Genomic DNA, 57,671 nt, shown 5'->3' on the forward strand with positions numbered 1-57,671 from the left:
AAGGCGGCTGTCGGCGGGCAGCCGAGATCCTTTGCCGCCTCGATCAGCGAGTAATCCATTTTTTCCAGCGACGAATAGAGCGGCAGCACCATGAATGGCAGATAGGAATAGACGATGCCTATGAAGATCGCCGTGTAGGTGTTGAGGATGATCAGCGGCTGATCGATGATGTTCAGCGACAGCAGCAGTTGATTGAGCAGCCCCTCGGGCTTGAGGATGCCGATCCAGGCGTAGACGCGGATCAGGAACGACGTCCAGAACGGCAGGATCACCAGCATCAGCAAGGTCGGGCGGATCGTCGCCGGCGCGCGCGCCATGCCGTAAGCGATCGGGAAGCCGACGAGCAAGGTCAGTATCGTCGAGATCGCCGCGATGATGACGCTGGTGACATAGGCTTTGAAGTAAAGCGCGTCCTGCGTCAGCCAGACATAATTGTCGAAGCTGAGTTCGCGGAAGCGGGCAACGAATCCGGAAATGCCATCCCTGAAATCGAGCACCGGCGTGTAGGGCGGCATGGCGATCGCCGACTGCGACAGCGAAATCTTGAAGACGATAATGAACGGAATGAAAAAGAAGAACAGCAGCCAGAGATAGGGAACGATGATGACGAGCCGGCTGACGAAGCCGCTGGCGAGCCGCGTCGGCAATGGTTTGGCCGCGGCCGATGGACCGGCGTCGGTGATGGCGATGTTGGACATGGCCGCTCCCTACCGCGTCAGCACGACGCCGGCATCCGGCCGGAAGGAGACCCAGGCGCGGTCGTTCCAGGTCAGCGGGTCCTCGGTGACTCGCGCCGCGTTGAGCGCGCTTGCCCTGATCATCTGCCCGTCATCCAGCCGGATGTGGTAGACGGTCATGTCGCCGAGATAGGCAACGTCGTAGACCTCGCCCTCAAGCGCATTGACTGCGTCGGCCGGTTTCTTCGACGACACCTTGATCTTCTCCGGCCTGATGGCGAAGACGATGTCGGAACCGGCCTTTGTATCGGTGCTGTTTTCGACGACGATCTGGGCCCCTGTCGCGCCGGTAATGCGCGTGGTGTTTGCCGCACGCTCGGCGACCTTGCCTTCGAACATGTTCACATTGCCGACGAAGTGGGCAACGAAGCGTGAGCTCGGCGCCTCATAGACTTCCGCCGGCGTCGCCACCTGCATCACCTCGCCCTTGTCGATGATGGCGATGCGGTCGGCCATGGTCATCGCCTCTTCCTGGTCGTGGGTGACGACGACGAAGGTAAGGCCGAGATTTTGCTGCAGGTCCATCAGCTCGAACTGCGTTTCCTCGCGCAGCTTCTTGTCGAGCGCGCCGAGCGGCTCATCGAGCAGCAAGACTTTTGGCCGCTTGGCAACCGAGCGGGCGAGCGCGACGCGCTGGCGCTGGCCGCCCGACAATTGGTGCGGCTTGCGCTTGGCGAACTGCTCTAGCTTCACCAGCTTCAGCATCTCGGCGACGCGCTTTTCGATATCCGGTCCCGGCATGCCTTCCTGCTTGAGGCCGAAGGCAATGTTCTTTTCCACGCTCATATGCGGGAACAGCGCATAGGACTGGAACATCATGTTGACCGGGCGGCGGTAGGGCGGGATGCCGCGCAAGTCCTGGCCGTCGAGAAGGATACGGCCGGCGGTGGGCTCCTCGAAGCCGGCAAGCATCCGCAGCAACGTCGACTTTCCGCAGCCCGACGCGCCGAGCAGGGCGAAGAACTCGCGCTCGAAAATGGTCAGCGACAGATTGTTGACGGCGGTGAAGTCACCGAACTTCTTGGTGACATTCTCGAATTGAATATATGGCTTGGCGTTCGGGTCGTTCCATGGCGCGAAATCCCTGCGGATGCTGCCAAGCGATTTCATGTCCCACTCCGTCCTGTTTTTTTGCTTCTTGCCCCAGAGAAGAATGGTCCCGGCAGATGACTGCCGGGACCATGTCGCATTGCTTACTGGCCGGTGACGATCTTGGTCCAGCTGCGCGTGATCAGGCGCTGGGTCTTGGGATCGTAGGGCTGGACCGTATAGAGCTTTTTCAAGGTCTCGGCGTCCGGATAGACCGCCGGATCATCCAGCAGCGCCTTGTCGACGAACTGCTGCGAAGCCTTGTTGCCGTTGGCGTACAGCACATAGTTGGACGACTTGGCGATCACTTCCGGCTTCATCATGTAGTTGAGAAATTCGAGTGCCTCGGCGGCATGCGGCGCATCGGCGGGAATCGCCATCTGGTCGAACCACATCTGGGCGCCTTCCTTGGGCACGGAATAGCCGATCTCGACGCCTTGCTTGGCCTCGACCGCACGGTTGCGCGCCTGGAAGACGTCACCCGACCAGCCGACCGCCAGGCAAATATCGCCGTTGGCGAGCGCGTTGATGTATTCGGACGAATGGAATTTGCGGATATACGGCCGCACCTTCAGTAACGTCTCCTCGGCCTTGGCGATGTCGTCAGGTGAGGTGCTGTTCGGATCGAGGCCGAGGTATTTGAGCGCCGCCGGGATGATGTCGGCCGGCGAGTCCAGCACATAGACGCCGCAGTCCTTCAGCTTGGCCAGGCTGTCGGGATTGAAGAACACATCCCAGCTGTCGATCTTGTCGGTGCCGAGTGCTGCCTGCACCTTCTTGATGTTGTAGCCGATGCCGACGGTGCCCCACATGTAATTGATCGAGTATTCATTGCCGGGATCGTATTTGGCGGTCCGCTCCGAAACCGTGTCCCACATGTTGGAAATGTTGGGCAGCTTCGACTTGTCGAGCTTCTGGAACACGCCGGCCTGGATCTGGCGCGCCAGGAAGTTGCCGCTGGGCACGACGACGTCATAGCCGCTGCCGCCGGCAAGCAGCTTGGTCTCGAGGATTTCATTGGAATCGAAGGTGTCGTAGACGACCTTGATGCCGGTCTCCTTAGTGAAGTCGTCAATGATCGAACTGTCGATGTAATCCGACCAGTTGAAGACGTTGACGACGCGATCCTCGGCATGGCCGCCAACGGCGAAAAGCGTCAGAAATGCCGAGGTTGCCGAAAGCCAGAGCGCTTTGCGGATCATGCTGTTCTCCTTTGATGAGTGTTCCTTCGCCAACTCGTCGCTGTTCGAGCGCGATTGGGCATTTGCTTCAGAGTATTGAGCTTTCCGGGCAGCCACAAGCATGAACTGCCAGCGCCGTCCGGGCGGTTCGACGAGCGGCAGATGATGGCTCTGTGTGCCCGCATGGCGGGCGCGCTGACGCCGTCAGAGGCTTTCGCCGCGGCGCTGGCAGGGATACGACGCTGTGGTCCGGTCTTGGTCCGACCGGCGGGGACACTTGGCAAGATAAGCCTGTCTTGTTGTTGCCGTGCCCCAGCCTGCCCGTGCCGCAGCAAGGTTGTCAATGGGCCGCGCGGGGAAGCTCGGTCAATAGGGCGTGCGGCTTCGCTAATTGGGGAAAGACGGGCGTAATTAGGGAAGACGGGCTCAACCAAGGGAAAGGCGGGTCAATTAGGGGATGGCAGGCCGGTGGTCCCCGGCCGTGCAGGTCTCGCCTGGCGCTTGAATTCAAGCGCGATATGGACGAGCAGCGCGGCGACCACCACCGCGCCGCCGATGATGGTGCGCACCGAGGGCACCTCGCCATGAACGAGCCAGACCCAGATCGGTCCGAGGATCGGCTCGAACGTGCCGAGGAGTGCTGCGATCGCCGCCGGAACCAGCCTCGCGCCGGTGGCGAAGAAGGCAAGGCCCAGGCCGAGATTGATGACGCCGAAGGCAAACAGGAAAGCCATGTCGTGGGCCGACGTGGCAAACTGCGTGGCTTGCGATGCGGCGAAAGCCGCTGCCAGCATCGTGCCGAGGCACGTCGCCGGCGTCATGCGCACATGGGCGAAGCGCCGGGTGATGACGGTGGCAATCGAGAACATGACGGCGATCAGCAGCGACAGCCCGTCGCCGATCGGCGATACGGCGCCGTCGAGCGATTCCGACACCATGATGGCGACGCCGGCGATGACGGCGGCGATCGCCACCCAGGTCGCGACGGCGACGCGTTCGCGAAACAGCACCCAGGCAAGCAATGCCGCCAGCAGCGGCACACCGGCCTGCATCAACAGGATATTGGCAACGGTGGTGTAGGCGAGCGCGACAACGAAGCACGTCGACGCCGTGGCGAAACAGACGGCCACGGCAAGGCCGGGCAGGCCCATGTCGCGAAACAGCCGCAACATGCCGCGCCAGCCGTCGCGCCAGGCCATGAAGCAAATCAGGAACACAGCCGCCCACAGCGAGCGCCAGAACACCACCGTCCAACTGTCAGCGGTGTCGATGAAGCGGGCGATGGTGCCGCCAAAGCTCCACATCAGCGCCGACAGGAACACCAGCAGCAAGCCGACCCGCTCTTCGCGCGGCGAGACGATCGGCGATGCGGCGATTGGAGAAGATGCGGTATCGGTCATGGGGTGCGACTGTCGGCTATCTCGGGGCGGCATGATGCACAATGGACGACAGAAACGTGCCGCATTCGCCTAGCGCATAGGCTACCGCCGGAGGTGATCCAGCCCGGCATTCCCTTTGGCGCACCGCCAACCGGCAGCCATACGGGCAAACACCGCCGTTTCTAGGACGTGCCCTTGTTGCCGCGGATAAAGCGCCAAAGACCAGCCAAGGGTACCAGCAGCAGAATGCCGAACTTTTTCAGGGCGATGAGCGCGACCGCAATCAGGCCGGCCTTTGCCGCGAGTTTTCCAGCGATGAGGCCGCCAATGCCAACCGCGGCGACCGTGTCGGTGCCTGGCAGAAAATCGGTGTATTTCTTGCCGGTGTTGAAGTCCGCCACGCCCAGCACTTCGTCCAGGCTCTGCTTGATCTCCGGCAATTGTTCAACCGTAGCGATGTAGCTCATCACGAAGACGCCTTCCCGGCCGAGGAAACGGACGTCGTAATTGAGCGTGTGGACGGTATCGTCTCCGAACTGCAGTTCCTTGGCCCAGTGCAGCCGCTTGTGGACGAAATCATAGACCGGCGGCGAGGCCCAGCCGATCAGCTTGATCGGGGGAAAGCCGTCCTTCACCCGCTGATCGTTGGCCGACAATGTGTCCGCCTGCATGCTGCTCAGCAATTCGGTGTAGTCGATGGATGCGGCGTCGGCGTCATCGACATGGCCGATCTTTTCATAGCGCAATTCGATGCCCCAACCGTTGCCGGCGATGGGCTCGTACTTGGCCGGGAAGATCATGCCGATTGCTTCGGACGCGGTATCAGCCGGATTGCCCCAGGCCTCGGTCAGGACGGACGTCGCGTCCTTCTTGCCCAGAAAATAGAACTTGTCCTTGAGATCGAGATGGATGCCTTCGGGAAGGTCGACCGCGCCGGTCTTTGGATCGATCTTGTCCAGGAATGCCTTGCCGTCGTCACTATACTGTTGATAGTCCTTGAAGAATTCCGAGGATTTTTCTGCCAGAACAGGCCCCGCCAAAAGGGCAAGCGCCACGCCAAGCCACAAAGCTTTCCTGTTCATAAGCCGTCCCCCCTTGGCTGCCCTGCAGCTCACCTTCGATAGCGCAGCGCCGATGCTTAATCAATATTTGGTTCGGCGATGGTTCGGGCCGCGCTCTATTGCTTAGCGCAAACAGCTGCGGTCTTCCGCGACCTCCTGCCCGAGAAGCATCACTGGAAATCGAAGGCGCTCAGGCCCGTCGCCATCTCGTCCAGGCCCAGCGGACGGGTCACCGGCGGCTCGGCGCGGGCGAGGCAGCCGATGCGTTCGCACAGCCGACAAGCGGGACCGACCGGCGTGGCGGCGCCCTGTCCGGCCTTTGCCGGCAGCCCGGCGCCATAGACGATCTCGTCGCGAAAGCCGATATCGCAGCCCAACAGCAGCGCGGTGCGGCGCGGGCGCTCGGAGAACGAACCCTGCGGCCCCTCGAGCGTGCGTGCGATGCAGAGGAACTCGGCGCCGTCGGGCATTTCCACCGCCTCGACCAGGATCTGGCCAGGCGAAGCGAAAGCGGCATGGACCGGCAGTTTCGGGCAGCCGCCGCCAAAGCGGCTTTGCGGAAAGCCCTGGCCGCCGGCCTTGCGGAAGCGGTTGCCGGCATTGTCGACCTCGAGCATGAAGAACGGCACTCCGGACAAGCCAGGACGCTGCAGCATGGTCAGGCGGTTCGCCGCCTGTTCGAAGGAGACGCCGAAACGCGAGCGCAGCACATCGATGTCGTAACGAGCCCGCACGGCGGCGGCATGAAAGGCCTGATAGGGCATCATCAAGGCATGGGCGGCGTAGCGGCCGAACTCGAAGCGGGCGAGCCGGCGGGCTTCGTCCGTACCGAGCTTCAGCGCCTGAATTTCGCCGGCGATCGCGACCGTCATGCGGATCAGGCAGGCCTCCATGGCGACTTCGCGCAACTGGTCGAACGGCGACAGCCGCTCCGATAGAAAAAGACGCTGCGAATGACGGTCATAACGGCGGCGCCAGTTCGGCATGGTGGCGACCGGCAGAACCTTGACGACGATGCCATACTCGCGCTTCAGCCACGCCTTCAGCGCGCCGAACAGATCGTCGCCGGGGTCGAGCATCGAGGTGAAGGCCTCGGCCTCTTCCTCCAGTGCTGCAAAATGGTTCGGCCGGCGCTCGAAAATCTCGTGCACTTCGTCGATCGGCAGCCGCGCACCGGACAGCGCCGTGGCGCGGCCCTCGCGCGCCAGAAGCTCGTTGAGATCGGACAGCCGCTCGGCCTGCTCGCGGTAAGCGCGAAACAGTTTTATCATCGCAGCCGATGCGTTGGGGGCTGCCTCGGCCAGTTCGATCAGTTCCTGGTCGCCCGGCAGCTCACCGGCAAGCAGCGGGTCGCCGAACACTTCCTTCAAGGCCGAGATCGACCCTCTCGCCTCACCCTGCAATTCATGCGGGTCGACCTTGTAGACAGAGGCCAGCTTCAGGATCAGTTGCACCGTCAGCGGCCGCTGGTTGCGCTCGATCAGGTTGAGATAGGACGGCGAGATGCCGAGCCCCTCGGCCATCGCCGTCTGGGTCAGGCCTTTGGCGATGCGGATGCGGCGGATGCGCGGCCCGGCGAATATCTTCTGGTCGGCCACCGGCTTTCCTTGACAGGAATTTACACGACTTGCGAGCGATGAACGGCGCACTATCTTTTTACAATCATGACAGGTTTACAGCGGCAAGCAGTCAAACACAACACAGGTTTTCTCTTATTTTCTACCGGAAATGGCGGTTTTCCTCGCTCTCGTCACGGCGCAATGTAAATGATGTCACACACAGACGACGCACACCATCCCAGGGGCGCGGCGTTTCAAGACACTGGCATCGATTGATCTGGAGTGACCAATGACTGATTTTTACAATCTTGTCCCATCCGCGCCCGAAGGCCGCTTCGACGGCATCGAACGAGCCTATTCGCCGGACGATGTGAAGCGGCTGCGCGGGTCGGTCCAGATACGCCAGAGTCTTGCCGAAATGGGCGCCAACCGGCTGTGGAAGCTCATCCACGAGGAAGACTTCGTCAATGCACTCGGCGCCATGTCGGGCAACCAGGCGATGCAGCAGGTGCGTGCCGGGCTGAAGGCAATCTATCTCTCGGGCTGGCAGGTCGCCGCCGACGCCAACACCGCGTCGGCCATGTATCCGGACCAGTCGCTCTATCCCGCCAATGCGGCGCCCGAACTGGTCAAGCGCATCAACCGCACGCTGCAGCGCGCCGATCAGATCGAGACCTCGGAAGGCAACGGCCTGTCGGTCGAAACCTGGTTCGCGCCGATCGTCGCCGATGCCGAGGCCGGCTTCGGCGGACCGCTCAACGCCTTCGAGATCATGAAGGCGTTCATCGAGGCGGGCGCTGCCGGCGTCCACTATGAGGACCAGCTGGCCTCTGAGAAGAAGTGCGGCCATCTCGGCGGCAAAGTGCTGATCCCGACCGCCGCGCATATCCGCAACCTCAACGCGGCGCGTCTGGCGGCCGACGTGATGGGCACGCCGACGCTAGTCGTGGCACGCACCGATGCGGAAGCGGCAAAGCTTCTGACCTCCGACATTGACGAGCGCGACCAGCCTTTCGTCGACTACGATGCCGGCCGCACGGTTGAAGGCTTCTACCAGGTCAGGAACGGCATCGAACCGTGCATCGCGCGCGCCATTGCCTATGCGCCGCATGCCGACCTGATCTGGTGCGAAACATCCAAGCCCGATCTGGCGCAGGCCAAGAAATTCGCCGAAGGCGTGCGCAGGCATCATCCGGGCAAGCTGCTCGCCTATAATTGCTCGCCGTCGTTCAACTGGAAGAAGAACCTCGACGACGCGACGATCGCCAAGTTCCAGCGCGAGCTCGGCGCCATGGGCTACAAGTTCCAGTTCATCACATTGGCCGGGTTCCACCAGCTCAATTTCGGCATGTTCGAGCTGGCCCGCGGCTACAAGGCGCGGCAGATGGCGGCCTATTCCGAGTTGCAGGAAGCCGAGTTCGCGGCCGAAGTCCACGGCTACACCGCGACCAAGCACCAGCGCGAGGTCGGCACCGGCTATTTCGACGCCGTGTCGATGGCAATCAGCGGCGGCCAGTCGTCGACCACCGCCATGCATGAATCGACCGAGCACGTCCAGTTCAAGCCGGCAGCGGAATGAACCGATCGACATAACCAACAGAGGAAACGCCCGAAGGGCAAGGGAGAAGAAAATGGCATCGATAAGCCGCGTCAAGGAACGTGCAGAAGAGCAGTCCACCACGATGAGTGTCGACCAACAGGCGACCATCCGCATGCTGGCCAACGACCTGCACCGGCTCAATCAATCGGTGATGAAGGCAGTGGAGGCCGGCGTCTCGGTGGAACTGGTGCGCTCGGCCCGGCATCATGGCGGCGACGGCAATTGGGGCGACCTGCTGATCCCGGTGATCGTCACGCAGAAGAGTCACGGCTGATCTTCCCTAACGGAAGCTTTGTGCTTGTGGAACCTATGGACCCCGCCGCTCACTGGCCGATTTCAACGTCACCCGCGGGTTTTCAGCGCGGGTGACTTTTGCTTTTGAGCGTAAACTTAACTACAGTTCGAAAACAGACCTTGTCTCGGGGGTTTAATATTTCCGGCTATATTTCGCAGGTCCGTCATTTCAGCTTGACATGGCGGGCGATCTCACGCCAATTGGCTCTCGGATTTCAACCCTGCATTGAAGCAGCGCCGAGTGCCCGCCCCGCCCATGTGCCCTGTGAACCGCGAGACCGACACCGCCAAACATCTGAATTCGTCAAGCAGGGACGCGAACTCCGAGATATCAACGGATTTCTCCCACGTGCTGGTCGTTGGAAAATCGCCGATCAACCGGGTGGTGGTGTCGAAGATCGTCGAGAAGTCCGGACTGAAGCCGATCTCCGAGTCGCCCGAAATGGCGGCCAAGACATTGCGAACCCTCATTCCGGGCGCCGTCGTTCTCGATGGCGGCCCCGACAACGAGGACTGCCGCGCGCTGATTGCGGCCATCGACGCCTTGCGGCGGACATCTGGGCGGTCGCTCCCCAAGGTGATCCTGCTTTCAACCAAGACCGGCACGCCCGACAGCCTGGGTCTGTCGAGCGTGGTCGATGTGGTGGTAACCAAGCCGATCACCACCGAAAGGCTGCAGCCGGTGGTCGACCGGCTGATCAGTCTCGGGCGCGGCTGATCGCAATCCGCCCGAACGCGTGCGGGCGGTCAGCCTTCCTTGCCGATGCTCTCGATCAAAGCCGGCAGTTCGCCAAGATCTACAAGCTGACGAAAACGCGGTGCCTCGACCGGCGGCTCGACGTGTTCGAGCACCCAGGTCAGCTCGTGCGGCACATACACACCCCAGCTGCCGGCCTCGATGGCCGGCACCACGTCCGACTTGAGCGAATTGCCGACCATCATGCTGGTCTGCGGGCTGCCGTGACGGCCAAAGATCCTGGCATAGGTGGCGGCGCTCTTGTCGCTGACGATCTCGACGGCATCGAACAGGTCGCCAAGGCCGGACGCCGCCAGCTTGCGCTCCTGGTCGAACAGATCGCCCTTGGTGATCAGCACCAGATGGTAGGCGCCGGCGAGCCTTTCCACGGTCTCACGCGCATGCGGCAACGCCTCGACAGGATGGCCGAGCATATCGCGGCCGGCAGCCAGGATTTCGGCGATGGTCGAGGCCGGAACGCGGCCCTCGGTCACGTCGATCGCAGTCTCGATCATCGACAAGGTAAAGCCCTTGATGCCGAAGCCGTAGACGGCNCTCGGCATGATCGGCGAGCAGGGCTGCAAAGTGCTTCTCGGTCAGGCGGAAGAACTGTTCGTTCTGCCACAGCGTGTCGTCGGCGTCGAAGCCGATGGTGGTCAGGGGCATGGTCGACTGTCCCGTTTCAAGTGAAGGCAGTGATGTAGACGTTGTCGCCGCGCACTGCTAGCTACGGCAAGGGGAATGGTGGGCAACAATGCCGGAATTGGGCGCCTGGAAGCGTGAACTGGAGCAAATTCTGAGCTCCTTGCCAGGTCGCGCTCCGACCGAACTCATAAATGCCATCCGAGATCTTGGCATCGCCATGGGACACGATACCGGCGAGGCGTTGCTTGAAACCTACCCGGAGATCCTTTCGCACCGACCGGCGCTGACCGCCGCATTCGGCAAGATGGTGCAGGCGCAAGATGCCGCCGAGATCAGGCAGATGCTGGATCAGGACCTGAGCGGTCCGGCATCGTTCAGACAGATCGCAGCGGGGAAAACAAGCATCGGCGTGCTGTCATCAAAGGATGCCTATAACCGCCTCGACGAAGTCTTCGATCATGTCGATTTCAATAATTGCCGCCGCGCTGTCATGGTCGGCTGCGGCGGGCGACCGTTCACCATGTTCCGTATTCACGACCAGACAACTGTCCCTGAGATCATCGGCCTCGACATCGTTCCCGAAGCCGTCGAAACGGCAAACAGGCTCGCCGCCAAGCTCAGCTATGCGCGCATGCGGGCCGAGCTGTGCGACGGATGCGATTATGATTACAGCGACGCTCAGGTTGTCTATGTCGCGAGCATGGTTTCGCCTAAGGCAGCTGTCGTGTCTCGTATCGCCGATACCGCGGCCGAGACTGTGCAGATCGTTTTGTGGGAGCCTGTTTCGCTAGGCAGGCTTTGGGCTGAAAATGCGGAACGCACACTTGACCCTCGGCTAGAGGTCATCGGCCGCACGAGCATCTCGCGAAACATGACCAGAGACGTGTTCGTCGCCCGACGAGACGGTTCATCTTCGACCCGGCAGCTGGGCTGATCGTGTCGGCTCTTGGAAAGAGCGATCGAGTGATCCTCGCCCTGGCGCGGGCATGGTGCCTGGTGCGCCATCCCATGATTTGCAAACGCACATTCGACCATAGCGGCATGCTGCCGGATCCGGCGAGACCGGCTTCCTATGCAGACAAGTTCCTGTGGCGAAAGCTTTTCGATCACAATCCGTTTTTCACGACAGCTTGCGACAAGCTCGCCTCGAAAACCTACGCTTTGTCCACCTGCCCCGAACTAAAGACTGCCGAGGTCCTATGGTCCGGGGAAGACGCAACAAAGATTCCGGCGGAGGTTCTTGCCGGCAATGTCATGGTGAAGGCCAATCATGGCTGCCGCTGGAACATGATGGTGCGCAACGGTGAGGTGGACAGAGCCAGGCTGCGCCGGCGTACAGCTCGCTGGATGCGCCGTCGCTACGGCAGGAAATTCGGCGAATGGGGCTACAAGTACGCCAGCAGGCGCATCCTTGTGGAAGAGATGCTCCTTCAGGACAGTCAGCCTGTCGCTTTGGAGTACAAATTCCACGTGTCCAACGGGACGACGGCCTATGTCTATGCCGCACGTCGGGATGAGCACGGCAACGAACAGAAATGTCATTTCGACCGGGACGGAACCTATGCGCCGCCACCGCCAGGCAGCGGCCCCCAGTGGGTCCGGATCGACCTGCCGGCATCCTTCCCGCGCATGCTTGCCATCGCCGAGCGGCTGACCGTGCCGTTCGATCACATGCGTTGCGATTTCTACGAAATCGACGGCGCGATCTTCTTTTCCGAATTCTCGGTCTATCCGCTATCCGGCAAAGGCATCATCAACACAAGGCTCAGGGATCTGTGCGCAGACAGCTGGGACCTCAGCCAATCCTGGTTCCTGACCGCGCCGCAAAGCGGATGGCGCAGGCTCTATGCCGGTGCCTTGCGCAGATGGCTGGATGCAAATGCGCTGCCCGGCAAGGCCGTCTGACAGAGGCCGTCCAGCCTCGTTGCCGCACCTATCGGGCCGGCTCCCCTTCCCTTCCATCACCGGCAACAGCTATACTGTGATAATTGCAACCCAAACTGGTGAATGATGCCGCCTGCGAAAAAGGAAGTCCGTCCGTCGACCCGCGGAGGACGCGTCCGAACGCCTGCCTTCGTGAAAAATCAACGCGGCGTGAAGAACTGGAAGGAAGTCAGCGCTTGGCTGGAATGGCGCGGCATCGAAGACATAGAATGCATCACGCCTGATCAGGCTGGCGTCGCGCGCGGCAAGATGATGCCGTCGAAGAAATTCACTTCCAACACCTCGCTGGCGCTGCCATCGGCAGTGTTCATGACGACGATTTCGGGCGGCTATCCCGAGGATGGCAACGGTTTCCACTATCCGGAGGATGATGGCGACCTGAAGCTTATGCCGGATCTGTCGACGTTGACCGTCGTGCCGTGGGAAGAAGACCCGACGGCCGCCGTCATCTGCGACCTCGTCCATCAGGATGGCCGTTCGGTCGAGTTCACGCCGCGCAACGTCCTGAAGCGCGTGGTAGCAGCCTATGACAAGCGCGGGCTGAAGCCGGTGGTGGCGCCCGAGATCGAATTCTATCTGGTGCGCAAGAACCCCGACCCGGATTATCCGTTGACCCCACCCGTCGGGCGTTCCGGACGGGCAATCGGCGGCGGCGCCGGCTATTCGATCGCCGGCGTCAACGAGTTCGACGAACTGATCGACGACATCTACCATTTCTCCGAAAGCCAGGGCCTGGAGATCGACACGCTGATCCACGAGGAAGGCGCCGGCCAGCTCGAGATCAATCTGCGTCACGGCGATCCGGTCGAGCTCGCCGACCAGGTGTTCATGTTCAAACGCACCATCCGCGAGGCAGCGCTCAAGCATGAGATCTATGCCACCTTCATGGCCAAGCCGATCCAGGGCCAGCCAGGTTCTGCCATGCACATCCACCAGTCGATCATCGACAAGAAGACCGGGCTGAATATCTTTTCGGCGAAGGACGGCTCGGAAACCGACGACTTCTTCCATTTCATCGGCGGCATGCAGAAGCATGTGCCGAACGCGCTGGTGATGTTTGCCCCTTACGTCAATTCCTACCGCCGGCTGACGCAGTCGGCCTCGGCGCCGGTCAACAACAAATGGGGCTATGACAACCGCACCACGGCGTTCCGCGTGCCGCGCTCGGATCCGGCGGCGCGGCGTGTCGAAAACCGCATCCCGTCTTCCGACGCCAACCCCTATCTGGCGCTGGCGGCCTCACTTGCCTGCGGGCTGATCGGCATCACCAACAAGATCAAGGCCGAGCCTCCGGTGCTGACCACCGCAAACGCCGATGAGATCGACCTGCCGCGCGGCCTGCTCGAAGCCGTCGACCTGTTTGAGGGCGACGAGGAGCTGTGCGCCCTTTTGGGCAAGTCCTTTGCCGCAACCTATGCAGCGATCAAGCGGGCGGAGTTCGAGACCTTCATGGAAGTGATCAGCCCGTGGGAGCGGGAGTATCTGTTGCTCAACGTGTGAGCGGCGACTTCGTCGTGTGAATGGTGAATAGTGAATGGTGAGTAGTTTCATATTGGATGGATGAGCGCAGACGTCGTGCGTCTCGCAGCCATTCACCATTCACCATTGGCTGGTGTCCCCATGCCTTACCAATCACCTATCTCCCCCGGTCGCTCCTGGTACGAAGACACAGCCGGACCACGCCCTGAGTACCCTGCCCTGGACGGCGACCGCAGCTGCGACGTCGTCGTCGTCGGCGGTGGCTTCACCGGGCTGTCGGCGGCCGCTCATTTGGCCAAGGCGGGAGCCGACGTCGTTCTGATCGAGGCGCATCGCTTCGGCGACGGCGCTTCAGGGCGCAATGGCGGCCAACTCGGCACGGGCCAGCGCGCCTGGGCCGAAGAGATGGAGGCCGAATACGGCTTCTCCCGCGCCAAGGCGCTGTTCGACCTTGCCGAGGAGGCGAAAGCGCACCTGCTCGAATTCGCCGCCGTCAACCAGATCGACATCGACTATATGCCCGGCCAGTTGTCCGTGGCGCACAAGCCGCGTTATCTCGACGACTACAAGGCGCATGCCGAGATCATGGCGGGCCGCTTCAATTATCCGCACATCGCCTTCATGGATGCCAGGGAAACGGCCGAACGGCTGGGCTCCACACGCTACTTCGGCGGCACCCGCGACACCGGCACCGGACACATCCACCCGATGAAACTGGTGATCGGCACGGCAAAGGTCGCGGCAGCGGCCGGCGCGCACCTGTTCGAGCAGACACTATCGACCGGTGTTACCTCCAGCGGCGGCAAGGTCAGGGTGACGACTTCGAGAGGAACCATCACCGCCCAGAAATGCCTGATCGGTGTAAATGCCTATGGCGGCACGCTCGAGCCGGTGAGTGCCGCGCACATCATGCCCATCGGTTCCTTCATCGGCGCGACGGTGCCGCTGGGCGTCGATTCGAAAGTGCTGCCGGGCGGCGAGGCGGTCGACGATTCGCGTTTCGTCGTGCGTTATTTCCGCAAATCCAGGGATGGAAGGCTGCTGTTCGGCGGGCGCGAGGTCTATGGCGTCAACGATCCGAAGGACATCCATGTCCATATCCGCCGGCAATAGCCGAGCTTTATCCGGAACTGAGCGATGTCGAGATCACCCATGGCTGGGGCGGCTATGTCGGCATCACCATGCCCAGGAAACCGTTCGTGCGCGAGGTGATGCCCAATGTGATCTCGGCCGGAGGCTATTCCGGCCACGGCGTGATGCTGTCGAACTTCTTCGGCAAGCTCTATGCCCAGACCGTCGCCGGCAACCGCGACAGACTGAAGCTGATCGAGGACCTGAACATCCCGGCTTTTCCCGGCGGCCGGCGATTTAGAACGCCATTATTGTTCTTGGCACTGAACTGGTTTGCCCTGAGGGACCGAATATAGGGAAAGTATCTCATATCAGCCGTGGCTGGTACTGAGCCGATTCTATTGAGCTGTTGGTTGCCGCAGCGAGACGTTGCAGAATCCTTAACAAGAGCGCACAATTCCCCTGAGGGCGCACTGATGCCACAATCAAGGGCAAAGGATGCCGGTTCTGGGCGATTGAACGGGGATTTCTGCGGGCCTGCCCGCTTTGTTGTTGGGACCGATGCCGATCGAATGCCGGGCTGCCGGCGCCGATCGAAAGAACACCGGCTCATCTTTTGGAGGTGGCAAGAGTGAACGAGCCCTTCAGTTTCGGCGCGCCGGAACGTCGGCGCTTCGCCATGCAATTCGGTTATGACATGCGGCCCTCCTTCTGGCAGGGGGTGCGCACGAATTCGCATCTGGTGATCGCCGCGGTCGGCACCGCAGCGCTGCTTGGTGTGGCGGGCATAGCGCTTTGGCTGGCATTGCCGGCCAACGACCGGCAAGCGATCGCCAGCACACAGCAGAACGTTCCGACTTTTCCGGTCAAGACGACCAAGATTGCCCCGGTCGCGGCGACGGCTACCGCGGTAGCGGCGCCACAAGCCGCGCGCAAGGGCGACGCGGTTTCATCGACGGTCGCTGTGGGTGGGGCTGCGATGCCGCCGCTGTCGGCCAACGATCCGCGCTGGACTGCGGCGCAATCCAACAGCGACCCTGCCGCGACGCCATCCGATCAGGCGCCTGCCGAGCAGGCTGCCGCCAAACCGTCCGATGCCGCGGCATTCGAAGAACCGGCGGCCCAGGGCGACGCCACGACGCAGCTGTCAAAGGTCGCTGCTGCCGCCAATGACGACGACGCGGAAACCGCCGCCATACCGACGCCAAAACCGCAACTTCCAGACGAGCAATCTTCCGCCGCAACGAACGATACCCAGACCAAGGCCAAGCCACAGAAGGTGGCTGCTGCAGCCGGCACCGGACGCATCCTCAGGACAGTGACAATGCGCAGCGGTCCGCAGAAAAACGCCGCCGCCATCGGCACCGTGCCCGCCAAGTCATCGGTGCAGGTGATGAGTTGCAAGAAATGGTGCCAGATCGTCTACAACGGCAAGCGCGGCTGGATCTACAAGAGCTACATCAAGACCGGAGCTTGAGACACAGACGAAGCCGCCAGATCTGGTCAGCCGCCGAGCAGCCATCTGAAACGGTGTCTTCTGCGAGCAAGTTGGCGCTTCACCAGGAAATCCCGGTGTTCCTCGAACGGCACCTCATAGAGGCCGCACATTTGGCAGCTTTCGGACTTGCCGCATAGCGGGGTCCAGCATTTCACATCGTGCGTCCAGGCGAGCGCGATCCTTTCCAGATGAAGGTTAGACGAACTTTTCAGCAGAATCAGTTCTCCTGGGACCGCCGTCTGTTTGATGTGATCCGAAACTTCCTTGGGACTGCGAAGCTCAATGAACCGGCCGCTGTCGCGGTCGGCCTGGCTGGCGCGCGAGCGATGCGCATTGTCGCCCGTGTAGATGACCTCATCGGCGATTTCGCGCGCGATCTTGTATGCACTGCCGTATTTCCTCGGCGAGCCGGCGAAGTCGGATATCTGCCCAAGCACAATGCGCTTGCGAGCGACCTTGGCCTTTGCGATCATCTCCAGGGCAATGTTGAGCGAATGCCAGGGCGCTTTGGCCGTATCGACCAGGAATTTCGGACCCGCTGATACCTCTTGCACCGTAGAGCGGTTGGGCAGTGGTGCAAACGATGCCGTTCTCGCTACGACTTGCTCTGGCGGGACGCCAAGTTCCAAGGCGGCGGCAACAGCCGCTGCAGTCGGCAGCCAGAATTGCTCGCCGGGAAAAGGCGCTTGAATATTCAGGCTGCCACTGCGCCAATGAAGGGTGAACCGCAGCAATTCCGGATACGCGGCATGCACGTCACTCACGCGGTAGTCTGCCTCGCCGGACTGGCCGAAGGTCGCAATCCGGCATTTCGCGCCAGACGCCATGCCGATCACCAGTGGGTCATCGCAATTGAGAACCGCAAGTCCATCGGGTTGGAGTGCCTCGACCAGCGCCCGCTTCTCTCCCGCCACAGCTTCCAGAGTCCTGAACTTGCCGAAATGCTCCAGACGGATCATCGTAACCACCGCCACACTCGGCTTCAGCATCTGCGCCATGGCGCTGATCGTGCCGAAGTCGGAAGCGCCGGCTTCGAAAACGACGTAATCGACTTTGCCGGCCTTCCTCAGGCGCTTGTAAAGCGTTCGAACCAACACCTTCATAGTGTTGGCCAGAACCTGTGTGTGGACCGAACCGTGGCCAGCCAGGATGTGTCCAAGCAGGCTTCCCGCCGTCGTCTTGCCGGAGCTTCCGGTAACGCCGATGAAAATTGCCTTGCTTCGCGCCCGCGCACGCGTGGCCAGGTAAAGCCGCAGCCGCCATCCCAGATCATAGCGACTTTTCTGCTGCCTGATCTTCATCACCCGCCAACACTATCCACGATCCCGTTATGCCTTTCGGGTGATCGAGAAGTCAAACTGGGGTCCGGCGTGACGACGTCAACTGTTCGTTCCTCGGCCGGCCGGCGCACCGATGCGAACTTTTGCCGACGTTGCTCTGTCTGCCGTGCATTGCGAACAGCGAGGTACTTCCCGAATTGCTCAAATGCAGCGGCCGCCGTCGACCTCCAGCGCCACGCCGGTGATGAAGGCGGCTTCGTCCGACGCAAGCCAAAGCGCAGCGTTGGCGATATCGAGCGGCGTCGACAGACGGCCGAGCGGTATCGAGGCACGGAATTTCTCGCGGATCTCGGGCGTGTCAGTGCCCATGAATTTCTCCAGCATGCCGGTCTCGCCGGCGACCGGGCAAAGGCAGTTCACGCGGATGTTCTTGGGCGCGAGTTCGACCGCCATCGACTTGGTCGCGGTGATCGCCCAGCCCTTCGAGGCATTGTACCAGGTGAGCCCCGGACGCGGCCGCAGACCGGCGGTCGAAGCCGTGGTCAGGATGACGCCGCCGCCCTGCCGCTCCATGATCGGCACCACGGCAAGTGCGGCGTGGTAGATCGCCTTCATGTTGACTGAAGTGATCAGGTCGAAGGTCGCCTCGTCGACGTCGAGCATGTCGCCATTGCGATGGGTGTAGCCGGCATTGTTGACCATGATATCGATGCGGCCGAAGGCGCTTTTTGCGGCATAGACCATCTCGTCGAATTCGGAACGCTGCGAAACGTCGGTCTGGGTCCAGATCGCGGCCTGGCCGATCTCTGCTGCAACGCGCTCCGCGCCCTTGGCGTTGAGGTCGGCGACGACGACCTTGGCGCCCTCTTCGGCAAAGCGCCTGGCCATGCCTTCGCCGAAACCTGACGCAGCACCCGTGATGACGGCAACCTTGTTTTCCAGACGCATGCTTTTTCCGCTCATTGAAGACCCACCTCGCAAGCGCATTTTTCCTTTTTGTTTGATGCGTGTCTGTCTCCCAGAACCGCTTCGCACTTCTGGGCGACACGCATTAGCTTTCGTCACATTCCCGCTTTATGTTGCAGGCGCGAAAGCCCCGGGACCATCGCTTGACGAAAAGCCTCCGGGTGGCAGCCAGTGTCAAGGCACATTTGGAGCGAATCAATATGCAGTGATTTGGCCTTGATGTGACACCATGGCACTGGATAGTTTAAATCGATTAGATTATATCCTGCCGCGTCACAGCGAGCGGCGTCAAAGCGGACAGACCATGACCAGCCAGATCATTCCCGTCGAGCCTTTCGACTTCATCATTTTCGGTGGCACCGGCGACCTGTCGGAACGCAAGCTGCTGCCCTCGCTCTACCACCGCCAGCGCGACCACCAGTTTTCCGAGCCGACCCGCATCATCGGCACCTCGCGCTCCAAGATGAGCGACGAGGAATTCCAGGCTTTCGCCAAGCAGGCGATTTCCCAGCATGTGAAGCCGGCCGACATCGACGCCGAGGAACTCAAGACATTTCTTGCCCGGCTGTCCTACGTATCGGCCGACGCGACGACGGGTGCCGGCTTCGACAAGCTGAAAAAGGCGATCGGCGAAAGCGACCGCATTCGCGCTTTCTATCTGGCGGTTGCGCCGGCGCTGTTCGGCGACATCTCGCACCAGCTGAAAGCCCACAATCTCATCACGCCGAATTCACGCATCGTGCTGGAGAAGCCGATCGGCCGCGACCTCGATTCGGCGCGCAAGCTCAACGACGTGGTTGGAGACGACTTCCACGAAAGCCAGATCTTCCGCATCGACCACTATCTCGGAAAGGAGACGGTGCAGAACCTGATGGCGCTGCGCTTTGCCAACGCGCTCTATGAGCCGCTTTGGAATTCTGCCCATATCGACCATGTGCAGATCACGGTGGCCGAGACCGTCGGTCTTGAAGACCGCGTCACCTACTACGACAAGGCCGGCGCGCTGCGCGACATGGTGCAGAACCACATGCTGCAGCTGCTCTGCCTGGTTGCCATGGAGGCGCCATCGTCGATGGATGCCGATGCCGTGCGCGACGAGAAGCTGAAGGTGCTGCGGGCGCTGAAGCGCATCAACGGCAATGAGGCACCCAAGCACACCGTGCGCGGGCAGTACCGCGCCGGCGCCTCTGCAGGCGGCGCGGTGAAAGGCTATGTCGAGGAACTCGGCAAAGACAGCTCCACCGAGACCTTCGTCGCCATCAAGGCCGAGATCGGCAATTGGCGCTGGGCCGGCGTGCCGTTCTATCTCCGGACCGGCAAAAGGCTGGCGACCCGCGTTTCGGAAATCGTCATCGAGTTCAAGCCGATCCCGCATTCGATCTTCGGCGACAGCGCCGGGCCGATCTCAGCCAACCAACTGGTGATCCGGCTGCAGCCCGACGAAGGCGTCAAGCAGTTCATCATGATCAAGGATCCAGGCCCGGGCGGCATGCGGCTGCGCCAGATCCCGCTCGACATGAGCTTTGCAACATCTTTCGACGGTCGCGCGCCGGACGCCTATGAACGGCTGATCATGGATGTTATCCGCGGCAACCAGACGCTGTTCATGCGCCGCGACGAAGTCGAGGCGGCATGGAAGTGGATCGACCCGATCCAGAACGCCTGGGAAAGCGCCAGGCAGGAGGCGCAAGGCTATACGGCCGGCACATGGGGTCCCTCGGCCTCGATTGCGCTGATCGAACGCGACGGGCGGACATGGCACGAAAGCAATTGAGCGAGCCCGTCTATAACTGGAACGGCTTTGCCGGGCGCCAGGATCTGGCGGCAGCCCTTGCCGGCAATGTCGCGGCGCGCCTGACCAAGGCCATCGACGAGCGCGGCACGGCCCTGCTTGCCGTTTCCGGCGGCACCACGCCGGCAAAGTTCTTTGCAGCACTTTCGGCCATTCCGATCGCCTGGAACAAGGTGACGGTGACGCTGGTCGACGAACGGTTCGTGCCGGCCTCCTCGCCGCGCTCGAATGCGGGGCTGGTGGCGGCCAACCTGCTGCAGAACAAGGCGGCTGCCGCGCACTTCGTGCCGCTCTACCATGAGGCGGCAAGCATCGAGACCGCCGCGGCGGCCGACGATGCGGCGCTGAAGGCTCTGCCCTGGCCCCTCGATGTCGTCGTGCTCGGCATGGGCGGCGACGGCCACACCGCCTCGTTCTTTCCCGACGCCGAGAATCTCGGCGATTTGCTCGACCCAGCCTCATCAAGGATCGTGCTGCCGGTTCACGCGGCAAGCGCCGGCGAACCCCGGTTGACGCTGCCGCTGGCGCGGATCGTCGACGCCGGCTTCATCGCGCTGCATATAGAAGGCGAGGACAAGCGCACCGCCTTCGACGATGCGATGGGACCGGGCGCGAAAAAGCCCATCCGCAAAGTGCTCGAAGCGGCACCCACCCCGGTAGAGGTGTTCTGGGCACCCTGATTTCACGCAAAGTAGTCCCGGCAGACGGTGGAGGACGTTCTTCCGGGGCTCGAAAGGACCGACCATGACAGCCAGACGCGACATCGAAGCCATCACGGAACGCATCCGCCAACGCTCGAAAGCCGGCCGCGAGCGCTATCTCGGCCGCATCGCCGAGGCCTCCAGCCGCACCGCCAACCGCGGCGTCCTGTCTTGCGGCAACCTCGCGCATGGCTTTGCCGTCTGCAGCCCGTCTGAAAAGCTGGCGCTCGGCGCCGACAAGGTGCCGAACCTCGGCGTCATCACCTCCTACAATGACATGCTGTCGGCGCATCAGCCCTTCGAAACCTTCCCGGCGCTGATCAAGGAAGCCGCGAAGGAAGTTGGCGGCATCGCGCAAGTGGCCGGCGGCGTGCCCGCCATGTGCGACGGCGTGACCCAGGGACAGCCCGGCATGGAGCTGTCGCTGTTTTCGCGCGACGTCATCGCCATGTCGGCGGCGATCGGCCTGTCGCACAACATGTTCGACGCCGCCGTCTATCTCGGCGTCTGCGACAAGATCGTGCCGGGGCTGGTGATCGCGGCTCTCACCTTCGGCCATCTGCCGGCGGTGTTCGTGCCGGCCGGGCCGATGACGACGGGCCTGCCCAACGACGAGAAGGCCAAGGTTCGCCAGCTCTATGCCGAGGGCAAGGCCGGACGCGCAGAACTGCTCGAAGCGGAGTCCAAATCCTATCACGGGCCGGGCACCTGCACGTTCTATGGCACCGCCAATTCCAACCAGATGCTGATGGAGATCATGGGCCTGCATACGCCCGGCGCGTCCTTCGTCAATCCAGGCACGCCGCTGCGCGACGCGCTGACGCGCGAGGCGACCAGGCGAGCCCTGGCGATCACCGCGCTCGGCAACGCCTACACGCCGGTCGGCCGCATGATCGACGAGCGCTCTTTCGTCAATGGCGTCGTCGGCCTGCACGCCACCGGCGGCTCTACCAACCACACCATCCATCTCATCGCCATGGCCGCGGCGGCCGGCATCACGCTTACCTGGCAGGACATTTCCGACCTGTCGGAAGCGGTGCCGCTTCTCGCGCGCGTCTATCCGAACGGGCTTGCCGACGTGAACCATTTCCATGCCGCCGGCGGGCTCGGCTTCCTGATCCGCGAATTGCTCGACGAAGGCATCCTGCATGAGGATGTGCAGACGGTATGGGGCGAAGGCCTGAGGCCCTATGCGGTCGAGGCCCGGCTCGGCGAAGATGGCGGCGTCGTGCGTGAAGCCTCGCCGCTGCAGAGCGGTGACGAGAAGGTGCTGGCGCCGTTCAAGAAGGCCTTCCAGCCGACCGGCGGCCTGAAAGTGCTCGCCGGCAATCTCGGCCACGCCGTCATCAAGACGTCCGCCGTGAAGCCGGAACGCCGCGTCATCGAGGCGCCGGCCAAGGTGTTCGACAGCCAGCAGGGACTGAACGAAGCCTTCAAGGCCGGCACGCTGACCGGCGACTTCATCGCCGTCATCCGCTTCCAGGGCCCAAAGGCAAACGGCATGCCGGAACTGCACAAGCTGACCACCGTGCTCGGCATCCTGCAGGATCGTGGCCAGCGCGTCGCGCTGGTCACGGACGGGCGCATGTCTGGCGCTTCCGGCAAGGTGCCGGCGGCGATCCATGTAACGCCGGAAGCGGTCGAGGAAGGGCCGATCGCCAGGATCCATGACGGCGACATCATCCGGCTCGACGCCGATGCCGGCACGCTGGAAGTGCTGGTGCCGGGGCCCGAGCTCGCGCTGCGCCGCACGGCCGACATTGATCTCATCGGCAACGAGTTCGGTTTCGGCCGCGAGCTGTTCGCCGGTTTCCGCCAGCTGGTCGGCCGCGCCGACCACGGCGCCAGTGCTTTCGGCACGGCCTGAGGCATCATTGCCTATTTTGTAAAAAGGGCGGCTCGAGCTCGGTTTGAGGCCGCCCTTTGGTGAGGGATGGATGGCGATTACGGCTGAACCGTAATCTCGCTCCGTTCGCCGGCCTTGACCGTCACCGGCATTTCCTTGTCATGGCCTTGATCGGGCATGTGGCGGAGGACGACATAGTCGCCGGCCGGGATAGTCTGCTGCCAGGTGTCGCCATAGTTCAGGCCGAGCGCCTTGCGGTTGCCCTGGATATCCTTCTTCGACGACAGCACCTCGATCGAATAGGCGCCCGGCGCCGACATCACCAGCACGCCGGCATCGAGCGTCACCTTGACGTCCTTGACGTCGCCAACCTTGACGCTGAAAGGCTGCTCGACGGTTGCGAGCTCAAGCGAGGTGACCGCGACATAATCGTCCGGCGGCAGCCAGAATTTGCTGTCGGGCCCATAGGAGTGGGCGACATCGTCACGCGAGCCGTCGATCTTTTTCTTGGCCTTGACGATCTGGACGCTGATGCCCGAGGAGTCGGCCTTGTCGCCACCTGCAGTGTAGTAGGCGTTGACGGCGGCATGGCCGACGCCGACGACTATGTCTTTTTCCACAGTCTGCCCGGCGGCGAGCTGGATGTTCTCGGTCACCGAGCCGCTGCCGATCGCAACCGTCACCTTCTGCTCACCAGCCGGCACGATGATCCTGGTGTCGCCATAGTGGGTGGTGCTGCCGCCCGGGAAGGCGAAGTCGACATCGGCTTCGTCACTGATCTCGGCGCCCTGGCTTGGCTTCGGATGGATGAGCATGGTGCCGGCGTTCAAGGTGAAGAGCGGCTTGTAGACCTGGCCCGCCTCGATCTTGACCTTCTGTTCCGCCCGAGCTTCGTCGGCGCGCGCGACGACGACATAGTCGCCCGGCTCGAGATTGGCCTCGTAGTTGTTGTACTGGGTGGTGACGGCCTCGCCGTGCGTGCCATCGGCCTTGGCCTTGTAGACCTCCCAGGCATTGCCGTCGGTGATCGGATCGCCGCCTTCGGCCATGACCACGCTCGGGATGAAATTGAATTCGGGCTTTGCCGGTTCAGGGGCTGGAGCTGGGGCTGGCGCCGGTGCGGGTTCAGGTGCCGGAGCCGGCGCGGCGACGGTTTCGACCAGTGCTTCCTGCAGCGCCTTCTCGTCCGAGGCCTGGATATATTTGCCGCCGGTGTTGTCGGCAAGGCAGGCGATCTGCTTGCCCTCGTCAGCGGTCAGGCCGAAGCCGACGACGTCGACTGTGAAATCGACGCCTGAGGCCTCCAGTTCCTTGCCCAGCGCGCACGGGTCACCTTCGCAGGTTTCAAGCCCATCGGTGATGAGGACCACGGTCGCCTTGTCCTCGGTGTATTTCAGAGCTTCGGCCGCCTGCTTGACGGCTGCGGTCAGCGGCGTCTTGCCGAGGAATTTCAGGCTGTCGGCAGCGGCCGAAATGGCGCTAGCCGAGCCGGCTTGCGGCGGCACGATCAGTTCGATGTCGTCGCAGCTGCCCTTTTCGCGGTGGCCATAGGCCATGAAGCCGATCTCGTCGTCGCCCGGGACCGACTGCAGCACGGTCCTCAGCGATTCGCGCGCGATCTCGAGCTTCGGCTTGCCGTCGATCTGGGCCCACATCGAGCCCGAAGCGTCAAGAATGATGATGACCTTGTTGGCGGCAAAGCCGAGCGAAGTCATCGACAAAAGGAGCAGCGCCGCAGCGACGCTCCGCAAAAGTCCCGCCATGGAAATCTCCTTGAGACCGCCCTCTGATCCGCGCCGGAAGCTATTTGACGGCGCGTCCGGGCACAAGCCCCGGAGCGGGTTACGAACGGTTGCCGTGTAACAGGATCGGCGCCGGCCGAGGCCTGTTCCGAGGCCGGCTCAGCACCGCGTCAGTACGTGGTGCGCCGCTCTTCGGAAGGCGGACGGCCGAACTGCAGCCGATAGCTCTGCGCGAAATAGGAGTGCGAGGTAAAGCCGGTGGCAATGGCCACGTCGAGGATCGGCATGTTGGTCTGGCGCAGCAGTTCGCGCGCCCGCTCAAGCCTGAGCCGCATGTAGTAACGACCGGGCGTGACGCTCAAATGGCGCAGGAACAAGCGCTCGACCTGGCGCACCGACAGGCCCGCCGATTTGGCAAGCTGCACGGCTGATAGCGGCTCGTCGAGATGGTCGGCCATCAGTTCGACGATGCGCCTTAGCTTCTCCGACTTGCCGGTCAGGTCGCGCTCCGGCCCGACGCGCTGGCGGTCGCCGGCGGAGCGGATGCGCTCATGCTGGAACTGGTTGGCAACGCCGTTGGCGAGGTTCGAGCCGAAGTCGCCACGCACGATCTCCAGCATCAGGTCGATCGAGGTGGTGCCGCCGGCGCATGTGTAGCGCTTGCGGTCGATCTCGAAGACGTTGCCGGTGCAATTGATGTCGGGAAAGCGCTCGACGAAGCCGGCGCGGTTTTCCCAATGGATGGTGCAGCGATAACCTTCGAGCTGACCGGCTTCGGCCAGGAGGTAAGAGCCCACCGACAGCGCGCCCAGCGCATTGCCGCGCCGGCCCCAGCTGCGCAGCGCCGCCAGCACCTTGCTCTTGCCGGGGAACTCGACCGACAGGCCCACCGACACGAACAGGATATCGACCGGCGGCAAATCGGCGACGGCATAGTCGATCTTGAGCGGCAGGCCGTTGGAGGCCATGACGGGATCGCCGTCGGCCGAGACCGTCGTCCAGCCATAGAAATCGCGGCCGAGCAGGCGGTTGGCCGAGCGGAAGGTATCGATCGCCGCTGCCAACGAAAACATCGAAAACTTGTCGACCAGCAGGAACGCGAATTGCCGGCCCCCTTGAACGGGATCATCCACGACCGGCCGTTCAGAGGGAATGGTAAGGTTCGGCAAAGAAGCTGCTTTCTGGGTCAGAAGGAAGGCCGCTTCAAGCCGGCCGCAAGGTAGGCTGAGGCTAACGTATTGGCCATCAGCATGGCAATGGTCATCGGTCCGACACCGCCGGGCACGGGGGTGATGGCGCCGGCGGCCTTGGCCGCTTCGGCATAGGCTACATCGCCGACGAGGCGGGTTTTGCCTTCGCCTTTCTCGGGTGCGGCAATGCGGTTGATCCCGACATCGATCACGGTGGCGCCGGGTTTGACCCAGTCGCCCTTGATCATTTCGGGCCGGCCGACGGCGGCAACCAGAATGTCGGCTGTGCGGGCCAGCGCCGGCAGATCCTTGGTGCGGCTGTGGGCAATGGTGACGGTGCAGTTGGCGGCAAGCAACAGATTTGCCATCGGCTTGCCGACGATGTTGGAGCGGCCGACGACGACCGCGTTGAGGCCGGAAAGATCCTTGCCGCGCACGCGTTCGATCAAAAGCATGGAGCCAGCCGGCGTGCAGGGCACGAAGGCTGTTTCGAGTTCGCCGGTGCCGAGCTTGCCGACATTGATGAAATGAAAGCCGTCGACATCCTTTTGTGGCGCGATGGCCTGGATGATCTTGCCGGCATCGATATGGGCGGGAAGCGGCAGCTGCACCAGAATGCCGTTGATGGCCGGATCGGCGTTGAGTTCGCCGATGATCTTCAGCAGTGCCGCTTCGGACGTGTCGGCCGGCAGTGTGTGCTGCAGCGAATGAAAGCCGCATTCCTTGGCGGTGCGCGACTTCGACGCGACATAGACCTGGCTTGCCGGATCCTCGCCGACGATGACCACCGCCAAGCCGGGCTGGGCCTTTCCCTTGGCGACCAGGTCCTCGGTCAAGGCCTTGACCTTCTGAACCACGTCTGCGGCGACGATCTTTCCGTCAATCACTTCGGCCATGAACCATCCTCGACATCATTCCAGCCAAGGCGCGGCGCGCGCCTTGAACGTTGCTTCGTGCATGTCGTTGTTCCAAACGTTCCGCCCATTCGGGTAAAGCCCGACGGCAGCGTTTTTTGGGCGCCATGCTGCGCGGCATTGTCACGAAATTTGGCCTAAGCAATCCCGTCAAAGCGCCGTCACATGCCGTAAACTCGAAACCGGCAGCTTTTATTCTGTGCTGACGGGCTCAGAGCGACTCATCCTTTCACGGAAAGGCTGAACCGCTCTATTTCTTGTTTTGACGCAATTCCCAAGGGAAAGCGCGCTACGCGCTTTTCCCGGGAAAACCGTTTCACACTTTTCCTGGAATTGCTCAGAAATAGCGGCGGTGCGAACGGCTTTCGGTGAGTTCGCGCACCGCTTCGCGAAATTCGCGCAGGCTGGCGCGGATATCGTCGATTTGCGCCTGCTGGTCTTCCGGCGCCGCCCCAGCGGGCTGCGGAGAAGACCACGGCCCGGACGCCGCGGGCATCGGCTGAGCCTGCGAATAGGCATAGTCAGCCGGCTGACGAGGCTGCGCGTAGCCAGGCTGCTGCGCAGGGGAATTGGCGTGCGGAACCTCGTTCCGGAAGTCCGGCTGGCGATAGCCCACAGGCTCCTGCACCGGCCTTGTATATTCGGCGGCTGGTTGGGCGCGGTAGGTCTCGACGGGTTCGCCTGACGTCCCGCTACCCGGCGCGGCTTTGCGCACCGCCGAGAACAGTCCGTCGAACAGACCTGGGCTCCGGGCGGGAGCGGCCGCGGTCGGCAACACCGGAGGTGCTGCCGGTGGCGGCGCCACAGGCAGCGGCGCGCGATAGACCTTGTCCTCGACCGGAGGGGGGCGCTCGTCCATTCTGCCGCGCGAACGCGAATTGGCAGCGCCGCGCAGGCTGGCAAAGGCGCCGCGCATGGCGCCGACACCGATGCCCGAAGCAAGCCCGAGCAGCAGGCCGGCCATCGCTATTACAGCCCGCGACGGTCCGTTGGGTTCGAGCGGCGGTTGCGCGGGGGTCATCAGATTGATGTTGGTGGTGTTGATGTTTTGCTGTTCGCCGGTCTCCTTGGCGCGCAGAAGGTACTGTTCGTAGACGGAGCGTTTGGCCGTGGCGTCACGCTCCAGTTCGCGCAGGCTGACCAGATCGCTGTTGACGTCGCCGCTCTGGACCTTTGCCTGAGCCAGGCGGGAAGCGAGATCCTGCTCAAGCTGAACCGAGCGCTTCAAATCGACCTGCAGCGACGAGGCGATGCGGCGCAGTTCGCCTGCGATGCGCTCGCGCGAGCCGTCGAGCTGGGCGTTGAGCGCCTGGTATTCGGGATGACGCGGTCCCAGACGCACGGCGGCGCGGTCGGCCTCCTGCTTCAAAACTGCATATTGCGCGCGCAGTTCGCTCATCGTGTTGGAATTGATTTCTTCCGGCAAGGTGCCGTTGATGACCGAATTGACGTCCAGCGAACGCGCCGACGCCGCCCGGGCATTGAGTTCCAGCGTGCGGGCCCGGGTGACTGAGAGCTGCTCGTTGAGCTTCAGCATCTGGTCGTCGCTGATCAGATGGCCCTGCGCGTCGACGAGATCATGCGTGGCCCTGAAATCCTCGACCTTGCGCTCCGCTGTCTCGACATCCTTGCGCAGGTCATCGAGCTTGGCCGTCAGCTGGTCCGTCGCGCGCCCGGCCATCCCGAACTGGTATTGCGCCGCCTCCTGCTGGAAAACGTCCCTCGTCGTATTGGCTATCTTCGCCGATTTGTCGGCGCTTTGAGTGGTGGCGCTGATGGAAACGACAAAGCTCTTGCCGCTGCGCTCAACCGACAGGCTCTTGGCCAGATTGCCGACCGCCAGCGCATGGCGGCGCACTTCACCGGCGCCGCCAGGGCCATCCTGGCGCGACAGTATCGAGCGAATGAGCGACAGGACGCCAAGGCCGCCAGAGCCCTGTCCGTTGAATTCCGGATCGTCGACGAGATTGAGATCGGCCACGACCTTGTCGAGGACCTTGCCGGATGTCACCATCTTGATGCGGGTTTCGACAACAGCCAGCGCCGCATCGGGCTGCCCGACCGGTTGGGTGAGATCGTTGTCGGAAAGCTTCAGGTCGCCTGGCTCGATGACCATCTGTGTGGTGGCTTCGTATTTCTTCGGTGTCGAAACGGCGACGGCGACGCCGAGCACCGTGCCCAATATCGTCGTCGAGACGATCAGCAACTTGGAACGACTAATGCCGCGGACGACCTGGAGCGGATCGATCAGCGGTTTCCATTCCTGCCCGTCATCGTCGTCGCGGTCCGGTCGCTGCTCGTGGAAAGAGCGGGGCTCATAGGCGGCGTGCTGCTGACGCCGGCCGGAAACAGGCTCCTCACGCGCGCTGGCGGTCGAAACGGGTTCGCCGTCGGCCTGGAACTGCGGCGGCTCGGGCGGTGACGTTGGCGCCGGATTCGACCGCGCCTCGCGTTGCGAGCGGGCTATGCGGTGACGCGTGGCGGCATCCTCGCGCCATGACGGATCCACCCGGTCACCGATCGAGACCGCCGACGCATCCGCCGCCTCATCGCCGCGCACGGCTTTGCCGAGCGCCAGGAGGGAGCGCTCGCGCCTCCAGTCTTCACGGTTTTCCCTGTCGACCATTGTCTCGAAACTTTACCTTCGACGGTGCGGGAGCGGCGGTCGGCCAATCGTTAAGTCACGCTAAACAGGCATGGGAAACAAAAGGTTAATTTCCGAAGTCTGCAAGTGAAAGTTTCTCGCTTCGCCACGCATTGCCGGGATCTGTAAAATGGCGTCAGAACCGCACGTTAAGCTTTGCGGCTTACGGCTTTCCTCGATATGACGCAGGCCAGCGACATACCGCAAAGGCGGACACTCGCCCGCATCGGCACCTTCCTTGCCGAAAGACGGGGGCTGGTTCGCGACTATCTTTCAGCCATCAGCGGCGCCGGCGGGCGGCTGGTGTTCTCGCTTGCCTATTTCATCGCACTTGCCAACACGCTGTCGATTGCCGAGTTCGGCATGTTCGCCACCGCCTCGGCGGCCGGCGTCATGCTGTCGCGCATCCTCGCTTTCGGCTTCATCTCGGCGCTTTACCGCACAGCCACCATCCGCCCCAATCTGATCGGCACCTTCACCGCCGGCTTCCTTTTGCTTGGCGCCGTGTCCTTACCACCGCTGGCGGCGGCCTCCTGGGGCGTCTACCTGATCTTCTTCGCCAGCACCGTGCCTCTGGCCGTCTTTGCCGCAATCGTCTTTGCCGAAGCGCTTTTGTGGCGGCCGGTCGAGGTGGTGCTGATCGTCAACAACGGGCTCGGCAAATTCGGCCGCGCCGCGGTGCTGTCGATCGTGACCACGGCGTTCCGTGCGCTGGGCGCCGTGCTGTTCATGCTGTCGGGGCAGCACAGCGTCTGGATCTGGTCATTGTTCTACATCGGCGCCAACGCCGCCTCGCTGCTGCTGGCCTTCGGCTTCTATTATCCACGCCAGCGGCTGAGGCTGCGCACCGAGCTCTATCTCAGGCGGCTTGCCGATTCGATCTATGTTGCCGGCGCCGAAGTGCTGTTCTACCTGCAGTCGGAATTCGACAAGCTGCTCGTCCTGGCGATCGGCGGGCCGCATCTGGCCGGCATCTATGCCATCATCATGCGGCTGGTCGACCTGACGGCAATACCGATCCGCACCTTCTCGATGATGCTGGTGCAGAGGATGATGCGGGCGCCGGAGCTGTTGTCGCGACTGCGGGTCAAGAGCGGTATCGAAGCCGGCGTGTTCCTGGTGTCGACATTGGCACTGGCCGCACTCGGCATCGTGCTGCATTTCTTCCCCAATGCACTTGGCCGGAATGTCGCCGAGGCGGCGCCCTTGGTGGCATTGGCAATCGGCGTGCCGGGACTGCGCAACCTGGTCGAATACCAGGCCGAGCTGCTGTTCGCGCGCGGCCAGACCGCGCTCAGGGCGCTCAACCTCGGCCTGCTGGCGGGGCTGAAGGCGGTGCTGTTGACCTATGTGCTGACCACGATTGCCGACACGCCCAGGCTTGTCGTATCGCTCAATGTCGTCTTCCTGCTGCTCTATCTCGCCTCGGCGCTGCTGACCTATTCGGCGCTGCGCAAGCCCGCCAAGGCAATCTAAGCCAATCCGATCAGGCGGCGGATGCGGCCGATATCGGTGCCGATGAAGGATTGCATGCCGATCGCCACCTGCCCCGGTGCCATAGCGGCGACGAAGCTGCGGAATTCGTCATCCGACAGCGCCTCCCCGGTCCAATGCACGCGGCAGAATTCCTCCGAGCCGTGGAAATGGCCGGCGCCCCCCAGCACATCGTCGACATAGCGGCCATAGATCATGCATTCGGAGGACCGGCGCACTGAAGCGATGACCTCGACCCAGCCGCGCGCGTGCACCTTCTCGATCTCGGCGCACATCGCCGTCACGGTCTGACGGCGCCAGGCGATCAGCGTCGAAATATAGTCGTGGTTCGAAACCTCGGATGCATCGATACCAATCGCCGAGGCCGCATTGCGCGACCAGATGCGATGCTCGTCGTGACCGTCGCTCGACAGCACGCCGTCGCGCCGGAACAGCCGCACCTTGCCGTCGCGCCAGAAGGCGCTCAGATCGAATGGCTTGAGGAAGGCGACGTCGGAATCGCAGAAGACCAGCACGTCTTCTCCAGCATGCGCAGCGATGGCGATGCGGCGCAGCTGCTGCACATGCCAGCCGCGCAGCGGCTGGGTCTTGAAACTGAGCCAGATGCGACGGCGAAAGAGGCTCATCGGATCGTCGAACACACGCAGCCAGCGCGGCAGCAGGTCGCGCTCGTCGACAACGCTGCGGCGGTCGTTTTCCAACTGGCGAAACAGCGCCACGTCGCGGTGCTCGACCAGAATGTAATGATGCGCCACGCCGGAGACATGGCGGTCGAGGGTCTCGCACAACAGGCGGCAGCGTTCGAAATCCGGCGCATAGCTGGCGGTCACCACCGCCGCCGTCGGCGTTTGCGGCAGGGCACCGGTCTCGGCTGCAGGGCTCGGCACGACGCGGCTGTTCACCGCAACTCTCCGGCGGGCTCGGGCCGACGCGAGAATTTCTGCCTGACGACACGCAGCAGGAACACCGGATTGCCGACGACGTAGCGGCGCCACAGCCGGCCGGGCTCGATGCACAGACGGAACAACCATTCGAGCCTCAGCTGGCGCATCCACAGAGGCGCCCGCGGCACCGTGCCGGAGAGAAAATCGAGCAGCGCGCCGACGGCGATCGGCAGCGTGCAGTGGCGGGCATCGATATGACGGGCGATCCACAATTCCTGGCGCGGCACGCCCATGGCCACAAGCAGCACGTCGGGCCGCAATGCCTCGATGCGATCGACGATCGCCTGCTCTTCGGCGGGGGAGAAATAGCCGTCATGGATGACGACGAATTCGTGCTGCACCGCCAGAGCGGCTAGCCTGACCGACGCCGCCTCGGCGTTGGCGCGGGTGGCGCCAAGCAACCCGACGGTCAGCGGCCTCGCCGATGCCTGCAGAAAGGCCGGAATGAGATCAGTGCCGTTGAGATTGTCCGGGAACGGCGCGCCGTAGAGCAGCTTTGCCGCCAGATCGACGCCAACGCCGTCAGGCAGGATGAGGAAATCGTCGAGCGCCTCGGCAAAGACCGGATCGGTAGAGGCGATGTTGGCGTTGTGAGCGTTGAGAAAACTGACCTTGGTGAAGCGCCGCTCGGCGATCAGACGAGTGAGCAGCGCGATCGCGTCATCCCAGCCGATGGCAAGGACCGAAATGCCAAGGATCGTCTTCAGCGTATCGAGCCCGAAGGCGGCGCGGGCGGTGTGCATGTTCATGCAAACACCTCCTTCCCCACCGGCCCAAGCTTTTCCAGGCCGAGCCTGATGGCGGCATCCAGTGCCTTAATCTGCCGGCGATGGAAGGCGCTGCCATCGACATCCCTGACATCGGCCGCAGCTGCCTCCAGCGCGCCGGCGAAGGCGGCCGGATCGTCGGTGATGAAACAATTTGCCGGGCGATGATCGATGCCGCGCAGCGAACGGCTGGTGGCGACCGACGGCAGGCCGAGTTCGAAGGTTTCGATGGTCTTGAGCTGAACGCCGCTGCCCGCGGTGCTGATCAGTGGGATGACGGCGGCGCCGCGCACGAAATCCTGGGCGTCGGGCACGCGGCCGACAAATTCGACACCGGGATGGGCAGAGGTGATATCCGACGGCATGTTGCCGGCGACCCTGATGCGAAAACTCCGGCGAAGATGCGGCACGACTTTTTCCAGGAACCAGTCGAGGCCGATGCGGTTCGGCTGCCAGGTCCAGGTGCCGATCAGCGCCGCGTCGCAATCGATGCGGCGCGGCTTGACCGGCTTTGGGGCCGTGGCAGTGGTCACCAGCGGCAGCACCGCCGAGCGGTCGTCGCTGGCAACGCCGAGTGCGGCGCGGTCTTCCTCGGCCAGCGTGAAGACGAAGCGAGCCCGGCGGCAGAGCCGCTCCTCCATGGTCTTGAGCAGCCTGGCCTCGCGGGCAAACAGCAGGCGCTGGAAGCGACTGTTTGCTGCTGCCGCATTCTCTTTGGCCGAACCATGTTCGACATTGTGGGCGACGAAAATCGAGGGACGGTCGGCGAACAGTTTTTCAAAGGCGCCGGCGAACTGCACCGAATTCAGGACATAGCCGTCGAAGGGACCGGCGCGCTCGATCGCGGCACGGACTTCGCTGTCGGAAACCGCGCGCAGCTTCACGGAAGCGAAGGTGAGCCCTGACAGCACCGCCTTGCCAAGCCAGGCGAGCTTCTGCCGCGCCGAGGCGCTTTCCGTGCGCACGTCGACGGCGCCGAGCACGAAGGTGTTTTCGGGGTCGCTGGGCGCCTTGCCCGGCCAGATGAAGCCGATGACGGTGACGCGCACGCCGGCGCGCCGCAAGGCGGCGATGATCGCAGCATTGGCGATCTCATAGCCCGAAGCGAGAGCGCCGTCGGGCACGATCGATGTGGCGAACAGCAGATGCATCTCACCTATCCAGGCGTCAGCCACTAGCAAAGCTGGGTGAACCCTTGATTAAATCACGCAACGCAACGGCTGAAAGGCGCGGACCGGCAGGCGCCGCTGCGAAAGGTGATTAACGAAACGTTATCGTCGCGGTGTTATCGAAAGCCAGATTCAAAACATGCGGCTGGAGCGGATGATCCCTTTGCCATCGGACGGTTCGGTATCGATTGCGGGACGCTCTCCGGGGCTCGCCGCAGAGACGATGGAAGCCGTCGTCACGCTGCCGACCTTCAAGCGGCCGCAACTGCTGCTCGAAACGCTGGCGTCGCTCAAGGCACAGCAAACCAGCCGGCGCTTCGCCGTCATCGTCATCGAAAACGAGGCCGAGGCGAGTGAGGGCGCCAAGGCGGCCGTGCCGCTGTTCGAACGCGACGATATGAAAGGCATGGTCATCATCGCGCACGAGCGGGGCAATTGCAGTGCCTACAATGCCGGCTGGCAGACGGCGATCCTGCATTTTCCGGATTTCCGCCACCTGCTGGTCATCGACGATGACGAGATCGCCGACGCGGACTGGCTGGAGCGCATGTGCAAGACGGCGGAGACGCTTGGCGCCGACATTGTCGGTGGCCCACAAGTGCCGGTGTTTAGCGATCCTTCTCACGCCAAATGGGCCGAGCATCCGGTCTTTGCGCCCCCCTATCGCGAGACCGGGCGCGTGGCCGCACTCTATTCCTCGGGCAACCTCCTGGTCGGGCGCAATGTGCTGACCACCATGGGACCGCCCTTCCTCGACCTGCGGTTCAACTTCATGGGCGGCGGCGATTCCGACTTTCTCAGCCGGTCTGCGCGGAAAGGTTTCGTGCTTGGCTGGTGCGCCGAGGCAAAGGTGCGCGAAGGCGTTCCGGCCCGGCGCGTCGAGGCTGACTGGATCCGCGCCCGATCCTTACGCAACGGTGTAATCTCGACGCTGGTCGAAAAGAAGAAGCGCGCCGGCACGCCATTCGCCGGCGCCAAGGTGTTTGCAAAAAGCCTGGCGCTGCTGATAGCCTCGCCCGTGCGCGGCGCAATCAAATTGGCGCGGACAGGATCGCTGTCGACGGCGCTTTACCCCGTCTATGTCTCGCTCGGCCGCGTGCTTGCCGAATTCGGATACGCCAATGAGCAATACAGGCAGCCTGAGAAGAACTGACGAGCTGCTGCTGGGCGGCATCGTCACCCGCGACGGCGTGGCGACGGCGATTGCCGCGCTGTTGTTTGCCGTCATCATCGTATCGTTCCGGCCGTTTCAGCCGGCAGGCGCGGAACTGACCGGCGACGGCGGCGACATCGTCAACCAGCTCGGCTTCAGTTCGCTCGGCGCCATTTCGACCTTCTCACTGCTGACGTTCGCCGACCCCAAGATGGTGCGCTCGCTGCTCAGCCCGTCCTGGATCCTGATGCTCGGCTTTTTCATGCTTTCGGTCATCAACGCGACCGACCCGTCCTCGGCCATGCGCGCGGCCTTCTTCACGCTGCTTGGCGTTCTGACGATAGCGACGGTCCTGGTGCTGCCGCGCGACGCCGACAGTTTTTCGAAAGTCATCATATTCTGCGCGATCGTCGTTATCGGCCTGTCCTATATCGGCCTCATCGTCTTTCCGCATGAGGCCCTGCATACGGCCGATTCGCAGGAGCCCGAACATGCCGGCCTGTGGCGTGGTGTGTTCGCCCACAAGAACATTGCCGGACCAATCATGGCCTGCTTCAGCTTCGCCGGCCTCTATCTCTTCCGGCGCGGCCAGAAGTTCTGGGGCGTGGCGATCTTCGGCGCGGCGATGATCTTCATGCTGCACACCGGCTCCAAGACGACGGCCGGCCTGGTGCCGTTCTCGATCCTGATCGTCGTGCTGCCGGGCCTGATCGGCATGCGGTTCGGCACGCCGATCCTGTTTGCACTGGCGATCATTGCGACGGCCATCGGTACCTTAGGCATCGTCTTCATCCCCCCGGTGAAAGAGCTGGCGGCCACCTATTTCCCCGACCTCACCTATACCGGGCGCACGACGCTGTGGGAGTTCTCCGGCGAGATGCTGGCGAAGAAGCCCTGGACCGGCTACGGCTATGAAAGTTTCTGGGGCACGCCGCTGCTGCTCAGTCAGGACCAGCCCTTCGACCGGGCCTGGGACATCCGGACCATCGTGCATGGCCATGACGGCTATCTCGACATTGCGGTGCTGATGGGCATCCCGGCGCTGTGCGTTGCCGTCTACACTTTCGTGATCGCGCCGCTGCGCGACTACATGCGCATCCCGCCGCGCAAGGAGAACATCTATCTCGGTGACTTCTTCATGATGGTGGTGCTGTTCACGGCGCTGAACGCGTTCCTGGAAAGCTTCTTCTTCCATCGCGGCGACCCGGTGTGGCTGTTCTTCGTGCTCGGCGTGCTTGGCTTGCGGCAAGTGTCGCTGCGGCCGATCGCGGTACGCCGGCGACCTTGACCGGCTGGCCTGATCCAGCACCCCTTGAGGGGCTTTCCCGTCTGCCCGCTAGCGTCTAAGGAGAACCCTTGTCTCGGAGGGCTCTCAATGACGATCAGGCTTGTTCTCGCCGGTTGCGGCAATATGGGTTACGCCATGCTTGCGGGCTGGCTGAAATCCGGCAAGCTTGCCCCGCAAGCCGTGTTCGTGGTCGAGCCCAATGCCGAATTGCGCAAGCGCGCCGAGCACCTCGGTTGCAGTGTCGCCGCGGACGCGAACGGGATCCCCGCCGACGCAGAGCCCGACCTCGTCGTCATCGCCGTCAAGCCGCAGGTGATCCGCGACGTCACCGCCGCCTACAAGCGCTTCGGCGACGGCAGGACCACCTTCGTCAGCATCGCCGCGGGCACGCCGGTCGCCACCTTCGAGCACATCCTCGGCCATCTCGCGCCTGTTATCCGCTGCATGCCCAACACGCCGGCCGCGATCGGCAAGGGCATGATGGTGGTCTATTCCAACCCGCTGGTGACCGACGACATCAGGCGTTTCGTTGCCGAGCTGCTGTCGGCGAGCGGTGTGGTGACGACGATCGACGACGAAGGCCTGATGGACGCGGTGACGGCGGTTTCGGGGTCCGGTCCGGCCTACATCTTCCATTTCATCGAGGCGCTTACGGTTGCAGCCGAGAAGGCCGGGCTGCCGACCGAGACCGCCAGGCTGCTTGCCATGCAGACCGTCTATGGCGCTGCTGCACTCGCTGCCGAAAGCGGCGAGGAGCCCGGCGTCCTGCGCCAGCAGGTGACCAGCCCCAACGGAACCACGGCAGCCGCCCTTGCCGTGCTGATGGGCGAAGACCGGCTGACGAAGCTGCTGACCGAGGCGGTGGAAGCCGCGCGGCTGCGGTCGGTGGAATTGGGGAAGTAGCCCAGACGCTCGCGGGGCCGTATCAGCCCCACTTCATCTCACCCTTGGCGACCTTTGCGCCCAGTTCCAGGGACGAGACGTCCAGAAGATCGGGATAGCGCCGCTTCATCGCTGCAATCAGCTCGACGCTGGATTTCGCTTTTTCGGCTTCCTTATTGAAAGCTTCGAGGTAGGCGCGGGTGAATTCCACGGCCGCCAGACCGTCCGGTGCACCGGCTACCTGATGGGACGGCACCACGATGTTGGGTTTGCGGGACGCGATTTCGTTGAGCGCGGCAATCCATTTCTTGCGGTCGTCTACGGTTGGCTCGTCGGCAACCCAGACATGTACGCCGGACGAGATCAGCACGCCGCCGAACACCGCTTCAAGGCTGGGCACCCAGAGATACCGCCGGTCTTTCAGATCGGCGACGGTGACGATCTCGATCTTGTTTCCTTCGATTTCAAGTGAGGTGATATCGGATGCCTCGGGAATGACGACATCCGCCAGGACCTTCGGTCCATTGTCCTTGAGCTGCGGGCCCCAGACATCCAGCTTGGCTTGCACATTGGCTTTGATGGCCGCCACCGTCGCAGCGGCCGCGATGATCTTGGCGCCGGGGAAAGCATCCGCGACGGGACGCAGGCCAAAATAATAGTCAGGGTCGCTGCAGCTGACATAGATCGTGGTCAGGGTCTTGCCCGTCGCCTTGATCGCATCCGCGACCGCACGGCCATCGGACAGGGTAAATCCGCCGTCGAGGAGGATGGCTTCTTTTTCCCCGGTCAGCAGCACCGGCGTGCGGCGGAAACCATTCTCGTCAGCCTGAAAATGGGTCCATTCCAGCTTGGCGGCGGCCTTGGCTGCAAAAGCCAGAGGCTGAAGCATGGCAACCATGCCCGTTGCCAGAAGGGTTTTCATCGTCTCGCGTCTTGTCCAAATGGTTTGCAAGATTTCAATCCTCAATGGGGGTTCAACTGATCGAGATTGGCATCTCGGCATCGTTTGAAAAACCCGGATCAAAAAGACAGACTGTATGAATGGATCACACAATGGCAGCCGATGGTCTGCGTCGTCAGCACGAGCGCAATGATCAGGCGTGTTGCGCGACCAGGTCAACAGCCCATGGCGCGAGCGCGGCAGCATTTGGCCTGCTGGGCGGGAGCGGCTGACGAAGCTGCTGGCCGAATCGTGGAACTGGGGGAGTAGGATCAGGCCAGATCGGTGTGGGAAAAGTCTTTCCCTTTGTAGAGTAAGGGCATCCCACAGCTTTTTGCCGAGGCATATGACAGGCAGTCAGCGAGATTGAGCTGAGCCGGGTGGCCGCGGCGTTTGCCATAGTTCGAAAAAGCCTGGATCGCGAGCTTGGCATCACCGATTTCGATCGGAACCACCTCGATCTCGGCCTCACGCAGGAAGTCCTCTATCGCCTTTTCGGCGAAGAGCGGCTCCACCACCAACTTCGATGAAAGCCGCATCGCCGCTTCGAGCACGACCAGCGGAGATGTTATCCGTATCGAGGCCTGCCCGATCCGGCGGCTCCAATCGGCGGCGTCTTCCTCTCCGGCGAGGACAGCGATCACCACCGAGGTGTCGATGAACATCAGGAATGTCCCCACATCTCGTCGATCTCATCCTTAGTCAAATCCCTGCCGCCGCTTCCCGCCTTGGCCTTCAGATCGTTCGATATGGCGGCCAGCCGCTCAGCCAGCGGAACTCGTTCACGTTCGCGCTGAAGCTCGGATTCGAGCGCCTCGATCACCGCCTCGGTCATTGAAATCTTTCGCTTTTCGGCAAGCTGCCGGGCGAGGTCACGGGCGCGCGGGTCTCTGATCTGGAGATTCATCCTGGAAGCCTCCGTTCGGTGCCACTACAATATAGTGAACTTGCCATGACAAAACCAGAGAGGCTGGCCTGTCATGCAATCTCAGCCCCCGTAGAGCATCTCATCCTGCAGCTTGCGCAAAGCGAACAGCCTGGTCGTGCGGTCGGGTGTGGCGTTGTCGGTGGTGATGAGCTCGCCCTTCCTGACCGGCTTCAGCACCTTGCCGCCTTCGAGCAGGCCGACCGGCACTGCCAGATTGGCGCGCGCCTCTTCGACGGTCATGGTCCAGGAGCGGTAGCAAGTCTCGCCGATGGCATCGAAGGTCTCGCCCGTGGCGAGATCGCGCTTGGCGACCGCGCAGACCTCGGCCACCGGCTTCGGCAGCGGCACCATGTCGGGGCGGCCGTAGAGCATGATACGCGCTGCCGTCAGCGGCACCTCCAGCGAGGTCAGATGGTAGGGCCGGAAGAAGCTGTAATAGGGGCCGTGGCCGATATGCAGATCGTCCATGCGCTCGACGATGCGCGGATGCGTCGCCTCGACGATGACGAAGACGCCCGGCGCCACACCCTTGCCGATCGTGTAGTCGACAACACCCTTCTTCGACAGGATGCCGCCATCGGCGCGCGGTATCAGCACCTTGGCCAGCTGGTCGCGGTCGGCCTTGGGCCCGTGCATGCCCGGCACATCGGGCACCAGCCCGGTGGCGTTGGCGATGGCGCACATCTCGACCATGGTTTTCGAGCCGTCGACGAACTCGACCAGCATGCGCGGGTTCATGTTGCGGCGAAGGGCTTCCTCGCGATAGTCATCCGGAACGGCATCGTGGTTGAGCGGGTTGTTCTTGCCCTTGCCAGCCGAGACGATGGTGTAGCCGAGCGCGGAGGCAAACTCGATCAGCTCCATGCAGCTCGACGGCTCGTCGCCGGCGCCGACCGAATAGACGACGCCGAGCCGGTCTGCCTGCTGCTTGAGGTAGCAGCCGATCGTGACGTCGGCCTCGACATTCATCATCACCAGGTGCTTGCCGTGCTCCATCGCCTTCAAGTCGAAATCGGCGGCGACACCAGGCTTGCCGGTGGCGTCGATCACGACGTCGATCAGCGGATTGGTGACCAGCATCTCGTTCGAGGTGATGGCGATTTTCCCGGCCTCGATCGCCGCGGTGACTTTCGAACCCATGTCGGCCTCGACCGCCATCGCCTCGTCGCCATAGGCGATGCGGATGGCGTCGCGCGCCGTGTGCGGACGCCGCGTCGAGATGGCGCAGATCTCGATACCGGGCATCAGCATGCCTTGCGTGACCAGGTCGGTGCCCATTTCGCCGGAGCCGATGACGCCGATGCGCACCGGGCGGCCCTCGGCGGCGCGCCTGGCGAGATCGCGGGCCAGTCCGGTCAGGGCGACGTTGGTCATGCAAGCGTGTCCACGGCTTCTTGATTGCAGGCGGGAATAGCAGGGAACGGCCCCGCTTTGCCAACGAAACCAGCGGACGGCGGCAATTTCTCCGGCAACAGGCCCGGCAGGTGAGGCCAACCCCGGTAGAGGCTGATTGACCCGCCTCGGCGTCAAACCACCCTGATATAGCTCGTCATGCCGGTTTTCTGATGTTCGATGATGTGGCAGTGCAGCAGCCAGTCGCCGGGATTGTCGGCGACGAAACCGAGCTGAACCTTCTCGTTGGGCTGCATGAGATAGGTGTCGGAGATGACCGGCTGAACCTGGCGTGTCGACGACGACAGCACCTTGAAGCTCATGCCGTGCAGATGCATCGGATGCGATTGCGGCGTCAAATTCTCTATGTCGATGACATAGCTTTTGCCGAGCTTCAGCTCGGCCAAAGGCGCGGTCGGGTCCGGCGTGTCGCCCGGCCACGGTACCTTGTTGATGGCCCAGAAGGAGTAGCCTAGCGTGCCGCATATGCTGTCGCTCGGCACGTTTTCCGCCGTGGCGCTGAGCGAGAGCGCGATGTGTTTCGCGCTGGCGAGATCCACCTCCGGCACCGGGTTGGCTTCCAGCGGTGCGAGGTCGCGCAAATCGCGCTTGAGCGAGCTGCCGGTGGCGCGCAAGGTGGCGAGGACCTTGGGTTTGGTGCCTCTGATGTCGCCCAGGCTGACGATCGCGCCCTCCTGGTCAGGCATGCGGATCGCGAGTTCCATGCGCTGCCCCGGTCCGAGCAGCAAAGCATCGGGCGCAAAACGCTGCGGCACCGGATTGCCGTCCAGCGCGATGACCGCGGCCTCCCCACGCTCGACGCGAAAGGCGTAGATGCGGGTGACATCGGTGATGGCGACCCGCAGCCGCACCAACCCGCCGGCCGGCGCGTCGAATTGCGGCTGGTCGAGCCAGTTGGCGGTGCGCACCGTGCCATAGGTTCCGGTTTTTGCGGCATCGCGCGGCCGGAATTGCTGGATGAACTGCGCGTCGTCGCCCAGGCGCCAGTCGCGCAGATTGACGATTGCCTCGGCGTCGAATTTGGGATCGTTGGGGTTTTCGACCACGATCACGCCGGTCAACCCATGGCCCATCTGCTCCAGCGTGTTGCAATGCGGGTGATACCAGAAGGTGCCGGCGTCGGGCGGGGTGAAGGCGTAGTCGAAATGATCGCCGGTGTAGACGTAGGGCTGAACCAGGAAGGGGACGCCGTCCATCTTGTTTGGAACGCGAATGCCGTGCCAGTGGATCGTCGTCGGATCGTCGATGCCGTTGGCGAGGCGGGCGGCAAAGGGCTCGCCTTTTTTCATCCGCAGTACAGGCGGCATGCCTGATTCACCATACGTCAGGACATCCCGGGTCTCGCCCGCATCCATGAACCTGGCCTGGATCTTTGCCGTCTTGAGCACCACCGGCTCAGGTGTGACAGCTGCCCAACCGCTGAGCCTGGTCATTGCTGCCAGCCCGACGCCGCCACCGCCGGCAACCGCAGCCGTTTTCAGAAGCCCGCGGCGGGTGAATAGGGTCATCTGGCGCTCCAACGGAATATGATTACCTGTCGTCCTGAATGACGGGTGGCGACCGGCGCACAAGCCGATACTGCCACATCGCATCTCTGTCATGCCATGGCGAGCCGGTGACATCTGCTTGCGCAACAGCGTGAACGCTGGCGTGCCCACCATTCGCCCGCATCCGGGAGCGCGGGCTCGGATTAATGCAACTCGGCCAGCAACGCCTGTGCCTCGGCGAGGTTCTTTTCGGAACCGGCGGCGAGATCGTCCATCTTCTTGTCACGGAAGATGACGAGCGCGTCCTGGCATGCGGCGATCGCTTCCTGTGCCATCGCCTTGTCCTTGTGGGCGGCGCCCAGATCGACCAGCACGTCGCACAGGCTGTCCTGCGTGAAGGCGACAGCCGGCACCGAATTGATCTTCTTTTGCACCACGATCGCCTCGCGCAGGACCAACACCGCCTCCTCGAAATGCGCGACATTGTTTTCGGCGCGGCCGGCCATGGTCAAGGCATAGCCCATCTCGTTGCGCGCATTGGCCCAACGTTCGGGATCGCGGTCGCGACCGAGCTGCTCGGCAAGCGCCCGGTTGACGACAATCGCCTCCTCGTACAATTCAGCCGAAGGCTCGCGGGCCGCGATCATGCTCAGCGTCTGCGCGAGACTGGTCTGGTTGGTGATCCAGAGATCGGGATCGCGGGCGATCGTTCGCACCGTGGCGAGGTCGCGGTAGATCTGAGCGGCTCGTTTCAGCTTGCCGACATCGTTCGCCCAGTAACCAAGACTCGACAGCCCGCCGGCGAGATTGTTCTGATTGTTCTCCCAGACAGCCAGCGCATTCTCGCGCGTTACCACGCTGAGCGCTGCGTCATAGGCGGCAATCGCGCGGGTGAGCAACTCGACGTCCTTGCCGTCCGCGGCCATCAGCAAGGCATTGCCGATATCGCCCTTGGTGCGCGCCCATTGCATGCGGTCGGGAAAACCGTCGTAAATCCGCGCTGCCGTCTCGAAGCTCTCCACGGCCTTGGCGTAGAACGTGGCGTCGCCACCAATCCGGCCCTGGCTGTAGAGGGCAAAGCCGAGGTCGTAATTGATATTGGCCCACTCCTCCGGGTCGGCGTCCTTGGAGTAGGCGGGGAGCGCGGCTTCCAGCATGTCGGCTGCTTGCGCCAGCAAGTCCAGGTTGGATGTATTGTCGCCCAGGATCGACAGGGTCTGGCCGAGCACGCGCCGCGTCTGGCCGATCTCCGTGACATCACCGCCTTTCGTCTGCCCGTCGAGCGCCGCCCGCAGCGCGTCGACCGATTGCTGCAGCAGTTGATCGTCAGAGGCCAGCTTGCCTGACATCATCAACGCGCAGCCGAGGCGGAATTCCGTCTTGGCCCAATTGGCTGGGTCCTTGTCGCGGGTGCGAACCCTGAGCACCTGACCGTAGACATCGATCGCCTGCCGCAGGGTCGAGATGTCCCCCGCGCGTTCGCCCCAGTTCGACAGCGTGCCTGCAAGGCTGTAACCGATCGAAGCGAACTCGCGCGGCGTGGCGGTTGCGGTATAGACCTCCCATGCCTGACGATACGCGGTCACCGCCTGCATGTAGTAATCGGTCCCCGTATCGAGATCGCCGAGCGTGTCGTTGACCGATCCCAGATTCTGCTGCAGCGAAGCCCAGTCGAGCGGCAGTTTCTCACGCGGATATTCGGACAGAGCGGCCTGGTACGCGGTGGCTGCCTGCAGCAGCAGTTCCTTGTTCTTCTGCTTGGCGCCGAGGCGCTGCAAGGCGTTGCCGAGCGTCAGCTGGCCGTTGGCCCAGCTCGCCGCGGCGTGCTCGCGCGTCCAAACCGTAAGCGATGCAAGGGCGGCGTCGCGCGCCTGCTCAAGCGTGGCGACATCGCCGTTAATGGTTCCGATCGATTCCAGCGCCGTGCTCAGATTATTCTGGATTGTCGCCCATTGCGCCGGCGCGCGTTCCCTGGTCATTTCGCCGGTCGCCGCCTGATAGGCAGCAACCGCCTGCTGCATGGTCGCGATATCCTTTTCGCGCTCACCAAGGCGATAGAGCGCTGCCCCCAGATTGACCTGGCTCAGCGCCCAGTCGAGCGGTACGCGCTCCCTGCTGTATTCCGTCAATGCCGCACGATGCGCCTCGATCGCCGCGCGGAAACTGTCCGATGTGGTCTGGCGGTCGCCGATTTCGGACAGCACGATGCCGAGATTGTTCTGCGTCGCCGCCCATTCCAGCGGCAGTTTCTTCAACGACTGCACCTCGAGCGCCGAGCGGAAGGCCCCGACTGCCCGTTCAAGCAGTGCCGTCCCGTTCTCGCGCTGGCCGAGCCGCCAGTAGACCGTGCCCAGATTGCCATAGGTCGATGCCCAGTCGTCAGGGTAGGCGTCATGCGTATAGACGGTCAGCGCCTGCTCATAGGCGGCAGCTGCCTTGTCGAGGTTTTCGCGGCCGGCTTCCCGTTCGCCCAAAGTAGCAAGCGTGGCGCCCATATTGTTCTGGGTGGCCGCCCAAAGCAGCGGCAACTTTTCGCGGGTGACATAGGTCAATGCCTGTTCATAGGCTGTCAGGGCCTGGGCGAGATACGCATTGTCGCCGGAGAAGTCCCCTTGTTCCGACAGAGCGTTGGCCTCTGCCGCCTTGTAGTAGAACGCATCTTCGTCGCTCCATTTGGCAGCTTGCTCGAAGGCCTTGGCGTAATCCTGCGCAGCCTCCTTGAAGTTGAAGGAGATTTCATAAGTCCTGGCACTGCTGGCGAAGACCTTTGCGAATTCCAGCCGCTTTGCCTTCAGCTCGGCCTCGGCCTGGTCGATCGTAGACGAAAGTTCGCCGATGCGGGCCTTGGCCTGCTCGTTGAATTTCTGCGCCGCTTCGAGCGCGCCTTCCTGAACCGCCTGTTCGGCGAGTTTCGATAGCCTGGCAATTTCGGGGTCCGGGTTTTTCAAAGTCTCGCGTTCAGCCAACACGTGTTTCAGCCGTTCGGTCTGGCCACGCAGCAGCTTGTCGAGCTCAGCCGGATCCTTGGGTATGTCGACCCCGAGCGCCTTCAGCATGGCGTAGAGCCCATCCATCGGCACCTTGCCGTCACGCGATATGGTTTCGATCTGGCGGCGCTCCGGCTCGGGTAGCGTCGAGATGGTCAGCAGGAGCTGGCGCCGCTCCCTGAGGATTTCGCCCTCATCACCTTTCGGCGCCTCGGCGGGGGTACCGAAATAGAGCAGCCGGCGCAGGCTCTCATTGACCCAGGGCCGCTGCTGGCCGTTGGTCTTGAGATAGACCTCCTCGCCGATCATGCGCAAAACGGTGCCGAATTCCTCGCCGCCCATCGTGTCGATGTGGCGCAGGATCGCTGCCGCATAGGGGCTGTTGCCATCGGCCGGACCGTCCAGCGCAACCTTGCCGGGCTCGGCGGCAAAGGCGATGACCTGGCCGAGGCTGTCGTCGACCGAGTCCTTGGCCTCGGCGCCACCTTTCAGGGAAACCACGCCGCGCGTTTCGCCGAGACCGCCGGCGCCGATCGGCTTGCCTTCGTCGCCCGGCGCCAGCTTCAGGAGCGTGCCCGGCGGGAACGGATCGTTGCGGCAGGCGTCCAGCAGAACGATGGTGACCGGCACCTTGGCCTTCAGTTCGGCGACGATGGACGACAGCGGCACCAGCTTTTCGCCGGCATTGTCGAGCGCCGAGATATCGGCATCGACAGGGACTAGATAATTCTCGCCGCCGGCTTCGATGCCGTGGCCGGAATAGTAGATGATGGCGACATCGGCGCCCTCGGCATCGTCGACGAAGCCTTCGAGATCGCGCCGCAATTTGCGTGTGTCGCGATTGGTGGCGACATTCGTCTCGAAGCCGAGCTTGTCGAACATCTCCTCGATGGCGCGGGCGTCGTTTTCCGGATTGGGCAGTTTGCCGACATGCTGGTAGTCGGACTGACCGATGATGAGCGCGACGCCTTTCAGCGCCTTCGGCTCTTCAGCCCACGCGGGGAGAAGCGTGCACAGGCACAGCAGCAGTGCCGCGGCTATCGCCGCACACGCGCGCCCCATCGCACCTGCTGTTCGCCCAAAGAGCATCGTCTATCCCAAACCCGGCAATATCTTCCGCAGCCGAGATGGCATCATGATGGCCGACCGATGGCAAGTCCTTGGGCGAGCTGTGTTCTTGTCATCGGTAATGGCACAAGGTCGGCTGGCTTTCACCTTGCGACGGGATAGTGTTCGGCACGGGCCGCCGGCTACGGCCAGCCTAAGGTTTGCAAGGGAGGTTTGCGATGACGACGGATTACACGCCGAAATTCGATCTGGCCGGCAAGGTGGTGCTGGTCACCGGCGCCTCGCGCGGCATCGGCCGCGCCTGTGCACTGGCCTGCGCCGGCTCGGGCGCCGACATGATCGTCGGTGTGCGCAGCAAGGCCGACGGAGCCGAGCTTGTCGCCGAGATCGAGCGCATCGGCCGGCGGGCGCTGGCGGTGGAGATGGATCTGACCGATCTCGCCACGGTGCGACAGGCCGTTGCCGAAGCGCACGCCGCCTTCGGCCGCATCGACGTTCTGGTCAACAATGTCGGGCTGGGGCCGGAGAACCTGGCCGAGAATGTCACCGAGGAAGATTTCGACCTGACGGTGAACGTCAACCTCAAGGGCACGTTCTTCACCACCCAGGCGGTGGCAAAGCTGATGATTGCGCAGAAAGGTGGGCGCATCATCAACATCAGCTCGCAGGCCGGCACGGTGACGCTGAAGGGCGAGGCGATCTATTGCATGAGCAAGGCGGCGATAAATCACCTGACCCGCTGCCTGGCGGCGGAATGGGCGCAGCACAAAATAGCCGTCAACAGCGTGGCGCCGACCTTCATCTGGACCGACGGCACGCGGCCCTCGCTGGCCGAGCCGGAGTTCCACGCGCATGTGCTGGGCCACATCCCGCTCGGCCGCATCGGCGACCCGATCGACGTTGCGGGAACCGTGGTGTTCCTGGCGTCGCCGGCGGCATCGCTGATCACGGGGGCGAATATATTGATGGATGGCGGGTGGTCGGTGGCTTGAAGCGACCGACTCTCGATCGCTTTATTGATCCGAAAGCATTGACTGGTGTGTAAGAAGCCCTGCGGCTCGCTTGGCAGAGCTTCTATCCACCTCTTAAATATGAATCGCCGAATCCAAATATTGATTTGTCAGCGGAGCACGGCTACCAATTTCTTTCTATCTATTGCAGGCTAGCACTTCGGTGAGCGTATGAGCACTGACGCAGGAAGGGCTTCGATATAAATGGTGTCGTCAAAATCGTGGTGGGGAGACAATATTAATGCAACTCAATCCAATGCACCTAAAAATCGCCGGGTTGCTATCCGGTAGGCTTTTTCGGATACCTGAATATCAACGTGCTTACGCTTGGGGTACCAAGCAGAGAACGGACTTCTTTAATGATATCAGAGATGTCGCCAGGTCCGGGCGTGATCATTTTATGGCCACGGTTGTCGGTCTCGGCAAAGACACAAGACAGATCGGCGCGGATGAATTTAGAGAAGTCGAGCTGGTTGATGGTCAGCAGCGAATAACGACGATAATAATCCTTTTAAAATCTATCTTTCAGCATCTTTCTCTCGATGACGAAAAAGAGGTGAGGCTGAGGCGGGAGATAAATGAACTTCTTGTGAAGAGTGACGATAACTCTCTTATTTTACTTCAAACAAATCATGACACAAGCAACGTCTTTACGACATACATGAAAAATGGAGCCATTATATCTCCTAAGCACCCAACTTCTGCAGACGTCAATTTATTGAAAGCCATAAACGAATGCGATGGATTCGTCGTCGGGTGGGGAGAAAGTTCTTCTCTCGTCGAGCTTGTCGCTCTAATTAGAAACAGATTGTCCGTCATATACCATGAGATATTGGACGAAGCGACAGTCTATAGAGTATTTGAAGTTCTCAATAGTCGCGGTCTAGACGTAAAATGGGTTGATAAACTCAAAAGCCAGCTGATGGCACTTCTATTTGAGCACGGCGAAGTTGGTTCCCGGAAGGACGCACTTCGCGAAATGCAGGGTATATGGCAAGCTATATATCGCGTTCTAGGGTTACGCAGCGATCTTGGAGACGAAGCGCTTAGATTTTCTGGCACTTGGACGCGCGATGCTCGCCCTAACAAAATTCTGAGTCAGGAAGACGCTGCCACGGAACTCACGTTGGCTGCTGGTTCGAAACTGCCTTCCATCATTCACATAGCGAAAGATCTTTTTGACGTTGTTGAGGCGGTCCAGGATTTAAGTGCGAATGTTCGATACAATGCTGTTACGCGAATTGCCCAGGCTCGGTTTGTGGCGATATCGATCCTCCTGCGAAAGTTCGATAAGCAAAACGAGGCTGAATTGCTGCAGCAATGGGAGCGGGTGATTTTTCGCGTCTACGGCCTAGGGGGCGCGGACGCCCGACATAAAGTGGGCGAGTTCGTCCGGCTTGGGCACGACATTATTCGAAAGACCCTCAAGCCCGCCGACATCAAAGCCCAGCTTTTGGAGATCGGTGAAGATTATCCAATCGATGACATCCTCTATGGCCCTGAGTATTGGGACTATTCGTATGATGACTGGGCGGAGGAGCTGCGTTATTTGCTATTTCGATATGAAGAATATCTCTGCGAGGTCGCAGGAGAGAAAATAAACAAAGGCCAGTGGAATAAAATTTGGATGGTGGATCCATCAAAATCTATAGAGCACATTCAACCGCAAAGCTCTGGTGTGAGTTACGTGCATAACATAGGGAATTTAGTCATGCTCCCCCCCGGCCTCAATTCCGCGCTTGGTGCACGAGCTCCGAAGGAAAAGGCGCCTGAATATGTTGCTTCTGGGCTCAAGCAGGCGGCGAAGATAGGGACGGCGTTAGAAAATGGAAAAAAGTGGAACAAGGATGCCGTTCTCGCGAGGGCTGCGGATATAGAACGTTTCGTTAAGAGGGAGTGGGGCGAGAAGAATTAGGCTGTAAGGCGGGAGGCTCGGATACGCAACTTGGCTGCCATCGTGAGTCGCCAGTGGTCTTGTTGCCAATTTGCGGAGATGGAAAATCTGGTGCTGCGAGAGAGGATTGAACTCTCGACCTCTCCCTTACCAAGGGAGTGCTCTACCACTGAGCTACCGCAGCCGCTGATGGCGGGGCTTCTGCCATATCGAACCGGCAAGCGCAAGGCATCTGTGAAAGCCTTTGCCAGACAAGTTTCGCTGACATGGCGGCGCCGCAATGCTAGCTATCCCCTTGAACGGCAGGCCCTGCCAGTTATGGGTGGAACGGAACGATGAACGACAAGACCATTCCACCGAAAAAGGCCGATCCGGCAAAAAAGGGCGGGACCAGCCGCAAGGATCGGCTGGCCGAGCAGTTGCGCGCCAATCTCATGAAGCGCAAGACGCAGGCCCGTTCGCGGCGCACCGGCGACGCTGACCAGCGGCCGGAAGGCCTGGCTGCTGCAGAAAAAATGCACAAGGACTGACCGATATCGGCCACACTGGCCCGTCACCTTGGCCAAAGGGCTCAGAAATCCTATTTCTTGAACCAAGCCGGCCAATGGTCTAGACGGGCCGATACTCAAACTGACGAAAACCGGCCTTTCGGGCCGAGGGGACATTTCTCTCATGGATCGCATCAGAATTGTCGGCGGCAACAAGCTCGCCGGAAGCATTCCGATTTCGGGCGCGAAAAACGCGGCCCTGCCGCTGATGATCGCGTCGCTGCTCACCGACGACACGCTGACCCTGGAAAACGTGCCGCATCTGGCCGATGTCGAGCAATTGATCCGCATTCTCGGCAATCACGGCGTCGACTATTCGGTCAACGGCCGCCGCGAGAAGCAGAATGAGGGCTATTCGCGCACCATCAACTTCTCGGCCCGAAACATCGTCGACACGACTGCGCCCTACGATCTGGTGTCGAAGATGCGGGCGTCGTTCTGGGTGATCGGCCCGCTGCTGGCCCGCATGGGCGAGGCGAAAGTGTCGCTGCCCGGCGGTTGCGCCATCGGCACGCGGCCGGTCGACCTGTTCCTTGAAGGCCTGCAGGCGCTGGGCGCCGACATCGATGTCGACACTGGTTATGTGCTGGCCAAGACCAGGAACGGCCGCCTCGTCGGCAATCGCTATGTGTTCCCGAAAGTCTCCGTCGGCGCCACCCATGTGCTGATGATGGCGGCGGCGCTCGCCAAGGGCGAGACGGTGCTGGAAAACGCCGCCTGCGAGCCCGAAATCGTCAACCTCGCCGAATGCCTCAACGCCATGGGCGCAAAAATTTCCGGCGCCGGCACGCCTGTTATCACCATCGATGGCGTCGAGTCGCTGTCGGGCGCGCGCGTGCGCGTCATCCCCGACCGCATCGAGACCGGCACCTATGCCATGGCGGTGGCCATGACCGGCGGTGATGTCGTGCTCGAAGGCGCCCGCCCCGAGCTGCTGCAGACCGCGTTGGATGTGATTGCCCAGACCGGTACCGAGATCACGCCGACCAATTCCGGCATTCGCGTCCGGCGCAACGGCGCCGGCATTTCGCCGGTCGACGTCATGACGGCGCCCTTTCCGGCCTTCCCGACCGATCTGCAGGCGCAGTTCATGGGCCTGATGACCATGGCCAAGGGCAAGTCGCGCATCACCGAGACCATCTTTGAAAACCGCTTCATGCATGTGCAGGAACTGGCCCGGCTCGGCGCCCACATCACGCTGTCCGGCCAAACGGCGATCGTCGACGGCGTCGCCAAGCTGAAGGGCGCACCCGTGATGGCGACCGATCTGCGCGCCTCGGTGTCGCTGGTCATCGCCGGTCTGGCGGCCGAAGGCGAAACGACGGTCAACCGCGTCTACCACCTCGACCGCGGTTTTGAGCGGCTGGAAGAAAAGCTCTCCAATTGCGGCGCGGTGATCGAGCGGATTTCGGCTTGACCGCACGGCAGTTGCTTCAGACAGACAGGCGTCTGGTGCTGCCTTCATTCGCTACCAACACTTCAAACCCGAGGCCCTAGCCTCGGGTTGAGTTTGTGTCGCGGTTGCACGGACCGGAAAGACCGCCTAACAGAAGGCTGAAACCAACTTTCAGGTGTGCATTCGGCATGGCAGCCCTCAAACTCATTGCGCTCGACGATCAGGATCTGAGCATCGTCTCGGCTCACGTCCAGGACGCCGTGATGAAGGTCTCGGATCTCGAATACCTGCCTTCGGCCAAGCGTTTCATATTGACCATGAACCGCTTCGTCTGGGAGGCGAAGTCCGGGCTGTTCAGCCAGCACAATGAGCGGCGCCAGGCGGTGTTGCATTTCGACCGCGTGCTCGGCGCCAAGACCAGCGGCATTGCCCGCGATCGGCCGACCGAGGTGCTGTCGCTTCTGGCAATCAGCTTTATCGAAATCAGCAAGCCGGCCGGCATCGTCGAATTGGTCTTTTCCGGCGGCGGCGCGATCATGCTCGACGTCGAATGCATCGAGGCGCGGCTTGCCGACATAGGCGGCGCCTGGGAAGCCACCTCGCGTCCGGTGCACAGGGTCTAGAGCATGATCCCAAAAAGTGGGTGCCGGTTTTTGTTGGACAAAACGGGAATCGTTTGTCCAGAGATCTTGCTCCAACAAAGGGTTAGATCGTGATGAGATTTCAACCAAGTCTCATCACGATCTAGACGCAGCCGATGGCCATTACGCTTATCCAGTCCGATGCCGGTTTCGAGCAGCGTTTCGCCGCCTTCCTGACCACCAAGCGGGAGGTATCGGAAGACGTTGACACTGCCGTGCGCGCCATCATTGCGCGGGTTCGTGCCGAGGGCGACGCTGCCCTGGTCGACTACACGCTGAAATTCGACAAGGCCGACCTCAATAGCCTCGGCATTGCCGTGTCGAAGGACGACATCGCGCAGGCCTACAAAGACGCCGATCCGCAGACGGTCGATGCGCTCAAGTTCGCGCGCGACCGCATCCGATCCCATCACGAGCGACAAATGCCCAAGGACGATCGCTATACCGATGCCGCCGGGGTCGAGTTGGGTTCGCGCTGGACGGCGATCGAGGCGGTCGGGCTCTATGTGCCGGGCGGCACGGCAAGCTATCCAAGCTCGGTGCTGATGAACGCCGTGCCGGCCAGGGTGGCGGGCGTCGAGCGCATCGTCATCGTCGTGCCGGCGCCGGGCGGCATCATCAATCCGCTGGTGCTGGTGGCAGCCGATATATCAGGCGTTTTGGAGATTTACCGCGTCGGCGGCGCGCAGGCGATTGCCGCCCTTGCCTATGGCACGCAGACGATCCGGCCGGTCGCCAAGATCGTCGGACCGGGCAATGCCTATGTCGCCGCCGCCAAGCGCCAGGTGTTCGGCACGGTCGGCATCGACATGATTGCCGGACCGTCTGAAGTGCTGGTGGTGGCCGACGGCAGCAACGATCCCGACTGGATCGCCGCCGATCTTCTGGCGCAGGCCGAGCACGACGTGTCGGCGCAATCGATCCTGATCACGAACGATCCTGCGTTCGGAAAAGCAGTCGAACAGGCGGTCGAGCGCCAATTGCTGAGCCTGCCGCGCGCCGAGACGGCGGCTGCCAGCTGGCGCGATTTCGGCGCGGTGATCCTGGTGGAGACCATCGAAGCCGCGCTGCCGCTGGTCGACCGCATCGCCGCCGAACATGTGGAACTCGCCATCGACGATGCCGAGGGCTTCCTGGCCAGGATGCGCAATGCGGGTGCTGTGTTTCTGGGACGCCATACGCCCGAAGTCATCGGCGACTATGTCGGCGGCTCCAACCACGTGCTGCCGACGGCGCGTTCGGCGCGCTTCTCTTCGGGCCTGTCGGTGCTCGATTTCGTCAAGCGCACCTCGATCCTGAAGCTCGGGCCGGAGCAGCTGAGAGCACTTGCGCCGGCGGCGATTGCGCTGGCCAAGGCGGAAGGCCTCGACGCGCATGGCCGCTCCGTCGCCATCCGGCTGAACATGTAGGCGGCGATGGCGGACGGCGATCAAACCCGCGCAAGGCTGATCGATGTCGAGCTCGACGAGTCGATCGGCCGTTCGACGCCCGATGTCGAACATGAGCGCGCGGTGGCGATCTTCGACCTGATCGAAGAAAACAGCTTTCAGCCGGTCAATGATGACGGCGCCGGGCCTTATCGGCTGAAGCTCTCGCTGGCCGAATCCCGGCTGGTGTTTGCGGTCGCCCGCGAGGATGGTGCTGATGTCGTCACCCATATCCTGTCGCTGACGCCGCTCAGGCGCATCGTCAAGGACTACTACCTGATCTGCGAAAGCTATTACGACGCCATCCGCTCCTCGACGCCAAGCCATATCGAGGCGATCGACATGGGCCGGCGCGGCCTGCACAATGAAGGCTCGCAGACGTTGATGGACCGGCTGGCCGGCAAGATCGACATCGACTTCGACACGGCGCGGCGGCTGTTCACGCTGGTCTGCGTGCTGCACTGGCGGGGTTAGACCTGACTGGGGCGCCCCGCTCGATCCTGTTCTTGTGCGGCATGAACGCCGTGCGCTCACCGATGGCCGAGCAGCTGGCGCGGCGCATGCTGCCGCCGGCCACTTTCGTCGCCTCTGCCGGCGTGCACAGGGGCGAGCGCGATCCGTTCGTCGACGCGGTGCTGGCCGAAGAGGGCCTGACGCTGGGCGAGCGCCAGCCGCGCTCGATGGACGATCTCGAGGACGATTATTTCGACCTGATCGTCACCCTGGCGCCGGAAGCCCACCACGCCGCGATCGAGCTCACCCGCTCGCTTGCCGTCGACGTCGAATACTGGCCGATGCCGGATCCGACCGATGTCGGCGGCAGGCGCGAGCAGATCATGGCCAGCTATCGCGACGTGAGAGAACGGCTGAAAGCGCGCATCAGCCGACGTTTTCTGCTTCCGGAGGTAAAAAACGCGGCGGATTGATGCATGTCGCTCAAAAGCGGTCCCGGTTTTGAGACAACGGCATGCATAAAACGAAAGCTTGGAGCGCGTCGCATATGACGCGATCTAAGCGTGTTCACAAGCGCACGATTATCATATAGGTTCCGCCGAAATTCCGGCCTGGGCGCTCCAGGGCGCCGGAACTGCAATCCAAGCAAAGGTATCGAATGCCGAAGGAAGAAGTCCTCGAGTTTCCGGGTGTCGTGACGGAATTGTTGCCCAACGCGATGTTCCGGGTGAAGCTCGAAAACGAACACGAGATCATCGCCCATACGGCTGGCCGCATGCGCAAGAACCGCATCCGTGTGCTGACCGGCGACAAGGTCCTGGTCGAGATGACGCCCTATGACCTGACCAAGGGCCGCATCACCTACCGTTTCAAGTAACAGTCCGGCGCGAACCGCGATGAGCATCCTGCAGAAGCTCGTGCTTGCCTCTGGTTCGCCGCGCCGGATCGAACTGTTGCAACAGGCCGGCATCGAGCCGGGCCGCGTGCTGCCGGCCGATGTCGACGAAACGCCGCTGCGCGCCGAACATCCGCGCTCGCTGGCCAAGCGGCTGTCGAAGGAAAAGGCGGAGAAGGCGCTGGCGTCGCTGAAAAGCGAGGAAGATTATGCGCCAAGCTTCGTCCTGGCCGCCGATACGGTGGTCGCGGTCGGACGCCGCATCCTGCCCAAGGCCGAGACGCTGGACGACGCCGCCAATTGCCTTGGACTGCTTTCGGGCCGTTCGCACCGGGTCTATTCCGGCATCTGCCTGATTACGCCGGGCGGCAAGCTGCGCCAAAGGCTGGTTGAATCCAGGGTTCGCTTCAAGCGGCTTCCGCGCGAGGAGATCGACGCCTATGTCGCCTCCGGCGAATGGCGCGGCAAGGCCGGGGGCTATGCCGTCCAGGGTCTCGCCGGTTCGTTCGTCGTCAAGCTGGTCGGCTCCTACACCAACATTGTCGGCCTGCCGCTCTACGAGACGGTGGCGCTGCTTTCGGGCGAAGGCTTCAAGGTCCACACCAGCTGGCATACCGCGCGGCCATGAGCCTGGACGACAAGGTCACACCACTTCGCCCGAAGCGCCCCTGCCCCGAATGCGGCAAGCCGTCGGCGCGCGAGACCTATCCGTTCTGCTCGAAGCGCTGCAAGGACATCGACCTCAACCGCTGGCTGAAGGGCGCCTATGTGATCACCGCGCGGGATGACGAGGACGAGAGCGACGAGCCGAAGTAGGGTTTGGGCGGTGCCGGCCGCGCAATTCCACTTCGCCGACTTACGCGATTGCTGCTTTGCCGGCGTCGGTATTGTCTGCGACAATTGCCCCGGAAAATCAGCGCTTAGGCGCTGGACAGGCCGGATTCCCGTGCTATAACCCACGCGCTTTCAAGGGGTGCCCCACGGCGCTTTCCTGAAATCCGGTCAGGCGATGTCTCGTTTGCCGGCGAGGCCCAGATAGCTCAGTTGGTAGAGCAGCGGACTGAAAATCCGCGTGTCGGTGGTTCGAATCCGCCTCTGGGCACCATCCCCTCTTCTCCCGACACTCCGTTTAGCCGAACCGTCTACGCTGCAGCTTCTGCAAGCGACTGGAATTATTGATCTTTTGCTGTCGCATTGCGCAATTAGGCGTGACAGAGAGCGCTTCGGGCGCATTTGATCCAACGAGGCGGGGGGATGGTATTTCCGTTGGTATTCGACATCCTGATGGTATCGAAACAGCCAAGGGAGACCTGACGAATGGCCCTATCCGACGTGAAATGTCGAAACGCCCGCCCTGCTTCCAAACTCGCGAAATTGTCTGACGGGGGCGGGCTGCAGCTATGGGTACAGCCCACGGGCTCTCGCCTCTGGCGGCTCGCCTACCGCTTTGACGGCAAGCAGAAACTGCTCGCGCTGGGCAGCTATCCCCTTATCTCTCTCGCCGAGGCACGGGAGGCGCGCGATGATGCTAAAAGGCTCCTGCTAGCTGGCGTCGACCCTGGAAAGGAACGCAGCTTGCGGAAGGCCGATTCGGCAAAGGACTCCTTTCGCTCAATCGCGGACGAATATGTTGACAAGCTGAAGAAGGAGGGACGTGCCGACCGGACGATCAGCAAGGTCAAATGGCTGCTCGACTTTGCCTATCCGATAATCGGCGACAAGTGCATTCGGGAGATCGAGCCGGCCAGCATCCTTACCGCCCTCCGTCGCGTGGAGGTTCGCGGTCGATATGAGTCGGCCAGGCGACTGCGCTCCACCATCGGCAGCGTGTTTCGATACGCGATCGCGACCGCACGCGCCGAGACAGATCCGACCTTCGCCCTCAGAGGCGCACTCATCAGTCCGAAGGTAACGTCTCGCGCCGCGATTACCGATCCGAAGGCCTTGGGCGGTTTGCTGAGGGCGATCCATGCATTTGACGGACAGCCTACAACGCGAGCCGGTCTGAAGCTGATAGCGCTGCTGTTTCCCCGCCCAGGCGAGCTTCGCGCCGCTGAATGGGAAGAGTTCGATTTTGAAAGCTCGGTGTGGACGATCCCTGAAGCACGCATGAAAATGCGACGGCCGCACCGCATACCCCTGTCAAAGCAAGCGATCAGCGTCCTGACTTCACTGAGAGAAATCTCTGGTGATGGATCGCTGCTGTTTCCTAGTGTTCGATCGGCTTCGCGTCCGATTTCCGACAATACCCTTAACGCCGCACTGCGTCGTATGGGTTACAGCAAGGAAGAAGCTACCGCGCATGGTTTTCGAGCAACGGCATCAACTCTGCTGAACGAATGCGGCAAGTGGCATCCGGACGCGATAGAGCGGCAGCTGGCCCACATTGAGAACAACGACGTTCGGCGCGCCTACGCCCGGGCAGAGCACTGGGACGAGCGCGTCGAGATGATGCAGTGGTGGGCCGATTATCTGGATGAACTCAAGAGCAAAAACCTGCGGGTGATCTCAATCGAGGGACGCCGCAAGCCTGCTGTCCACACACCAACGCGACCATCCACTTTGAACCCAACAGCGGCCGTTCATCAAACGCCGATACAAATCTCCAACCGCCGGAAATCATACTGACCGTCGAAAAACGCCACAACTCGACGCCAAATCGTAGGCCCGCATTGTCAGATTTTCCGGAGAGAAAGTTGACCGCGTTCGGCGGGAAGCTGCCGTTCTGCAGCCGACCCCATTTCCGTCATTCAAGCTGCCGATGGCCGGTTCCGAAACCGGCCATCTACCCGGCCCGGGGCCGCGCGCTATTAGAGCGAGAATCCCGTGGGCAGTGTGCGGTCCGTCCGTTTCGCCGGCATTAGTCCGTGGATCCGCTATCCCCGCCCGACTTTAACCTCCACAACCTTCCTCTCCATAGATCCGGGACAAGCCCTTGATGCGCGTCGCGATCGCGTCGACGAGGCGACCAACGATCTCATGGATGATCCCCTCCTGGCGAAGCTCTTGGGCGCACTCCGATGCCATATCGGGCATCACCGCGAGCTGATGGCGGATCGTCCGCACCGTGTACTCGCCGCCAACCTTTGCTGAGGACGCACAGCGCCCCCAGTGGCGCGGCATGATCTCCTCGATGGGATAGACTCTGTCGATCTTCATCGCCAGTTTAAGGTCGCGCATCTCAGATTGGATCTCTCCCCCGAGGTGCGGCAGAATGGAGGAGATGTCGTAGAGCGGAGCTAGGCGGGCCTCGCCCTGGGCTCCGAGCAGCATCGAGTAGTTCTTTGCATGCGCGTCCGTGCCGGCGATGATCCAGTTGAAGACGTTCGCGGCCATGAAGATCTGACGGTCTTGGACGGGGTCGAGGGAGGCCGACAGCACCTTTCTGGAGATCGTCGTGATACCTGGCCCACCCTGGTTCTCGTACTTGAGCGTCGGCATCACCGACAGGGCCTGGCACATGTCCTCCTGATGGATGCGGATGGTCTTGCCCTCGTTGTTGCGGCGGTCGTAGCGCTCGATAACGATTGCCTTTTCGC

At 62.3% G+C, this 57,671-nt stretch carries 48 protein-coding genes, 2 tRNA genes and 2 pseudogenes (2 of these 52 running past the window's edge); 28 read left to right on the plus strand and 24 right to left on the minus strand.

The features are described from left to right. The 6 genes from X733_RS152290 to X733_RS152265 all read right to left on the minus strand — a co-directional run. On the minus strand, window positions 1-698 hold the 5' portion of the coding sequence (locus X733_RS152290) for an ABC transporter permease subunit (protein ID WP_023818675.1). 268 nt of this gene lie to the left of the window's left edge; only the first 698 of its 966 coding nucleotides appear in the window; the start codon lies at window positions 696-698; its stop codon lies off the left edge, out of view. Window positions 699-707: 9 nt separating this feature from the next. Continuing rightward, complete coding sequence (locus X733_RS152285) at window positions 708-1,847, minus strand: ABC transporter ATP-binding protein (protein ID WP_023681871.1); 1,140 nt, start codon at window positions 1,845-1,847, stop codon at window positions 708-710. A gap of 83 nt (window positions 1,848-1,930) precedes the next feature. Beyond that, window positions 1,931-3,028, minus strand: coding sequence for a polyamine ABC transporter substrate-binding protein (locus X733_RS152280; RefSeq protein WP_023669323.1), 1,098 nt, complete (start codon window positions 3,026-3,028; stop codon window positions 1,931-1,933). 425 nt (window positions 3,029-3,453) lie between these two features. Further along, the gene (locus tag X733_RS152275; RefSeq protein ID WP_023689324.1) at window positions 3,454-4,407 is read right to left on the minus strand and encodes a DMT family transporter; all 954 of its coding nucleotides are present in this window, start codon (window positions 4,405-4,407) and stop codon (window positions 3,454-3,456) included. Between the two features lie 161 nt (window positions 4,408-4,568). Then, a complete protein-coding gene (locus tag X733_RS152270) occupies window positions 4,569-5,468 on the minus strand; it encodes a DUF2167 domain-containing protein (RefSeq protein ID WP_031193251.1) in 900 nt (299 codons plus the stop codon). Between the two features lie 149 nt (window positions 5,469-5,617). Next, a complete protein-coding gene (locus X733_RS152265) occupies window positions 5,618-7,045 on the minus strand; it encodes a helix-turn-helix domain-containing protein (RefSeq protein WP_023727761.1) in 1,428 nt (475 codons plus the stop codon). A gap of 250 nt (window positions 7,046-7,295) precedes the next feature. Between X733_RS152265 and aceA the strand changes: the two genes are divergently transcribed. The 3 genes from aceA to X733_RS152250 all read left to right on the plus strand — a co-directional run bounded on the left by aceA (window position 7,296) and on the right by X733_RS152250 (window position 9,618). Then, window positions 7,296-8,585, plus strand: coding sequence for an isocitrate lyase (gene aceA / locus X733_RS152260; protein ID WP_023751978.1), 1,290 nt, complete (start codon window positions 7,296-7,298; stop codon window positions 8,583-8,585). A gap of 52 nt (window positions 8,586-8,637) precedes the next feature. Further along, on the plus strand, window positions 8,638-8,880 hold the full coding sequence (locus X733_RS152255) for a hypothetical protein (RefSeq protein WP_023669318.1): 243 nt from the start codon (window positions 8,638-8,640) through the stop codon (window positions 8,878-8,880). 276 nt (window positions 8,881-9,156) lie between these two features. Continuing rightward, window positions 9,157-9,618 carry a response regulator gene (locus X733_RS152250; RefSeq protein WP_023751977.1) on the plus strand — a complete coding sequence of 154 codons (462 nt, stop codon included), beginning with the start codon at window positions 9,157-9,159 and terminating at the stop codon, window positions 9,616-9,618. A gap of 29 nt (window positions 9,619-9,647) precedes the next feature. Here X733_RS152250 and X733_RS01000000166185 read toward each other — a convergent pair. After that, a pseudogene (locus X733_RS01000000166185) lies at window positions 9,648-10,302 on the minus strand (HAD family hydrolase). A gap of 88 nt (window positions 10,303-10,390) precedes the next feature. Between X733_RS01000000166185 and X733_RS152245 the strand changes: the two are divergent. The 5 genes and pseudogenes from X733_RS152245 (at window position 10,391) to X733_RS152230 (ending at window position 16,252) form a co-directional block, all read left to right on the plus strand. Beyond that, window positions 10,391-11,215: a class I SAM-dependent methyltransferase gene (locus X733_RS152245; RefSeq protein ID WP_023711778.1), complete on the plus strand. Its 825-nt coding sequence runs from the start codon at window positions 10,391-10,393 to the stop codon at window positions 11,213-11,215. A gap of 29 nt (window positions 11,216-11,244) precedes the next feature. Further along, the gene (locus X733_RS152240) at window positions 11,245-12,186 is read left to right on the plus strand and encodes an ATP-grasp fold amidoligase family protein (protein WP_023832755.1); all 942 of its coding nucleotides are present in this window, start codon (window positions 11,245-11,247) and stop codon (window positions 12,184-12,186) included. 102 nt (window positions 12,187-12,288) lie between these two features. Then, window positions 12,289-13,725 (plus strand): glutamine synthetase family protein, encoded by a 1,437-nt coding sequence (locus tag X733_RS152235; RefSeq protein ID WP_023669313.1) that lies wholly within the window; start codon window positions 12,289-12,291, stop codon window positions 13,723-13,725. Between the two features lie 120 nt (window positions 13,726-13,845). Further along, a pseudogene (locus X733_RS01000000166190) lies at window positions 13,846-15,131 on the plus strand (FAD-binding oxidoreductase). Window positions 15,132-15,406: 275 nt separating this feature from the next. Then, a complete protein-coding gene (locus X733_RS152230; protein ID WP_023692384.1) occupies window positions 15,407-16,252 on the plus strand; it encodes an SH3 domain-containing protein in 846 nt (281 codons plus the stop codon). Window positions 16,253-16,278: 26 nt separating this feature from the next. Here X733_RS152230 and X733_RS152225 read toward each other — a convergent pair whose 3' ends face one another. Continuing rightward, on the minus strand, window positions 16,279-17,574 hold the full coding sequence (locus tag X733_RS152225; RefSeq protein WP_031193252.1) for a Mur ligase family protein: 1,296 nt from the start codon (window positions 17,572-17,574) through the stop codon (window positions 16,279-16,281). A gap of 180 nt (window positions 17,575-17,754) precedes the next feature. Then, a complete protein-coding gene (locus tag X733_RS152220; RefSeq protein ID WP_027049416.1) occupies window positions 17,755-18,501 on the minus strand; it encodes an SDR family oxidoreductase in 747 nt (248 codons plus the stop codon). Between the two features lie 322 nt (window positions 18,502-18,823). Here X733_RS152220 and zwf point away from each other — a divergent pair, with 322 nt between their 5' ends. The 3 genes from zwf (at window position 18,824) to edd (ending at window position 22,879) form a co-directional block, all read left to right on the plus strand. After that, entirely contained in the window at window positions 18,824-20,293 is a 1,470-nt protein-coding gene (zwf, locus tag X733_RS152215; RefSeq protein WP_023669307.1) for a glucose-6-phosphate dehydrogenase, read from the plus strand. Then, window positions 20,275-20,991, plus strand: coding sequence for a 6-phosphogluconolactonase (pgl, locus tag X733_RS152210; RefSeq protein ID WP_023701816.1), 717 nt, complete (start codon window positions 20,275-20,277; stop codon window positions 20,989-20,991). Before zwf ends, pgl begins: the two co-directional genes overlap by 19 nt. A gap of 64 nt (window positions 20,992-21,055) precedes the next feature. Further along, the gene (gene edd / locus X733_RS152205; RefSeq protein WP_023747208.1) at window positions 21,056-22,879 is read left to right on the plus strand and encodes a phosphogluconate dehydratase; all 1,824 of its coding nucleotides are present in this window, start codon (window positions 21,056-21,058) and stop codon (window positions 22,877-22,879) included. Window positions 22,880-22,956: 77 nt separating this feature from the next. Here edd and X733_RS152200 read toward each other — a convergent pair whose 3' ends face one another. The 4 genes from X733_RS152200 to X733_RS152185 all read right to left on the minus strand — a co-directional run bounded on the left by X733_RS152200 (window position 22,957) and on the right by X733_RS152185 (window position 29,330). After that, on the minus strand, window positions 22,957-24,621 hold the full coding sequence (locus X733_RS152200) for a VWA domain-containing protein (RefSeq protein WP_023697312.1): 1,665 nt from the start codon (window positions 24,619-24,621) through the stop codon (window positions 22,957-22,959). Between the two features lie 149 nt (window positions 24,622-24,770). Then, on the minus strand, window positions 24,771-25,769 hold the full coding sequence (locus X733_RS152195; RefSeq protein WP_032888631.1) for a GlxA family transcriptional regulator: 999 nt from the start codon (window positions 25,767-25,769) through the stop codon (window positions 24,771-24,773). Between the two features lie 17 nt (window positions 25,770-25,786). Beyond that, window positions 25,787-26,686, minus strand: a complete 900-nt coding sequence (gene folD / locus X733_RS152190) for a bifunctional methylenetetrahydrofolate dehydrogenase/methenyltetrahydrofolate cyclohydrolase FolD (protein ID WP_023669302.1) — start codon at window positions 26,684-26,686, stop codon at window positions 25,787-25,789. Window positions 26,687-27,041: 355 nt separating this feature from the next. Continuing rightward, window positions 27,042-29,330 (minus strand): GumC family protein, encoded by a 2,289-nt coding sequence (locus tag X733_RS152185; RefSeq protein ID WP_023818676.1) that lies wholly within the window; start codon window positions 29,328-29,330, stop codon window positions 27,042-27,044. A gap of 198 nt (window positions 29,331-29,528) precedes the next feature. On the opposite strand from X733_RS152185, the gene X733_RS152180 reads away from it, so the two are divergent. Then, window positions 29,529-30,824, plus strand: a complete 1,296-nt coding sequence (locus tag X733_RS152180) for a lipopolysaccharide biosynthesis protein (protein WP_023818677.1) — start codon at window positions 29,529-29,531, stop codon at window positions 30,822-30,824. On the opposite strand, the gene X733_RS152175 is transcribed toward X733_RS152180, so the two are convergent. The 3 genes from X733_RS152175 to X733_RS152165 are packed head-to-tail and all read right to left on the minus strand — an operon-like array spanning window position 30,821 to window position 33,704. Continuing rightward, entirely contained in the window at window positions 30,821-31,744 is a 924-nt protein-coding gene (locus X733_RS152175; protein WP_023818678.1) for a DUF6492 family protein, read from the minus strand. The genes X733_RS152180 and X733_RS152175 overlap by 4 nt on opposite strands. Then, complete coding sequence (locus tag X733_RS152170; protein ID WP_023715617.1) at window positions 31,741-32,535, minus strand: WecB/TagA/CpsF family glycosyltransferase; 795 nt, start codon at window positions 32,533-32,535, stop codon at window positions 31,741-31,743. Before X733_RS152170 ends, X733_RS152175 begins: the two co-directional genes overlap by 4 nt. Then, window positions 32,532-33,704: a glycosyltransferase family 4 protein gene (locus X733_RS152165; protein ID WP_023818679.1), complete on the minus strand. Its 1,173-nt coding sequence runs from the start codon at window positions 33,702-33,704 to the stop codon at window positions 32,532-32,534. The genes X733_RS152170 and X733_RS152165 overlap by 4 nt, the downstream gene beginning before the upstream one ends. A gap of 172 nt (window positions 33,705-33,876) precedes the next feature. Here X733_RS152165 and X733_RS152160 point away from each other — a divergent pair, with 172 nt between their 5' ends. From X733_RS152160 to proC, 3 genes are all read left to right on the plus strand, one after another. Continuing rightward, window positions 33,877-34,875 carry a glycosyltransferase gene (locus X733_RS152160; RefSeq protein ID WP_023818680.1) on the plus strand — a complete coding sequence of 333 codons (999 nt, stop codon included), beginning with the start codon at window positions 33,877-33,879 and terminating at the stop codon, window positions 34,873-34,875. Then, on the plus strand, window positions 34,844-36,163 hold the full coding sequence (locus X733_RS152155; RefSeq protein ID WP_023818681.1) for an O-antigen ligase: 1,320 nt from the start codon (window positions 34,844-34,846) through the stop codon (window positions 36,161-36,163). Before X733_RS152160 ends, X733_RS152155 begins: the two co-directional genes overlap by 32 nt. 87 nt (window positions 36,164-36,250) lie before the next feature. Next, window positions 36,251-37,066, plus strand: coding sequence for a pyrroline-5-carboxylate reductase (gene proC / locus X733_RS152150; protein ID WP_023669294.1), 816 nt, complete (start codon window positions 36,251-36,253; stop codon window positions 37,064-37,066). 22 nt (window positions 37,067-37,088) lie between these two features. Here the strand turns inward: proC and X733_RS152145 are convergent, their stop codons facing one another. The 6 genes from X733_RS152145 to X733_RS0134645 form a co-directional block, all read right to left on the minus strand. Continuing rightward, the gene (locus tag X733_RS152145; RefSeq protein WP_023818682.1) at window positions 37,089-37,988 is read right to left on the minus strand and encodes an MBL fold metallo-hydrolase; all 900 of its coding nucleotides are present in this window, start codon (window positions 37,986-37,988) and stop codon (window positions 37,089-37,091) included. Window positions 37,989-38,257: 269 nt separating this feature from the next. Continuing rightward, window positions 38,258-38,650: a type II toxin-antitoxin system VapC family toxin gene (locus X733_RS152140; RefSeq protein WP_023738240.1), complete on the minus strand. Its 393-nt coding sequence runs from the start codon at window positions 38,648-38,650 to the stop codon at window positions 38,258-38,260. After that, window positions 38,650-38,892, minus strand: a complete 243-nt coding sequence (locus X733_RS152135) for a type II toxin-antitoxin system VapB family antitoxin (protein ID WP_023669292.1) — start codon at window positions 38,890-38,892, stop codon at window positions 38,650-38,652. The genes X733_RS152140 and X733_RS152135 overlap by 1 nt, the downstream gene beginning before the upstream one ends. Before the next feature lie 81 nt (window positions 38,893-38,973). Then, entirely contained in the window at window positions 38,974-40,287 is a 1,314-nt protein-coding gene (locus X733_RS152130) for an NAD(P)H-dependent oxidoreductase (RefSeq protein WP_023818683.1), read from the minus strand. 152 nt (window positions 40,288-40,439) lie between these two features. Further along, entirely contained in the window at window positions 40,440-41,834 is a 1,395-nt protein-coding gene (locus X733_RS152125) for a multicopper oxidase family protein (RefSeq protein WP_023818684.1), read from the minus strand. A 182-nt stretch (window positions 41,835-42,016) separates the two neighbouring features. Next, on the minus strand, window positions 42,017-45,862 hold the full coding sequence (locus X733_RS0134645; protein ID WP_023818685.1) for a caspase family protein: 3,846 nt from the start codon (window positions 45,860-45,862) through the stop codon (window positions 42,017-42,019). Window positions 45,863-46,086: 224 nt separating this feature from the next. Here X733_RS0134645 and X733_RS152120 point away from each other — a divergent pair, with 224 nt between their 5' ends. Both X733_RS152120 and X733_RS152115 read left to right on the plus strand, forming a co-directional pair. Further along, window positions 46,087-46,860: a 3-oxoacyl-ACP reductase family protein gene (locus X733_RS152120; RefSeq protein WP_023818686.1), complete on the plus strand. Its 774-nt coding sequence runs from the start codon at window positions 46,087-46,089 to the stop codon at window positions 46,858-46,860. Between the two features lie 259 nt (window positions 46,861-47,119). Beyond that, the gene (locus tag X733_RS152115; protein ID WP_023818687.1) at window positions 47,120-48,793 is read left to right on the plus strand and encodes a DUF262 domain-containing protein; all 1,674 of its coding nucleotides are present in this window, start codon (window positions 47,120-47,122) and stop codon (window positions 48,791-48,793) included. 88 nt (window positions 48,794-48,881) lie between these two features. On the opposite strand, the gene X733_RS152110 is transcribed toward X733_RS152115, so the two are convergent. Continuing rightward, window positions 48,882-48,956 (minus strand) — tRNA-Thr (locus tag X733_RS152110). Window positions 48,957-49,107: 151 nt separating this feature from the next. Here X733_RS152110 and X733_RS152105 point away from each other — a divergent pair. The 11 genes from X733_RS152105 to X733_RS152055 all read left to right on the plus strand — a co-directional run bounded on the left by X733_RS152105 (window position 49,108) and on the right by X733_RS152055 (window position 56,760). Next, entirely contained in the window at window positions 49,108-49,302 is a 195-nt protein-coding gene (locus tag X733_RS152105) for a hypothetical protein (protein ID WP_023818688.1), read from the plus strand. 142 nt (window positions 49,303-49,444) lie between these two features. Further along, complete coding sequence (gene murA, locus X733_RS152100) at window positions 49,445-50,737, plus strand: UDP-N-acetylglucosamine 1-carboxyvinyltransferase (RefSeq protein ID WP_023818689.1); 1,293 nt, start codon at window positions 49,445-49,447, stop codon at window positions 50,735-50,737. Between the two features lie 167 nt (window positions 50,738-50,904). Further along, window positions 50,905-51,339 carry a DUF2948 family protein gene (locus X733_RS152095; protein WP_023818690.1) on the plus strand — a complete coding sequence of 145 codons (435 nt, stop codon included), beginning with the start codon at window positions 50,905-50,907 and terminating at the stop codon, window positions 51,337-51,339. Between the two features lie 134 nt (window positions 51,340-51,473). Further along, entirely contained in the window at window positions 51,474-52,766 is a 1,293-nt protein-coding gene (gene hisD / locus X733_RS152090; RefSeq protein WP_023818691.1) for a histidinol dehydrogenase, read from the plus strand. Window positions 52,767-52,772: 6 nt separating this feature from the next. Next, entirely contained in the window at window positions 52,773-53,258 is a 486-nt protein-coding gene (locus X733_RS152085; protein WP_023669283.1) for a UPF0262 family protein, read from the plus strand. Then, window positions 53,246-53,710: a low molecular weight phosphatase family protein gene (locus X733_RS152080; RefSeq protein WP_081740644.1), complete on the plus strand. Its 465-nt coding sequence runs from the start codon at window positions 53,246-53,248 to the stop codon at window positions 53,708-53,710. Before X733_RS152085 ends, X733_RS152080 begins: the two co-directional genes overlap by 13 nt. Before the next feature lie 185 nt (window positions 53,711-53,895). After that, complete coding sequence (gene infA, locus X733_RS152075) at window positions 53,896-54,114, plus strand: translation initiation factor IF-1 (protein WP_006200926.1); 219 nt, start codon at window positions 53,896-53,898, stop codon at window positions 54,112-54,114. A 19-nt stretch (window positions 54,115-54,133) separates the two neighbouring features. Further along, window positions 54,134-54,760: a Maf-like protein gene (locus tag X733_RS152070; protein ID WP_023753867.1), complete on the plus strand. Its 627-nt coding sequence runs from the start codon at window positions 54,134-54,136 to the stop codon at window positions 54,758-54,760. Then, window positions 54,757-54,948 carry a DNA gyrase inhibitor YacG gene (gene yacG / locus X733_RS152065; protein WP_023669280.1) on the plus strand — a complete coding sequence of 64 codons (192 nt, stop codon included), beginning with the start codon at window positions 54,757-54,759 and terminating at the stop codon, window positions 54,946-54,948. The genes X733_RS152070 and yacG overlap by 4 nt, the downstream gene beginning before the upstream one ends. A 213-nt stretch (window positions 54,949-55,161) precedes the next feature. Beyond that, window positions 55,162-55,237 (plus strand) — tRNA-Phe (locus X733_RS152060). Window positions 55,238-55,449: 212 nt separating this feature from the next. Beyond that, window positions 55,450-56,760 (plus strand): integrase arm-type DNA-binding domain-containing protein, encoded by a 1,311-nt coding sequence (locus X733_RS152055; protein WP_023747221.1) that lies wholly within the window; start codon window positions 55,450-55,452, stop codon window positions 56,758-56,760. 264 nt (window positions 56,761-57,024) lie between these two features. Here the strand turns inward: X733_RS152055 and X733_RS152050 are convergent, their stop codons facing one another. Continuing rightward, window positions 57,025-57,671 carry the final stretch of a type II toxin-antitoxin system HipA family toxin gene (locus X733_RS152050; RefSeq protein WP_050588651.1) on the minus strand. Its footprint extends 676 nt past the window's final position, so only the last 647 of its 1,323 coding nucleotides appear in the window; its start codon lies off the right edge, out of view; it ends in the stop codon at window positions 57,025-57,027.

It is taken from the genome of Mesorhizobium sp. L2C066B000, assembly GCF_000502335.1.
In the GTDB taxonomy this organism is placed as follows: domain Bacteria; phylum Pseudomonadota; class Alphaproteobacteria; order Rhizobiales; family Rhizobiaceae; genus Mesorhizobium.

Coding starts and splice junctions, on each gene's coding strand:
- X733_RS152285 (WP_023681871.1), bottom strand. CDS start 1,847: ATGAAATCGCTTGGCAGCATCCGCAGGGATTTCGCGCCATGGAACGAC.
- X733_RS152280 (WP_023669323.1), bottom strand. CDS start 3,028: ATGATCCGCAAAGCGCTCTGGCTTTCGGCAACCTCGGCATTTCTGACG.
- X733_RS152275 (WP_023689324.1), bottom strand. CDS start 4,407: ATGACCGATACCGCATCTTCTCCAATCGCCGCATCGCCGATCGTCTCG.
- X733_RS152270 (WP_031193251.1), bottom strand. CDS start 5,468: ATGAACAGGAAAGCTTTGTGGCTTGGCGTGGCGCTTGCCCTTTTGGCG.
- aceA (WP_023751978.1), top strand. CDS start 7,296: ATGACTGATTTTTACAATCTTGTCCCATCCGCGCCCGAAGGCCGCTTC.
- X733_RS152255 (WP_023669318.1), top strand. CDS start 8,638: ATGGCATCGATAAGCCGCGTCAAGGAACGTGCAGAAGAGCAGTCCACC.
- X733_RS152250 (WP_023751977.1), top strand. CDS start 9,157: ATGTGCCCTGTGAACCGCGAGACCGACACCGCCAAACATCTGAATTCG.
- X733_RS152245 (WP_023711778.1), top strand. CDS start 10,391: ATGCCGGAATTGGGCGCCTGGAAGCGTGAACTGGAGCAAATTCTGAGC.
- X733_RS152235 (WP_023669313.1), top strand. CDS start 12,289: ATGATGCCGCCTGCGAAAAAGGAAGTCCGTCCGTCGACCCGCGGAGGA.
- X733_RS152225 (WP_031193252.1), bottom strand. CDS start 17,574: ATGAAGATCAGGCAGCAGAAAAGTCGCTATGATCTGGGATGGCGGCTG.
- X733_RS152220 (WP_027049416.1), bottom strand. CDS start 18,501: ATGCGTCTGGAAAACAAGGTTGCCGTCATCACGGGTGCTGCGTCAGGT.
- zwf (WP_023669307.1), top strand. CDS start 18,824: ATGACCAGCCAGATCATTCCCGTCGAGCCTTTCGACTTCATCATTTTC.
- pgl (WP_023701816.1), top strand. CDS start 20,275: ATGGCACGAAAGCAATTGAGCGAGCCCGTCTATAACTGGAACGGCTTT.
- edd (WP_023747208.1), top strand. CDS start 21,056: ATGACAGCCAGACGCGACATCGAAGCCATCACGGAACGCATCCGCCAA.
- X733_RS152200 (WP_023697312.1), bottom strand. CDS start 24,621: ATGGCGGGACTTTTGCGGAGCGTCGCTGCGGCGCTGCTCCTTTTGTCG.
- folD (WP_023669302.1), bottom strand. CDS start 26,686: ATGGCCGAAGTGATTGACGGAAAGATCGTCGCCGCAGACGTGGTTCAG.
- X733_RS152185 (WP_023818676.1), bottom strand. CDS start 29,330: ATGGTCGACAGGGAAAACCGTGAAGACTGGAGGCGCGAGCGCTCCCTC.
- X733_RS152180 (WP_023818677.1), top strand. CDS start 29,529: ATGACGCAGGCCAGCGACATACCGCAAAGGCGGACACTCGCCCGCATC.
- X733_RS152170 (WP_023715617.1), bottom strand. CDS start 32,535: ATGAACATGCACACCGCCCGCGCCGCCTTCGGGCTCGATACGCTGAAG.
- X733_RS152165 (WP_023818679.1), bottom strand. CDS start 33,704: ATGCATCTGCTGTTCGCCACATCGATCGTGCCCGACGGCGCTCTCGCT.
- X733_RS152160 (WP_023818680.1), top strand. CDS start 33,877: ATGATCCCTTTGCCATCGGACGGTTCGGTATCGATTGCGGGACGCTCT.
- X733_RS152155 (WP_023818681.1), top strand. CDS start 34,844: ATGAGCAATACAGGCAGCCTGAGAAGAACTGACGAGCTGCTGCTGGGC.
- proC (WP_023669294.1), top strand. CDS start 36,251: ATGACGATCAGGCTTGTTCTCGCCGGTTGCGGCAATATGGGTTACGCC.
- X733_RS152140 (WP_023738240.1), bottom strand. CDS start 38,650: ATGTTCATCGACACCTCGGTGGTGATCGCTGTCCTCGCCGGAGAGGAA.
- X733_RS152135 (WP_023669292.1), bottom strand. CDS start 38,892: ATGAATCTCCAGATCAGAGACCCGCGCGCCCGTGACCTCGCCCGGCAG.
- X733_RS152130 (WP_023818683.1), bottom strand. CDS start 40,287: ATGACCAACGTCGCCCTGACCGGACTGGCCCGCGATCTCGCCAGGCGC.
- X733_RS152125 (WP_023818684.1), bottom strand. CDS start 41,834: ATGACCCTATTCACCCGCCGCGGGCTTCTGAAAACGGCTGCGGTTGCC.
- X733_RS0134645 (WP_023818685.1), bottom strand. CDS start 45,862: ATGGGGCGCGCGTGTGCGGCGATAGCCGCGGCACTGCTGCTGTGCCTG.
- X733_RS152120 (WP_023818686.1), top strand. CDS start 46,087: ATGACGACGGATTACACGCCGAAATTCGATCTGGCCGGCAAGGTGGTG.
- X733_RS152115 (WP_023818687.1), top strand. CDS start 47,120: ATGCAACTCAATCCAATGCACCTAAAAATCGCCGGGTTGCTATCCGGT.
- X733_RS152105 (WP_023818688.1), top strand. CDS start 49,108: ATGAACGACAAGACCATTCCACCGAAAAAGGCCGATCCGGCAAAAAAG.
- murA (WP_023818689.1), top strand. CDS start 49,445: ATGGATCGCATCAGAATTGTCGGCGGCAACAAGCTCGCCGGAAGCATT.
- X733_RS152095 (WP_023818690.1), top strand. CDS start 50,905: ATGGCAGCCCTCAAACTCATTGCGCTCGACGATCAGGATCTGAGCATC.
- hisD (WP_023818691.1), top strand. CDS start 51,474: ATGGCCATTACGCTTATCCAGTCCGATGCCGGTTTCGAGCAGCGTTTC.
- X733_RS152085 (WP_023669283.1), top strand. CDS start 52,773: ATGGCGGACGGCGATCAAACCCGCGCAAGGCTGATCGATGTCGAGCTC.
- infA (WP_006200926.1), top strand. CDS start 53,896: ATGCCGAAGGAAGAAGTCCTCGAGTTTCCGGGTGTCGTGACGGAATTG.
- X733_RS152070 (WP_023753867.1), top strand. CDS start 54,134: ATGAGCATCCTGCAGAAGCTCGTGCTTGCCTCTGGTTCGCCGCGCCGG.
- yacG (WP_023669280.1), top strand. CDS start 54,757: ATGAGCCTGGACGACAAGGTCACACCACTTCGCCCGAAGCGCCCCTGC.
- X733_RS152055 (WP_023747221.1), top strand. CDS start 55,450: ATGGCCCTATCCGACGTGAAATGTCGAAACGCCCGCCCTGCTTCCAAA.